Source organism: Nocardia arthritidis NBRC 100137 (genome assembly GCF_001612765.1).
GTDB lineage: Bacteria > Actinomycetota > Actinomycetes > Mycobacteriales > Mycobacteriaceae > Nocardia > Nocardia arthritidis.
Window position 1 is genome coordinate 1 of the sequence record NZ_BDBB01000042.1, and the last position, 57,291, is coordinate 57,291.

Here is a 57,291-nt window from a genome sequence, read left to right on the forward strand (position 1 = left end):
ACCGTGTGACGCTCGCCGACGAGACTTCGGTGTCGATCGGCGCTCCCGAGTGGAACAGCCAGGTCTATGTCCTCGACTCCCGCTTGCGGCCGGTACCGGACGGCGTCTCCGGTGAGCTGTACCTCGCCGGTGCGCAGTTGGCGCGTGGCTACTTCGGTCGAGCGGATCTGAGCGCGGATCGGTTCGTGGCCAACCCGTTCCAGCCCGGTGCGCGGATGTATCGCACGGGTGACTTGGTCGCCTGGAACGGTAAGGGCGAACTCGAATACCGGGGACGTACGGACTTCCAGGTGAAGATCCGTGGTTTCCGTATCGAGTTGGGTGAGATCGAGGCGGCGTTGCTGGCGTTGCCGGGGGTCGCGCAGACGGCGGTGATCGCGAAGTCGGATCCGAAGACCGGTGACCGTTTGGTGGCCTACCTGGTGGCTGCCGATGAAGCCGGTGTCGATGTGGCGTGGGTGAAGTCGGAACTGTCGGCCGGGTTGCCGTCGTACATGGTGCCGTCGGCGTTCGTGGTGCTGGATGCTTTGCCGTTGAACGTCAACGGCAAGCTGGATCGTAAGGCGTTGCCGGAACCGGAGTTCGAGGTCCAGGCCTTCCGCGCGCCGTCGACGCCGATCGAGGAGATCGTGGCGTCGGTGTACGCCGACGTGCTCGGTGTCGAGCGTGTCGGTGCCGATGACGATTTCTTCGCGCTGGGTGGTAACTCGTTGCTGGCGACGCAGGTCGCGGCGCGTATCGGTGCGGCGTTGGACGCGCGTGTCCCGGTGCGTGTGTTGTTCGAGGCCTCCACCGTGGCCGGACTCGCCGCCAAGGCCGAGCAGCACGCGGGCGCCGGCGGCCGTCGCGAGCTGGTGGCCGGGCCGCGTCCGGCGCGGATTCCGCTGTCGCTGGCGCAGCAGCGCATGTGGTTCCTCAACCAGTTCGACACCGCCTCGGCGGTGAACAACATCCCGGTGGCCGTGCGGCTCACCGGCGAACTGGATGTCGAAGCGCTACAACTGGCGGTCGGGGATGTGGTGAGCAGGCACGAGACGCTGCGCACCGTCTACCCCGAACAGGACGGCACCGCGCATCAGGTGATCGTGCCCGCCGAACGGGCCGTACCGAACCTGACGCCGGAAGCGGTCTCGCCCGGGGACATCCGCCACCGGATCATCGAGGTGATCTCGGCCGGATTCGACGTGACCACCGAGGTTCCGTTGCGGGCCAAGCTGTTCCGCGTGACGGACGCGCAAGCCGACACGTCGTACGTGCTCGTGTTCGTCGCGCACCACATCAGCGCGGACGGCTGGTCGATGGGCCCGCTGACCCGCGACGTGATGCTGGCCTACGCGGCCCGCTCGGCCGGGGTGGAACCGGGCTGGGCGCCGCTGCCGGTGCAGTACGCCGACTTCAGCCTGTGGCAGCGCGACGTGCTCGGCTCCGAGACCGACCCCGACAGTCTGATCTCGCAGCAGGCCGAATACTGGCGCACCGCGCTGGCCGGGCTGCCCGACGAGCTCAACCTGCCCGCCGACCGGCCGCGTCCGACGACGCAGTCGTTCGCCGGTGGGCGCGTGGTATTCCCGATCTCCGGCGAGCTGCACCGCATGCTCACCGAGATCGCCAGGCAGCAGAACGCGACGCTGTTCATGGTCGTGCACGCCGCGCTCGCGCTGTTCCTGGCGCGGATGTCCGGCACCGACGACATCGCCGTCGGCACGCCCATCGCGGGCCGTGGCGAAGCCGAACTCGACGACGTGATCGGCATGTTCGTCAATACCCTGGTGCTGCGCTCGCACGTGGACGGCGATCTCACCTTCGACCAGTTCCTGGCCCGCACCAAGGACGCCGATCTCCAGGCGTTCGCGCACGCGGACCTGCCCTTCGAGCGGCTGGTGGAACTGCTCAACCCCGAGCGCTCCACCGCGCGGCACCCGCTGTTCCAGGTGGCGCTGTCGTTCGAGAACCTGCCCGAGAGCAGCTTCGAGCTGCCCGGACTGCACGTGGGCGCGGTCGATTTCGACGTCGACACCGCCAAGTTCGACCTGTCGCTGACCATCCGCGAGGCAGGGGAGAACCCCGACGACGCGGGCATGTACGCGGAGTTCTCCTTCGCGCGCGACCTGTTCGACGACGAGACGGTGCAGGTGTTCGCGGAGCGCTTCACCAGGCTGCTCACCGCGATCACCACCGATCGCGAGACCCCGATCGGCGATCTGCCGCTGCTGGACACGGCCGAGTTCCACCTCCTCACGCACGTGCAGGGCGAGGACGTCATGGCCACCGGCCTGCTGCCCGATCTGCTGCAGTACGGCGCGCGGCTGGACCCGGAGCAGATCGCGGTGCGCTACCAGGGCCGCTCGATCACCTACCGTGAACTCGACGAGTACTCCTCGCGCCTGGCGCGGGTGCTCATCTCCCGGGGGGTGGGACCGGAGCGCATCGTGGCGCTGTCGTTCCCGCGTTCCTACGAGATGGTCGCCGCGTTCTGGGCGGTGGCGAAGGCCGGCGGCGCGCACGTGCCGGTGGACCCGACCTACCCCGAAGACCGCATGCGGCACATGGTCAACGACTCCGGCGCCGTCATCGGCATCACCGCGAGCGAGTACGTCGACCGGCTGCCGCGCGACGTGGAGTGGCTGCGGATCGACGACCCGGCTCTCGATGAGCTGATCGAAGATCAGTCCGCCGAGCAGGTCACCGACGCCGACCGGATCTCCTCGCTGGCCATGCGCCACCCGGCGTACGTCATCTACACCTCCGGTTCGACCGGTATGCCCAAGGGCGTCACCGTGACCCACGCGGGCATGGGCGGACTGGTCGGCGTCGCGGCGGATCTGTACCAGCTGGAATCGCACCACCGGTTCCTGCACATCTGCTCGCCGAGCTTCGACCCCTCGGTGCTCGAATGGCTGTGCGCCGCCTACACCGGCGCGACGCTGGTGGTCGTGCCCTCGACCGTCATCGGCGGTCCGGATCTGGCGGAGCTGCTGCGCACCGAGCGGGTGAGCCACACGATCATCACCCCGGCGGTGCTGGGCACGGTCGATCCGGAAGGCATGGAGGCGCTCGAGGTGGCCTCCGTCGGCGGTGACGTCACCACGCCGGAACTGCTGGCCAAGTGGTGGCCGGGCCGCAAGTACTTCAACGCCTACGGCCCGACCGAGACGACGATCATCTCCTCCTACGCCCAGCTCACCCCGGGCAGGCACATCACCATCGGCCGTCCGGTGCGCGGCATGTCCGCGCTGGTGCTGGACAACCGGCTCAACCCGGTGCCCCCTGGCGTCGCGGGCGAGCTGTACCTGGCCGGTGGCGCGCTGGCGCGCGGCTACCACAACCGCCCCGACCTCACCGCGGAACGGTTCGTCGCCAACCCGTGGAGCGACGAGGGCGCGCGGATGTACCGCACCGGTGACGTGGTGCGCTGGTTCGCCGAACCCGGTGAGCGGGCGGGCAACGCCGCGGTGGCGTCGGTGCGCTGGGAGCTGGACTACGTGGGCCGCTCGGACTTCCAGGTGAAGATCCGCGGCTTCCGCATCGAGCTCGGCGAGATCGACACCGTGCTGGCGAGCCACGAAGACGTCGAGTACGCGATCACGATCGGCCGCAAGACCGAGGCGGGCGCGACGATTCTGGTGTCCTATGTGCTGGCCGCGCCCGGTCGCGAGATCGATACGGCCCGGTTGAGCGAGTACGCCTCGCGCATTCTGCCGCCGCACATGGTGCCGACGGCGATCGTGGTGATCGATGAGATCCCGCTGACCCCGGTCGGCAAGCTGGACCGCAAGGCGCTGCCCGAGCCGGAGCTGGCTCCGCGCGAATTCCGCGCGCCGGCCAGCGAGGTCGAGGCCGTCATCGCCGAGGTGTTCGCCGAGGTGCTCGGCGTCGAGCAGATCGGCTTGGACGACTCGTTCTTCGCTCTCGGCGGCGACAGCATCCTGTCCATTCAGCTGGTCTCCCGGGCCAAGGCGCGCGGTGTGCAGTTCACCCCGCGTGACGTGTTCGAGCGGCGCAGCGTGGCCTCGCTGGCGGAGATCGCCGCGCTCGGCGCGGGCGCCGAGCAGGTGAAGCTGGAGGAGTTGCCCGGCGGCGGTGTCGGCGAGATCCCGCTGACCCCGATCATGCGGCAGATCCTCGCGAGCGGCTCGTCGTATCAGCGGTTCTCGCAGACGATGGCGCTGCGGCTGCCCGACGGCATCGACCGGCAGACCCTGGTCGCCACCATCGCGGCGGTGTTCGACCACCACGACGTGCTGCGGTCACGGCTGCGCCGCACCGGCGGCGACTGGACATTCGAGGCGCTGCCGCACGGCGCGGTCGACGTCGATGCCCTGGTTCACCGGGTGGACCTGGGCGCCGACACCGACGAGGCGGAGCTGGCGCGGGTCGCCACCGAGGCGCTCGACGGGGCACTGGGCAGGCTGGATCCGGCGGAGGCGTCCATGGCGCAGTTCGTCTGGTTCGCCTTCGAAGGCGATCGGCGCGATGTGCTGCTCATCGTCGCGCACCACTTCGTGGTCGACGGCGTGTCCTGGCGCATCCTGATCCCGGATCTGGCGGTCGCCTGGTCGCAGCTGGTCGCCGGTCAGCCGGTGACGCTGCCCGCCAACGGCACCTCGATGCGGCGCTGGGCGCACAGCCTGGTCGAGGCAGCGAGCTCGCCGGAGCGGGTCGCGGAACTGCCGTTCTGGCAGCAGGTCTCGGCCACCCCGGACCCGCTGCTGGGCGAGCGTCCGTTCGACCCGGCGGTGGACACGTTCGCCACCGTCGAGCGGGTCGAGGTCACCGTGCCCGCCGAGGTCACCGACGCGGTGCTCACCGCGATCCCGGGCCTGTACCGGGGCGGTGTGAACGACGGGCTGCTCTCGGCGCTGGCCATGGCCGTCGCTCGCTGGCGCGGCGATGGCTCGGACGCGGCGCTGATCAAGCTCGAGGGCCACGGCCGCGAGGAGGATGTGGTGCCGGGCGCGGACCTGTCGCGCACCGTCGGCTGGTTCACCTCGGCCTACCCGGTCCGGCTCGATCTGGCCGGCGCCGACCTCACCGACGCGTTCGCCGGTGGCGCCGCGCTCGGCGAGATCGTGAAGTCGATCAAGGAGCAGTTGCTCGCGGTGCCCGACAAGGGCCTCGGCTACGGCCTGCTGCGGCAGTTGAATCCGGAGACCGCGGCGGGTCTGGGATCGTCCGGGCAGATCAGCTTCAACTACCTGGGCCGGATGTCGGCCGGGGAGATCCCCGAGCAGCTCGCCGAGATCGGCTGGGTGCCGGTGGCCGACCTGGGTCAGCTGGATGTCGACATGGACCTCGACATGCCCGCCAACGCGACGATCGACATCAACGCGATCGTCACCGACTCCGACGAGGGGCCCAGCTTGGGCGCGTCGTTCGCCTTCCCGACCGGCCTGCTGACCCGGGAACGGGTGCAGGAGTTCGCCGAGCTGTGGGTCGAGGCGCTCACCGCGCTGGCCACGCACGCGCGCCGACCGGACGCGGGCGGCTACACGCCGTCGGACATGCCGCTGGTGCGGGTGGGTCAGCAGGACATCGAGCAGTGGGAACGGACCTACCCGGCGCTGACCGAGGTGTGGCCGCTCTCGCCGCTGCAGTCGGGTCTGCTGTTCCACGCGATGATGACCCAGTCCACCGTGGACGTGTACACCATGCAGGCCGTGGTGGACCTGGGCGGCGCGCTGGACGTGACACGGCTGCGGGCGGCGGCTCAGGGCATCATCGACCGGTACCCGAACCTGCGCACCGCGTTCGTCACCGACAACGACGGACAAGCCGTGCAGGTGGTGCTGGATCGGGTCGAGGCGCCGTGGCGCGAAGTGGATCTCACCGATCTGCCCGCCGACGAGCGGACCGCGGAGCTGCGCAGGCAGGTCGCGGCCGAGCAGGCGACGCACTTCGACATGGCCGTCCCGCCGCTGATCCGGTTCACGCTGCTGCGCAGCGACACCGCGCAATGGCACCTGGCCATCACCACCCACCACATCCTGCTGGACGGCTGGTCGATGCCGCTGCTGATGCGGGACCTGCTGGTGCTGTACGCGGTGCGCGGCGACCAGACCGCGCTGCCGCGGGTGGCCTCCTACCGCAACTTCCTCGGCTGGCTGGCCGGGCGTGACCGGGACGCCTCGCTGCGCGCCTGGTCGGCGGCGCTGGAGGGCGTCAACGAACCCACCCAGCTCGCTCCGCAGCCGCGCGCCGCGGAGAACTACGAGATCGGCAAGGTGGTCACCGAGCTCGACGCCGACCGCACCCGCCGGATCACCAAGCACGCCGCCGAACTGGGTGTCACGGTGAACACGCTGGTGCAGGCCGCGTGGGGCATCCTGCTCGGACGTCTCACCGGACGCGGCGACGTGGTGTTCGGCGCGACGGTGTCCGGCCGCCCCGCCGAGCTGCCCGGTGTCGAGTCGATGGTGGGTCTGTTCATCAACACGCTGCCGGTGCGGCTGCGCATCGATGACCGCCAGACCATCGGCGAACTGCTGGCCCGGCTGCAGGGCGACCAGGCAGGCCTGCTCGAGCACCATTACGTGGGGCTCACCGACATCCAGCGGGTGGCGGGCACCGGGTCGCTGTTCGACACGCTGCTGGTGTTCGAGTCGTATCCGATGGACAAGGAGGCGATCTCGGCCGCCAGCTCGATCGACGGCATGTCGGTGACCGGTGTCGGTGTCAACGACGCCACGCACTACCCGATGACGCTGCTGGTGATCGCGGAGTCCACCATCGAGCTGACGCTGAAGTACCTGGGCAGCCGGTTCACCGCCGAAGAGGTCGAGACCCTCGCCGAGCGTCTGGTGCGGGTGCTGGAGGCGCTGCTCGGCGATCCGGACGCCCTCGTCGGCGACATCGACATCCTCGACGAAGGCGAACGGGCGCGGCTGCTGGCCGAATCCGGCATCTCCGCGGCGGCTTCCACGCCGGAGCCGGTCGGCCGGGTCGGGGCGCGCACGGTGGCCAAGGTGCTCGCCGAGGTCGTGGAAGAGGACCCGGAAGCGCCCGCGCTGCTGGCCGGCGAGGACGAGGTCGCCTACCACGTGCTGGATCGGCGTTCCTCCCAGCTGGCCCGGGTGCTCATCGATCGCGGCGCCGGGCCGGGCGACGTCGTCGCGGTGACGCTGCCGCGTTCGGTGGACGCGGTGGTCGCGGCCTGGGCGGTCCAGAAGGCCGGTGCGGCATGCCTGTTCGCGGGCGACCTCACCGCCGAGCAGCTGACCGCGGCGGGCGCCGGATTCGGACTCGCCTCCGAACCGGTGGCCGGCAGCGACATTCGCTGGGTGGCGCTCGCCGACGCCCAGGTGCGCGACGACATCGCCGCGGCGGCCGCGCATCCGGTCTCCTACGCCGACCGGGTCCGCCCGCTCGGCGAGGAACACCCGGCGTTCATCGTCGCCACGGCGGACGGAGCGGTCTCGCTCACCCAGTCCGAGGCGCTGGCCGAGGCCGAACGGATGCGCGAGGAACACGAGATCGACTTCGAGTCGACCACGTACGCCACCGCGGTCTCCGGCCGCCCCGCGGTCCTGGAGTTCCTGACCTCCGCCACCGCGGGCGCCCTGTCCGTCGTCCCGACCGGCGACCTCGACACCGACCTCACCGAGGGCGAGGTCACCCACTGGTTCGCGGGCCCGGACGAATCGACCGACGCGGCGGACGACGGGATCACGATCGTGATCGCGGAGTAGAGATACGCGCCGTTCAGCTTCTCGACGGGAAGCAGTGGCCCCCTCCCCATCGGGAGGGGGCCACTGCGCTCAGCGGAAATCTGCGCTTCCTCACGAGAATCGCCCGGCCAGGGCAGTTGTGCGGACTGTTTCCCGGCGCCTGGAGTGATCGTCGGTCGAGTCCGTGGTCCGAGTTCAGGTCCGGACTGCCATGATGTCCGCTATGAGCGCCCCCGCCGAGCAAAGGCGCTGCGTGTGACGGCCGAGCCGTTCGCGGCGGTTTCAGTGGTCTTCGGCGAAGACCTTGCGGCAGACGGGTGCGCAGAAGGCATAGGTGGTGCCTTCGTGGGTGAGGGTGTAGCGGGCGGTGGAGAGGTCTACCGTCATACCGCAGACGGGGTCGATGGCGTAGCCGTCGGGGGCTTCGGCGGGTTCTGCGGAGATTCGGTAGTCCTCGGTCATGAGTTTGGTGATCTCGGTGGCGGTGAGAGGGCCGCCCATGGTGCCGATGTTGTTCTCGCGTAGGCCGATGATCTGGACTACGCAATGCGGGTCGCGAGTCAGGCGATGCGGGTCGGCCTCGGATCCGGCGATGGCGTTGGTGATCAGAGGGATCACGTGACCGGCGAATTCGCTGTTGTTCGCCCAGGATCCGGGGACCGTGAGTCGTGCCAGGTAGCGCGGTGCGTCGGAGTGGGCGGGGCCTCCGGTCGCCCACGCGTCGGCCCCGCGCACGAGAACATGGGTCAGTTCACGGGCTTTGGACAGCACGGAGTCCGGTGCGCCCGGCTCGGTGGTCAGGTCGAGCAGAATGCGTTCGGCCAGTGCGCGTTTGCGATCGGCGGTCAGCGCGTCGTCTGAGACGAACAGCTCTACGGTCATCATGGGCGCGCTTCTTTCGCCGGGAGCAGGGTGGTCAGGACGACGAGGAGGAAGGCCACCAGCGCGCAGGCCGTGCGGGCGAAGTGGAACGCTTCCCAGCGGCCGAGGATGTCCGCGTAGTCGGCGGGCGGGCCGCTGACCGCCCACACTTTGATCTTCTGGTTGATCGGGACGTTGCCGATGCGGGTGAGGAGGAAAGCGGCGGCAGCGAGCACGCTCGCGGTACCGGCGAGCAGGCGTGACCGGCCGGTGGCACGGGCGGCGAGCATCAGCGTGCTCCGGATGGTCAGGCCCATCAGCGATTGCATCACCACGCCGTTCACGCTCATCAGGGCGGTGTGGAAGGTGAAGCGCACGTCCAGGGGAACTTTGCGGAACGCGTAGACGACGTTGACAGCGCCATAGCCGAACGCACCGGCGAGCAGCCCGCCGGAGAGTAGTGCGAATGCTCTTGCCAGGGAGGTTCTTTCGGCAATTCTCATGCGCCACGCCCCGCCGGGACGAGCGCGAGGAGTTCGTCGACCGACCACTGGTCGTAGACGTGCGCGCCGTGCTTCGCGGCGAGCACGCGACCGTCGGGGGAGATCAGGAAATCGGCGGGCAGCCCCAGACTCCCACCCTCCGGTGCGGTGGGCGGGGCGACCTGCCTGCGGCGCAGGGTGGCGTAAGCAGCGTGCGCGACACCGCGCAGGATGGCGGGCCAGCCGCGCGGGTCGAGCAGCGCGCGGGGCGAGGCCTCGACGCCGAATTCGCGGTAGAGCTCGCGGCCCGGGTCGGCGATCACGTCCAGCGGCAATTCGGCGGTGTACTTGCGCAATTCCTCCGCGCCGGAATGGAAGACGACCACTTCGCGGATGCCCGCGGCGGCGATCTCGTCGCGGCGGTTGACGATCGAACGCAGATGCAGGTTGCACACCGGGCATCCGGCGAAGCGGCGGAACTGGAGGTGGATCAGGTGATCGCGATCCGGTATCCCGACTCGGGCGCCGGAGATGGTGACCAGGGTGCGACCGGAGACGGTGGTCGGCAGCGACATGGGGCTCCTCTCGTAGGTGTACTTCGTACGCCTACGACAAGTATGCGCGTAGCTTGTACGCTGTCAATCCGTGCCCCGCCCTCGCTCGCTGACCACCGCCGATCTCGCCGCGGCGGCCCTCGCCGTGCTCGATCGCGACGGGCTGTCGGCCCTGACCATGCGTGCGGTGGCCGAGGAGCTGGGCATGGCCACCATGGCCCTGTACCGCTATGTGCGTGACCGCGATGCGCTCGAGGTACTGGTGGCAGACCGCGTGTTCGCGTCGATCGACACGTCGCTCCCCGCCGAAAGCGGCTGGAAAGAGCGGGTGACGGTGCTGCTCGAACACATCCGTGACGGGTTCTCGGCCCATCCGGCCGCCGTGCCGATCGTGCTGCGGCATCGGCAGTCGTCGGTGGAATCGCTGCGCGTGATGGAAGCGATGCTCGCCGTGCTCACCGAGGGCGGATTCACCGGACGCGCCCGCGTCATCGCCCAGCGCACGCTGGTCGCCTTCCTGATCGGCCACCTCCAGAACAAGCACTACGCGCCGTTGCCGGGGCGGGGCACGATCGTGATGGCCGACCTCCCCGCCGCGGACTATCCGCATCTGGCGCAGACCGCGGGCCAGGCCAAGGGCATGTCGGCCGACGACGAATTCCGAGGCGGCGTCGAGATCGTGCTGCGCGGCCTGGAGCCTTAGCGGGTGGCGCGTCGCCTCAGCCGAAAAGTGCTGCCACGTCCACGGTTTCGGCCATCGCCCGAGCCCCGGCGTCGTTGATGTGCATGCCGTCGCCGCTGTCGAATTCGGGACGGATGAAGTCGGGCCGTTCCGGATCCTCGACCGCGCGCGCGACGTCGAACACCGAATCGAAGACATCGGTGCCGCGCAGCCATTCGTTCACGCGCCGGCGGGCCGGCTGCGCCTCGGCCACGTGCAGGCCTTCGTAGATGACGCCCGCATAGGGGCCGATCGTGGCGGCGTGGACGATGAGCCCCGCCGTGTGCGCCCGCCGCGCCAGGGTGGTGAAGCCCGCGATCAGTTCTTCCGCGGTGGCGGGCGGCTGCCCGGTCATGCCGCCGAGGCTGAGGTCGTTGATGCCGAAGTTGATCAGCACGCTGGTCACGCCGGGCACGCCGAGCGCGTCGCGCTCGAAGCGCGCCAGGCCCGCCTCGCCCACTCGGTCGAGCAGCAGCCGGTTTCCCGCGATGCCCTGGTTGACCACCCAGCCTCGGTTCAGGCGCGTGTTGAGGACGTCCACCGACCGGCGATCGGCGCCCGGTGTGGTGCCGACGCCTTCGAACCAGGAATCGCCGAACGCCACGGCCACCGGCGTATCCGCGGGCGCGAGCACGTCGACGCCGACCACGTAGAACCGCCCGGGAAACTCCTCGGCGGTGGCGAGCGCACTCTCGCGTACGCCGTTGCCGTCCGCGATGTAGGCGATTTCCCCCGGTTGGTGCGAGAAGGTCGCCAGGCCGGTGGGCTCGGGCAGATACAGGCTCAATGCCAGATCCGTGCCCGCCGAGACGGCGAGATCCACCGGATCGCTGAACACTTCGCCGCCCGCGGGCACCACTACTTGCTCGGCGCCGCCGAACCGCAGCGCGGTGTCGGTCTCGGCGACGATCTCGCTGCCCGTCTTGCGTAGGGCGACTCGCGCCGCGCCGATCGTCAGCGGCGTCTTCCCATAACGGTTGGTCAACCCGACCCGCACCCGCGCACCGCCGCCCGCCAGGTGCAGCACTTGGCGCACCGTCTGGTCGGTGAACGCGTGGGATTCCGCGAACTTGATCGGCTCGTCCGGGCCGATCACGGCGGTGCGGAATCCGGCGATCCAAGCGGTCGACGACATGGGAACCTCCATTAGTTGCCGTGAGGAATAATGCGTATGCATATTTCTACGGCTACTTCTTCCTCGTGTCAACTATCCGCAAAGAAACATTCGGGTAGGTTTCGCCTATGGACGTGAACGAGCTGTTCGACGACCCGCGCCTGACGACGATGGGTTTGCTGTTCGAGGCGCACAGCGGCGTGCTTGCCAAGCTGGAGCCGGTGTGGAGCGCGCACGGCTTGTCCGGACTGGATCTGAACGCCCTGATGCGGCTGAGCCGTTCGCCGGGGCGTCGGCTGCGCATGTCGGAGCTGGCGGTGCAGACCGCGCTGTCCACCAGTGGCGTCACCCGGCTGGTCGATCGCCTGGCGCGCGGCGAGCTGGTGGAGCGGGAGCTGGACCCGGGGGATCGGCGTAGTGCCTACGCGGTGCTCACCGAGGCGGGCGCGGCGCGGCTGGCGCAGGTGCTGCCGGACTATCTCGCCGCCGTCGACCGCTGGTTCGTCGGGTTGCTGACACCCGCGCAGCTGGCGGCGTTGTCCGAGGCGCTGCGCGTCATCCGGGACGTCTCGAATCCCCAGGCCACGTTCCGGATGGACTGAGCATCACCGCGCGTTCGCGGCGAGCAGCCGTTCGAGGCCGTCCAGGATCAGTTCCAGGCCGAAACCGAAATCGGCGATGCCCGAGTGCTTTCCGTCGATCACCAGCTGGGCGAGGGCGTTCATGTGGGGGAATTCGTCGGCCGGGATGAGCGGCAGGAAGTGCTGGGCGGCGGAGGCGTAATCCGACGGTTCCAGTGGAAAGTTCAGCTCCTGCAAGGTGAAGCCGTAGAGATGACTGTCCAGCGCGTTCCAGGCGCGGTCGGCTTGGGGCAGGGAGAAGCCCGCCGCGCGCAGGCAGCCGACGGTGGCGTCGATGTAGCGCAGCATGGCGGGCCCGACGTTGATCCTGGTGCCGATCAGTCCGGTCGCCCACGGATGACGCAGCAGCACCTCGTGGGCGGACATCGAGCGAACGCGCAGGGCTGCCTTCCAATCGCCGCCGATGGCAGGCGGCGCCATCTCGGCGACCACCAGATCGGCGATGCCGTCGAGCAGGTCCTCCTTGTTGCGCACGTGGTTGTACAGCGACATCGCCTCGACGCCGAGCGTCTGCGCCAGCCGTCGCATGGACAGCGCGGCCGAGCCGTGCTCGTCGGCGAGCCGGACGGCGGCGTGCAGCACCGCTGCCCTGGTGAGCGGCGCGCGAGCCTCGGGCATGGGGTCCTCCCTTGACGCACTTACGGTGTAAGCGTACCGTCGGCGGAGTCGCACTTACACTGTAAGTGCCCGGTGAAGACGAGGAACGCCATGTCAGACGGTCAGCAGTCCACCCTCGAGCGCGCGACGATGACCGCGATCGTCGCGCCGCGCTACGGCTCCAGCGAGGTGCTCCGGACGGAGGTGGTGGCGCGACCTGTCCCGGGCGAGGGCGAAGTGGTGGTTCGAATGCGTGCGGCGGCGGTGTGCCGCGGTGACGTGCATCTGCTCACCGGCAAGCCGTATGCGATCCGGCTGGGTTTCGGGCTGCGGCGCCCGAAAGACCCGGTGATCGGGCACGATCTGGCCGGCGACGTGGTGGAGGTCGGCGCCGGGGTTACCGAAGTCGCGTGTGGAGACTCGGTCTTCGGTTCGGTCGACGCGGGCGCCTTCGCCGAATACGTGCGCGTGCCGGTCGAGCGGCTCACGGGGATTCCCGCCGGGCTGACCGTGGCGGAGGCCGCGGCCCTGCCCGATGGGGGCATGACCGCGCTCCAGGGCCTGCGGGACGTCGGCGGCCTGCGCGCCGGGCAGCGGGTGCTGGTCAACGGCGCGTCCGGCGGTGTCGGAACGAGCGCCGTGCAAATCGCCAAGGCACTCGGCGCAGAGGTGACGGCCGTGTGCAGCACGCGCCACGTCGAGACGGTGCGCGCGCTCGGCGCGGATCAGGTGATCGACTACACCACCGCGGATTTCACGCGGGACACCGATCGATACGACGTGTTGCTGGATCTGGTGGGCAACCGGCCGCTGACCGCGTACCGCCGGGTGCTCGCGCCGAAGGGCGTCTTCGTCTCCTCGGCGGGTTCGCCCGGTGGAAACTGGATCGGCCCGGTGGTCTGGGTGGCCAAGGTGGCGCTGACCGGCTTGGTGGTCGGTCAGACGATGAGCCCGTTGCTGATGCGCCCGCGCCGGGCCGATCTCGAGTTCCTGGCGGAGCTGGCCGCGGCGGGGAAACTACGCCCGGTGATCGAGCGGCGCTTTCCGCTCGCCGCGGCCGCCGAGGCGGTGGGCCATGTCGCCGGCGGACATGCCCAGGGCAAGACGGTGATCGTCGTGTGATTCAGCGGCCGGGTCATCCGGCCAGGACCGCGCCCCGGCGCTCGGCGAGGTAGTCCGCCCAGGTCAGCCCGCCGACGTCGGCGCCATCGGTGACCAGGTTCTCGCCCGCGCGATAAACCCGGCCCGCTTTGCCCGGCACCGGCATGGTCAGCAGCGCGCGCCGCTTGCCGAGCACCGCCAGGTAGTCGCGGACCAGCTCGCGCATACCCAGTACTTCGGGTCCGACCAGATCCGGCACCCGGCCGGCGGGCGCGCCGACCGTCAGCTCCGTCAGCCGGGCCGCCACCTCACGCACGTGCACCGGCTGGAGGCGCACCCCGCCCAGGACCGGCAGCACCGGCGATTTCAGCATCGTGTCCACCAGTTGGGGCACGAAATCGTGGAACTGAGCGGCGCGCAGGGTGGTCCAAGGGATACCTGATTCCGCGACAGCCTGTTCGGCGGCGAACTTCGCGCGGAAGTAGGTCAGTGGAAGCAGTTCGGCGGCGGTCACCGAGATGTAGACGATGTGCCCGACGCCCGCGGCGGCAGCGGCCCGCAACAGGTTCGCGGTGGCCACCTCGTCGCTCTTGGCGTCGCCCGCCAGGTGCAGGACGGTGTCGACGCCCGCCACCGCGGCATCGATGCCCCTGTCGCGCACCAGATCACCGGTGACGAAGCGCATGCCGCCGTCCGGGCGATGTTCGGCGCGGCTCAGCACGCGCACGTCGGCGCCCCTCTCGCGCAGCAGCGGCAGCACCTCGCGGCCCAGGGTTCCGGTGCCGCCGGTGACCAGGATCTTCGCGGTCATGACTGTCTCCGATCTCGTCGGTGCCGATGGTGCGTTCCCATCGCTTCACCGAGATGACGACGCGCGGGCGCGAACTGTGACATCGGTGGCCCGGATCACCCCCCCCGTGGCGGTAGCGGCGGACTTTACCGAGGTTGCCGCAGCGGTCCATCGAGCACCACCGGCGGCGGCCGGGACGCGAGGCGTCCACGAAGAGCAGGGGCAGGTGGCGGGCTTCGCGGTGCCCGGCGCGGTCTGCGAGATCGATGCCGTCGCGGCCGTCCCGGCCTGAACGGGGTCAGCCGGCCGCCGCGCCGAGGCGGGCGGCGAGTTCGCGCAGGTGTGCGACGAGTTCCGGCGGTTCGTGCACCCGGAAGGGAAAGCCGAAGCCCGCGACGTAGATCGCGAGTTCGTCCAGCGAATCGGATCCGGTGCGGAGCACGCAGCTTTCGGCGTCCACCGCCTCGATCACTCCCACCGTCGGGGCGATTCGCTCGGCGGCCACTTCCGCCGCGACCCGCAGGGTGATGCGGGCGGCGTAACGGTACGGCGCGGTCGTGACGCCACGGGAGAGGTAACCGGTCAGGTCGGCGTCCGGCGCCTCGCGCGGGGTGAAGCGGGGGCCGGTCGGAATGCGGGGGAGCAGGCGGTCCACGCGGTAGGTGCGCCAATCCTCGCGATCGACGTCCCAGCCGACGAGATACCACCGCCTGCCCGTGTGGACCAGGCGATGCGGCTCGGTGGCGCGCACGGACGTGGCGCCGTCGTGGGTGCGGTAGTCGAAGCGCAGGCGGTGGTTGTCGCGGATGGCGGCCGCGACGGCGGTGAGAACGTCCGGGTCGACCGTCGGGCCGCCCGCGGGCAGGGTGACCGTCGCCGCTTGGAGCATGCTCACGCGATAGCGCAGCCGTGCGGGCAGCACCTGCTCGAGTTTGGCGAGGGCGCGCAGCGAACTGTCCTCGATGCCCGCGATGGTGCCGCCCGCCGCGGTGCGCAGGCCGAGCGCCACGGCCACCGCCTCGTCGTCGTCCAGCAGCAGAGGCGGCAGCTTCGCGCCCGCGCCGAGCCGGTAACCCGCCACCCCGGGCGTCGCGTCCACCGGGTAACCGAGCATGCGGAGCTTGTCGATATCGCGGCGGACGGTGCGCACGTCCACGTCGAGGCGTTCGGCGAGTTCGGCGCCGGTCCAGTCGCGGGGGGATTGCAACAGCGACAGCAGACGAAGCAAACGCGCCGACGTTTCCAACATGCGACCAGTCTGCCGGAGGCTTAGGGCGAAATATGTCCTAAGTGCGCTCCTTGCCGCACGCCGCGGGCATCCGCTTATTCCGCGACCCGCGCTGAGCGAGCACGCCTTCAGGACCCGCGCCGGGAACCTACGCCGTGAGCTCACCCGCCGAGCGCCAGGAGTTGCGTTCGGCGGTGAATGCTTCCACCTGCTTCGCACGGAACTCCTCGATGGATGCGGCGTTCTCGGCGAGGAACGCCCGGTAATCCGCCAAGCGGAATTCGCCGTCCTCGGCCCGCACCCGGACGTTGCCCGCGGCGAAGTCGGCGCGCAGGTCGAGCAGTTCTTCGGCCTCCACGGGGTACCAGCGAATGCGATCGAAATAGCGGAGGAGCCAGGGGGTTTCGGCTCCTGACGCGGCGCGGTCCGCACCGGGGGCAACCGCGGGCGCCGCACCGGCTCGGTGATTCCATACCTGGGTGGTGCGCCCGACGAACTGGTAGCCGCCCGGCCCCTCCATCCCGTATACGCACAAGTAGGCGCCGCCGATGCCGACGGCGTTCTCCGGCGTCCAGGTGCGGGCGGGGTTGTACTTCGTGGTGACCAGCCGGTGCCGGGGATCGGTGGGGGTGGCGACCGGCGCGCCGAGGTAGACGTCGCCGAGGCCGAGCACCAGGTACTCGGCACCGAACACGGTGTCGTAGACCGCGGAGACCGAAGCCAAGCCGTTCATGCGGCGAATGAACTCGATGTTCCACGGGCACCAGGGCGCGTCGGAGCGCACGCCGTGCGTGTAGCGGGTGATCGCCTCGCGCGTGGACGGGTCGTCCCAGGACAGCGGCAGATGGACGACCCGGCTGGGCACGACCAGCTGGTCGGCGGCGGGCAACCGCGCCTCTGTCTCGGTGAGCAGGCCGAGCAGCGCGGAAACGGACAGGACGTGCGGATCGACCCGGATCTGCAACGAGCGGATGCCGGGGGTCAGCTCGGTCACCCCACGCACCCCGGCGGCGAGCAGGTGCTGGTGCAGGGCGTGCACGCGGGCGCGCAGGCCGAGATCCAAGGCCATGGCGCCGTATTCGACCAGTACGCCGTCGTGGCCGGCGCGTCGGTAGGTCACCGCGGTCTCGTCGTCGACCTCGGCGCGGCGCAGCACACCGTCGTCGCCGTCGCCGCCCGTTGACAGCACCGTCGGCCACGTGGCGCGGCGCGCGGGCCCGAGCTCCCGGACGGAGGCCGCGTGGTCGCCGCGCACGGGCACGAATCGCACGCTGTCGCCGGGCGACAGCTGACCCAGCTTCCAGCGGTCGGCCGCCACGACGGTGACCGGGCAGACGAAACCGCCGAGGCTCGGTCCGTCCGGACCCAACAGGATGGGAGTGTCGCCCGTGAAGTCCAGAGCGCCTATCGAGTACGGAGTGTCGTGGATGTTCGACGGATGCAGTCCCGCCTCGCCGCCGTCGGCGCGAGCCCATTCCGGCTTCGGTCCGATCAGCCGGACGCCGGTGCGGTCGGAGTTGAAGTGCACCTCGTAGTCGGTGCCGACGACGGCCTCGTAGTCGGCACGGGTGAAGAACTCCGGAGCACCGTGCGGGCCCTCGGTGACCGCGAGTTCCCAGCGCCGGGTGAGGACGGGTTGTTCGTCCATCGGCACCGCTGCCGTGATCCGGCCGTGGTGCGTGCCCAGTGGCAGCGAGTCACCGGCGCGCAACGCGGCGCCGGTGCCGCCGCCGAAGCGCCCGAGCGTGAACGTGGCCGCGCTGCCGAGGTATTCGGGCACGTCGATGCCGCCCGCGATCAACACGTAGCAGCGCATGCCAGGTCCGCGCACCGCTGCGACGTCCAGCACACCTCCCGCGGGCACCCGCAGCGTCCGCCACTGCGGCACGGCGACGCCGTCGACGGTGACCTCCGCCGGGGCGCCGGTGACGCAGACCCAGGCCGGTGCGGTGAACCGCAGCGCGGGGCCGCCGAGGGTGCATTCCAGTCCGGCGGCGCCCTCGTCGTTGCCGAGCGCGCGATTGCCGAGTCGGAAGGACAGATCGTCCATCGGTCCCGACGGCGGGACGCCGACGTGCCAATATCCGATCCGGCCCGGCCAGTCCTGCACGGTCGTGAGCATGCCGGGGCGAATGACCTCCACGCCGGGGCGCGCGGGTTCGGTCCGCGCCGTCCCGGCCACCGGTAGCTCGGCGACGGTCATCGCGACACCACCATGCGCACCGGGGTCGGGTCGAACCCGTTGCAGGGGTTGTTGATCTGCGGGCAGTTCGACACCAGCACCAGCGTGTCGATCTCGGCGCGCAGCGTGACCCGCTTGCCCGGCGCGGACCGTCCGTCCACGATGCCCAGCGTGCCGTCCGCCTCGACCGGAACGTTCATGAACCAGTTGATGTTCGACACCAGGTCGCGTTTGCCCAGCCCCCAGCGCAAGGCCTCGGTGAGGAAGTTCTCTACGCAAGCGTGCTGGTGGCGGGTGTGCCTGCCGTAGCGCAGCGTGTTCGATTCCTGTGAGCAGGCGCCCGCGATGGTGTCGTGGTTGCCGACCTCGTCGGCCACGACGGTCATCAGCGTGGCGCCCCCGTCGGTGCGCAGTGCGCTGCCGGTGGTGAGGAAGATATTGCGCTGGGCGGCGACGGTGGCCTGCGCGCTGTAGCGCTCGGCGTGATCGGCCGCCGAGTACAGCAGGCAGTCCACCGCCTGGTTGCCGTGCAGATCGATGATCTCCAGGTGCTCGCCCGCGTGGACCACGGCCGACCACGGCGCGCGGGCGGGGACGGTCTCGTCGAGCACGATGGCGCGGGCCGTGGTCATGCGGTTGCCTCCAGGGTCAGGGCGGCCGTCCAGGCTTGTTCGGTGTTCTGCACCGCCCGTAGGTATTCCGGGTCGTTGTTGACGGGTGTGGCGAGGTCTTCCGGCGCGGCCCAGGCGACGAAGTCGAGGTCCGTCGCGAGCCGGTCGTCCAGCGGGTGCGCGGAGTTGGCCACCAGCACGGTGACCGGTAGGTGCATGAGCAGATCGACGGAGGAGCCCGCGCCCGCACTACCGGTGGCGGTGAGCGCGCCGTCGTGCTCCACCCGCACGCCGCGGAAGAACGAGACCGTCGGCCCGATGTCGCGCGGCGCCAGCCCGTGTTTGGCGCCCGCGAGTCGCAGCAGATGGCGTGCTTCCGCGGTCGGCCCGCAGAGTGCGTCGTGGTGGCCGGAGGTGTCGTCGAGCACGGTCGCCAGCACCCGGCCCTGGTCCGACAGCAGCGGGTGACCGCCGCCCAGATACGCCTGCCACGGCACCTTGACCGTGTCGGCGACGTTCAGGCGCTCCCACGGCGCGTCGGTGCGCACCAGCAGCAGGTGCGCGCAGGCCGCGCCGTCCGGATCGGACAGGCGCACGCGGCTGCCACGTCCGAGGGCGATGTTCGTATAGCCGCCCGGCGGAATTCGCTGCCCTAAGGTGAGCTCGGCGGCGGAGATGCCCGCGGGCAGTGCGGGCTCCGCGATCGTCGCCGCCGCGGCCTGCGCCCGTGCGTGCGCTCGCGCGCCGGAGGTGTCCGCAGTGGTTGTCACGATGAATTCCTCTCGGAGATCGGTTGTTCGAAACGGCGACCGGGGTTGCGGCGGTGCCCGGCAGTGCACCGCCGCACCGGGGCGTTCAGGCCGGTTGCGGCGCGGGCTCGGCGCTCGCGAGACCGCGCGACCAACCGACCACGAAGCGATGCACCAACACGCCGACGGCGAGTACGAGCAGCACGAAAAGCGGTGCGGCCCAAAGCATCCACCAGCTTCCTCCGTCCGGGGCGTAGACCTCCGCGCGAGGCCAGGCGAGATTCACGACCATCGCGATGCCCCAGACCACCGCGAGCGCGTTGATCGGAATACCGAACCGGCCCAAGCCGAACAGTCGCGCGTCGGTGCCCGCGTCGGGCAGACCGGTGCACCGGCGGATCAGCAGCGGCACGGTCACCAGCAGGTAGGCCAGATACAGCGTCACGATGCAGACGCTCGCCAGCGTCGCGAAGATCGCGGCGTTGCCGAGATTGAGCACCAGCAGGCCGATGCCGAGCGCGCCGATCACGACGGCGGGCAGCACCGGCGTGCCGTACCGCGGATGCACCGCGGCGAGCCTGGCGGCGAACGGCAGCTTCCCGTCCCGCGCCATGGAGAACATCAGCCGCGAGCCCGCGGTCTGAATCGCCAGGGTGCACACGGTGATCGCGACCGCCACGCAGCCCAGCAGCACCTTGCCCGCCGGGCTGTCCAGCTTGGCGGTGAGCACGTAGGCCAGGCCCTCGGAGGACAGCGCGCCGTCGGACAGGCTCGGTGCGGCCATCAGCGCACCCAGCAGCATCAGCCCGCCGCCCAGCGCCGAGACCGACAGCGCGGTGAGAATGGTGCGCGGCGCGACCCGGCGCGGGTTCTTGGTCTCCTCGGAAAGCTCTCCCGCGGAATCGAACCCGACCATGACATAAGCCGCCATGAGCCCGGACACCAGGAACGCGGCCCAGTAGGAACCCGGCGCGGCCTGATCGGTGTGCAGCACCACGCCCGGTCCGCGCTCGGCGGTGGTGAAGAACAGCGCGATGATCGCGAGGACGCCGACGATCTCGACGGTGACGCCGATCGAATTGATCCGGGCCATCAGGTCGATGCCGAGAACATTGATCAGCGTGGTCACCACCAGCAGGATGCTGCCCAGCAGTACGGCGTTGGTCGCGCCGGACGGCGAGGTGAGCGCGGTGTCGGTGCCCACGAGCTGGAATCCGCTCCAGATCGATGGCAGCACCACCTGTAGGGCGATTGCCGCCGCCGCGGCGGTGACGATCTGCGCGATGATCATCATCCAGCCCGCGAACCACCCGACGAGTTCGCCGCCGAGCCGTCGGGACCATTGGTAGATACACCCCGAGATCGGGTAGCGCGCGGCCAGTTCGGCGAAGTTGAGCGCGACGAGGAACTGTCCGGCGAACACGATCGGCCAGGTCCAGAAGAAGGCGGCTCCGCCGAACGAATAGCCGAAGCCGAAGAACTGGAAGATCGTCGTGAGGATCGAGACGAAGGAGAAGCCTGCCGCGAACGAGGCGTAGCGCCCGAGTTTGCGGTGCAGGACGGGCTGGTAGCCGAACCGGGCGAGGTCGGCGCCGTCACCGGTGAGATCGGGGGGCGGGGCGAGCGTGGTGGCCATGGGCGGTCCTTCGGCGAGCTGCCAATAACTATCAGACGACAGTTTTGCGGCCGCGATCGCGCTTTCGGTGACCTGTGTGTATCGCTTCGGCGACCTCCGGTAACTTCTGCGTTGCCGTTATTTCTATCAAGTGACAGAAAACGCACCGGGCGTTGTTCCCGGCTCGTGCGTACACCGGCCCGCACCGGAGCGTCCCCGCGCCGACCTGCCAGAATGGGCCGGTGGCAAACCTCGGTCCCGGACGGCCGCGCGTCGAACAGCGGCGCCGACGCGGATCGACGCCGCGCGCCGAGATCCTCGACGCCGCAGGCGAACTGTTCACCACCAACGGTTATGCCAACACCTCCACGCGCGCGATCGCCGACGCGGTCGGCATCCGCCAGGCTTCGCTGTACCACCATTTCGCGGCCAAGGACGACATCCTCGACGCGTTGCTCGCCGGAACCGTCGCGGCGCCGATCGAATTGGCCGAGCGGCTGCGCGCGGCGCCCGAGCCGGTGCCGGTCCGGCTGTACGCGCTGGCGCTGTTCGATGTGCGGCAACTGTGCGCTTCGCGCTGGAACCTGGGTGCGTTGTACCTGCTTCCGGAGTTGCGCACCGAGCGCTTCGCCGCGTTCCGCCTGCGCCGCGACGAATTGCGCGGCCACTACGAGGCTTTCGCCGTGCAGGTGCTGTCCGAGTGCGCTGCGCCGAGCGCGCCGGGCACCGAGTCGCTGCCGTTCCGATTGGTGGAGACGGTGATCGGCATGCGCTCCGACGAAGGCGCCGCGCCCAGGTACGCGGAGCGAACCATCCCCGGGGCGGTGCTGCGCACACTCGGCTGGTCCGGCGATCTCGACGCGATACGGGCCGAGGCGGTCGTGCTACTGGACCGGCTCGCGGCGCCCGCTGCCTGATTCTCAGGACTTCCCGGTGCCCCGCACCCAGTCCAGTCCCCAGGCGTAGGCCTTGTCGACCTCGGTCACGCCCCAGCGCGGACGGTTCGGCGGCGGCGGGACGAAGCGGCCCTCCCTGCGCACCACCAGCTCCGTGCCGGTGTTCTCGATGAGCGCCAGCACCACGTCCCGGGAGCCGTCCGTGCAACCGTCGACGCTCAACTCGATCGGCGGCGCGGCTGCCGGGTACAGCGTCGCGGTAGCCCCGATACCGCGGAAGTCGGCCGCGCCGTCGTAAAGGGTGGCGAAGAGCAGGATTCGACGGAAGTCGGCTCCATGGCCGAGATCGATCTCCAGGTTCTCCCCGGCCGCGCTCGCCCCGGACCGGTCGTCCGCGTCCAACCGGATGAACGGCGGCCGCTCCAGCGACCCCGAATCGCCGACCGAACGGATATCGCCCTTGCGCCCATCGGCCAGTTCCCAGAAGCAGCACAGATCCAGATCCACCGCGCCGCTCGCACCCTGCGGCGAGGCCCAATTCAGGTTGACCCGCATGATGCCCGCGGTCGCGCCGTGGGCGGTCAGCGACACCGAGGGACACTCTTTCGTCAGAGAGAGCTTGCCGAAAGACTGTCCCGCTGACGCCGCCCGTGCAGGAGCGCTGTGCCCCGCTGGTGCGGGGGCGTACTGGCCCGGCGGGTAGTGCCCGGACAGCGACGAGTGATGCCCCGGTGCCGGATATCGGTTGAAGTGAGTTGATGCGGGCGGGTTCTGGCCGTAGGACCGACACCCGCCCGGCGGTGCGGTAGGGCTTTGCCAGGTCGGCGCGCCGGAATGACCGGCTTCGAAGGGAATCGGCGCGTCAGGCGGCATGGCCTGATCCGGTTCGGTGGAGCCGGATCCGGGGGGTTGCCCCACGAGCCGACCGGGCTCCGGCGGTGCGGCCCCGGACGGTGGTGGTGGCGTGAACTCATGCGAAGGTGCGGGCGGCGGTGGCGGAGGCATGTATCCGTGTGGCGGCGCGGGCGCCTCGTCCACGGAGATCCCGTAATCGGTGGCGAGTCCGGCCAGACCGGAGGTATATCCCTGGCCCACCGCGCGGAACTTCCACCCCCCGTCGCGCCGGTACAGCTCGCCGAGCACCACCGCGGTCTCGCTCGTCGCGCCGATACTCTCGAAGCGGGCCACCTCCGCTTCGCTGCCCACCTCCACCACGCGCACGAACAACCCCTCGAGCCGCCCGACCGCGCCGCCCTCGGTGGACGCCGCGATCACGATGCCGTCGACCTGCGGCTCGACCCGCGCCAAGTCCGCGGACAGCACGTCCAGCACGATCGGTCCCGGCCGCTTGCCCTCGTGGCGGACCGCCCCGGACGGGTGATCGGGCTGGTTGTAGAACACGAAATCGAGGTCGGATCGCACCTTGCCGGATGCCACGAGCAGTGCGGAGGCGTCGGCGTCCGCCCCGGCCGCCCAGCCCACGTCGATCCGGACGGTGGAACTCGGCACGGGCACATTGGCGCCCTTCGGCATGGACACGTCTGTCAACGTAACCGAAACCGGCGCACGGCGTCTCGCATCGGCGCGTTCGGCCGTCGCGTCTCAGTGGGTCGGCGGCGCGATCTGCCAGTGCTCCTGTAGCGCGCCCGCGATCTGCGGGAGCACGGTCACCGGAATGCGCTTGCGCCGCAGAATCGCCCTGATCTCCGTGACCTGATCGCGTTTGCGCAGGTCGTAAGCGCCCGCGACGGGACGGACCACCGGCGGGATGGACAGCAGTACCAGCTCGCCGTGCGGCTCGTCGCCGCCGGACAGATCCAGCGCCAGCGACCATCGGGAACGCTCGTCGAGGGTGAAGCGCCCGGCCACCACCCGGTCCCACGAAATGCTGGAGACCGTCCACGGCTTGCGCCGGTAGATGGCGTGGTCGGTGAGCACGATGGCGTCCCTGGTGAACAACGCGGCGAGCACCGCGATACCGACGACGGCTCCGGCCAGCAACCCGGTGAACACCCGGTTCACCCCGAACGCGGCGACGAACGAGCCGCAGATCGTGACGGTCGCCAGGATGCCGGACACGCTGTAGAGCGCGGCGCGCTGGGTCGGGACCACACCTGCCCGCACCGTTGTCATCTCACCTACCTGCCTCGGGCGCATTTCCGGCTCACGCTACCGCGTCGCGCACCGGCGCACACCTGGCGGTTTCCCAGATGTGGCCGATGCGCGCGGTGCTCAGACGGTGAGCGGGACCGCGGCCTCCGCGGTGTACACCAGAAACGTCAGGCTCTGCTGGAAGTACAGCTGGACCGAGGTGCTGTCGTGCGACAGGTAGCCGACGGACAGGTCCTGCCCGATGCGCAGATCGAAGTCGCCGCCGCGGGTGGTGAGCACGATCGCGCCGTCGATGGCGGGGGCCCAGATGATCTCGCCTTCCGGGATCAGGCGCTCGATGTGCGTGCGGATCATGTGGCCGTGGTCGGATGTCTCGCTGACCGCCGTGAACAACTCGGCGCTGAGCAGCACCGAGTACGGTCCGTCGACGCCCGCCAGCCGCAGCGCGCTCAACGCTTGCGCGATCGCCTCGGGGACCAGCCGGGTGTCGCTGGGCAGCGTGATCGGCTCGTTGGACGCGCTCGCGCGGATGCCGGTGATGTGCGCGGCCGGATATCCCTCGAAGATCGCCCGGTCCTCGGCGAACGCGATCTTCTTCGCGGCGTCCTTCACCGGATCCAGGTCGGCGTCCTGGGCGCCGCGCTCCACGTTGTCGAGTTCCTCGCGGGACAGCGTGAACGGCACGCGCAGTTCGACCAGCGGCGCGACCACCCGCTGGCGGGCGAACACTCCGGAGCCGGGGGAGTCGATCGGTGTGGTGTGCCCGGTGCCCACCGCGGAGTAGTCGATGCCGTGCGGGCCGGAAAGGTCGACGACGCGCCGGCCCGCGATGTGCCGCTTGAAGGTGCGCGTCGCCTCCTCCTCGATGGCCGCCCATGCCTCGGAGGTGATCGGCGCTAGTTCGCGATGGAGGTTGTTCATGACCGGGTGCTCCTTTTCAACGAGCCGATACCGAGGGCGCCGTTGCCCGAGGGCACGGCGGTGCCGGACCGTTCTGCCGAACCGGCTGTGTCCACCGGCGCCGCGGTTTCCGCCGTCTCCCGTGGCGCCGGTGGCAGATCGTCGAGGAAATCGACGGTGGGTGCGAAGAACGAGGTGCCGGTGAGGGCGACGGAGAAATCCAGGATGCGGTCGTAGGCGGCCGCGCCGGTGCCGAGGAACATGCGGGTGAGCATGCGCTCGGTGACGCTCGGCGTGGCCGCGTACGCGATGTAGTAGGTGCCGAACACCCCCTCGCGCACGCTGCCGAAGGGCATGTTGCCGCGCAGGATCTGGCGTTCGGTGCCGTCCGGATCGATCAGCGTGTTCACCTCGACGTGCGAGTCGGCCGGCTTGATCTCGTCGGGGAGTTCGAAATCGTCCAGTTTGGTGCGGCCGATCACGCGCTCCTGCTCTTCGACCGACAGCGCGCGCCAGTCCGCCAGCGGGTGGGTGTACTTCTGCACGATCACGTAGCTGCCGCCGGCGAATCGCGGGTCCTCCTCGCCCACCAGCGCGGCCGCGGCGGCCGCGCGGCCCTCCGGGTTCTCGGTGCCGTCCACGAAACCGAGCAGGTCGCGCTGCTCGAAATAGCGGAAGCCGACGGTCTCGTCCACGATGGTGCCCGCGCCCGCCAGCCGGTCGCCGATGGCCATGGCCAGTTCGAAACAGGCGTCCTGCACTTCGGACTTGATGTGGAACAGCAGGTCGCCCGGTGTCGCGGGCGCGGTGTGGCGTGCGCCGACGAAACCGGGGAACGGATGCAGCTCAGCGGGTTTCGGACCGGCGAAGAGGCGGTCCCAGGCGTCGGACCCGATCGATGTGACGCAGGTCAGGTTCGCGCTCGGCAGGCGGAAGCCCACCGAGCGGCGCAAGCCGGTGATGTCGGCGAGCAGGTCGCGGACCGCCGCTTCGCCGCCCTCGTCGATCGTGGCGACCAGAAAGATCGCGGACGGCGTGAGCGGTTCGAGGATCGGCTGCGGCTCACCCATGATCGACACCCTAATGCCCGGCCGGTCCGGCCGCGGTGCGGACCCGCACGGGGTGGCTACATCGCTACGGTCAGCAGGAACGCGACGTCGTCGATCGCCTTGACGCTGTGGCGCGCCTTGGGCACCACGATCAGGTCGCCTTCGGAGCCTTTCCATTCGTTGGCGCCGCTGAGCAGAACCAGTGTGCCGCTGAGCACCAGCAGGGTGGCCTCGCCGGCGTTGTCGTGCTCGGCCAAGCTGTGCCCGGCCTTCAAGCCGACCACCGTCTGCCGCAGCGAATGCGTATGGCCGCCATAGAGTGTCTGGGAACTGCGCCCGCTCGTGGCGATGGTCGCCAGCTTCAGTTGCTGGCGCGCTACCGCAGTCAGCGATTTCTTTTCCATGGACCGCCTTTCGCAGATCACCACAGCCGATGCCGGGCTGGTGGCAAACGGCTGGAGGCGTTCGGCCGGACGCGCGTCCGGCCACCGCATATCGAGGAGTATGCCCGAGTCGGCTGCGGCGCGGGCCGGGTTTCACCGGCCCCGGTCCTGACGTCGGCGTTCACGGCCGTACGCGGCGTGGCGCCCACCGGGTGCGCCGCTAGGCGCGTCGCTGCCGGGTGTAGTGCCGGATGCGGAAGCGCAGACCGGTGGCCGAGTTGCGCCAGGGCTGCGGGGCGTCGGGCCGCCACTCCGGTCCGATGGACGGCGCGAACGCGTCGCCCTCGACCGTGGTGTCGATCTCGGTGACGCTCAGATCGGTCGCGAACTCCAGCGCGACGCGGTATATCTCACCGCCGCCCGCGACCCAGACCGCGTCGGGGGCGCAGGCGGCCAGCGCTTCGGGCACCGACGACGCGCGCTCGGCGCCTTCGGCCGACCAGTCGGGCTGCCTGGTCACCACGATGTTGCGCCGACCGGCCAGCGGCCGGAACCGCGGCGGCAGTGAGTCCCAGGTCCGGCGGCCCATCACCACGGGATGACCCCAGGTGACGTCCTTGAAATGCGCCATGTCCTCGGGCAGCCGCCAGGGAATGGAGTTGCCGAACCCGATCACCCCGTCCAGGGTCTGCGCCCAGATGAGCCCGATCGTGCGGCGTTCGCTCACACCGCCACCGGGGCCTTGATGGCCGGATGAGGGTCGTAGCCGACTACTTCCACGTCCTCGTAGCGGTAGTCGAACAGCGTCGGGGCGGGATGCAGCCGCAGCGTGGGGAACGGGCGGGGGTCGCGGCTGAGCTGCTCGGTGACCTGGTCGAGGTGGTTGTCGTAGATGTGGCAGTCCCCGCCGGTCCAGATGAAGTCACCGGGCGCCAGCTCGGTCTGCTGGGCGACCATGTGGGTCAGCAGCGCGTAGCTGGCGATGTTGAACGGCACGCCGAGGAACAGGTCGGCGCTGCGCTGGTAGAGCTGGCAGGACAGTCTGCCGTCGGCCACGTGGAACTGGAAGAACGCGTGGCAGGGCGCCAGCGCCATCTTGTCCAGGTCGGCGACGTTCCAGGCCGAGACGATGATGCGCCGGGAGTCCGGGTCGGTGCGCAGGGTTTGCAGCACCTGGGCGATCTGGTCGACGTGGGTGCCGTCCGGGGTCGGCCACGACCGCCACTGCACGCCGTAGACCGGGCCGAGCTCGCCGTCGGCGTCGGCCCATTCGTCCCAGATGGAGACGCCGTGGTCGCGCAGCCAGCCGACGTTGGAGTCGCCGCGCAGGAACCACAGCAACTCGTAGACGATCGACTTCAGGTGCACTTTCTTCGTGGTGACCAGCGGGAAGCCCGCCGCCAGGTCGTAGCGCAACTGGTGGCCGAAGATGCTGCGCGTTCCGGTGCCGGTGCGATCGGCCTTCTTCGAGCCGGACGCCAGCACCAGCCGCAGCAGGTCCTCGTACTGGGTGTCGGGGGCGGAAGCCGGATCGAGCGCGTCGTGAGCCACGTTCGGCAACTCTAGTCTTCGCTGTCGAGCGCGCGGCGAGCCGATCGGGTGCGTCTCCGGCCGCGCCTGGCGACCATGGTCTTCCGCCCGCCTGGCAAGCTCGAGCCCATGCGCAAGCTCTACGTGATCGGCATCGGCGCCGGTGATCCCGACCAGGTCACCGTGCAGGCGGTCAAGGCGATGCGGCAGGTCGAGACGTTCTTCGTGATCGGCAAGGGCGAGTCGAAACGGGAACTGGTCGACGTGCGGACGGCGATCCTGGACGCGCACACCGACCGGACCTACCGGATCGTCCCGATCGCCGATCCGCCGCGCGACCGCACGCCCGCCGACTACCTGGACGTGGTCGACGACTGGCACGAACGCCGGTCGGCGCTGCTGGAATCGGCGTTCGCCGCGGCCGAGGGCGTCGGCGGCATCCTGGTCTGGGGTGATCCCGCGCTGTACGACAGCACGCTGCGGATGGTCGAGCGGGTGCTCGCCCGCGGTGTGGTGCGCTTCGAGTACGAGGTGATTCCCGGCATCACCAGCGCGCAGGCGCTGGCCGCGCGGCATCGCGTCGTGCTGCACGGGATCGGCGAACCGGTGCGCATCACCACCGGCCGCCGCCTGCGCGAGGAGGGCCTCGGCGCCGAGAACGCGCTGGTGATGCTGGACAGTGACTGCTCGTTCACCGCGATTCCGGACGCGGACGTGCACATCTGGTGGGGCGCCTACCTCGGTATGCCGGACGAGACGCTGATCGAGGGGCCGCTGCCCGCCGTGCGGGACGAGATCGTCCGCCGCCGCGGCGAGCTGCGCGAGCGCAAGGGCTGGATCATGGACATCTACCTGCTGCGTCGCGGCGGGTGAACCGCTCGCTCCGACGCGAGAACCGCCGGGTTGTCGGTGGGGCTGGGTAGTCTGGTGCCCGTGCCAGAGCTACCGGAAGTGGAGGCGTTGGCGCAGTTCCTCCGGGAGCATGCGGTCGGCGCCGTGATCGGCCGCGTCGATGTGGCCGCCCTCAGCGCCGTCAAGACGTTCGAGCCGCCGATCACCGCGCTGTCCGGTCGCGACGTTACCGGAGCGGGGCGCTGGGGCAAATTCCTCGGGATGGAGTGCGACGGGCTGTGGCTCGTCACGCATCTGTCGCGCGGTGGCTGGCTGCGCTGGATCGATGAACCGAGCCCGACGCCGCCCAAGCCGGGCGGCAAGAGTCCGCTGGCGCTGCGGGTGCATTTCTTCACCCCCGAAGGAGCGACGCCCGCTTTCGATCTGACCGAGGCGGGCACGAAGAAGCGGCTCGCGGCGTACGTCGTGGCGGACCCGAAGGCGGTGCCCGGCATCGCCCGGCTCGGCCCCGACGCGCTGGAGGTGACCGAGGCCCAGTTCGCCGACATCCTGCACGGCACCTCGCAGCGGATCAAGACCGCGATCGTGGATCAGGCGCTGCTGGCGGGCGTGGGCAACGCCTACTCCGACGAGATCCTGCACGCCGCGCGGATCTCGCCGTTCGCGAACACGAAGACCTTGCCCGCCGACAAGGTGGCCGAGCTCTACACCGCCATGCGCGCGGTGCTCACCGACGCGGTGCGGCGCTCGGTCGGCCAGGACGCCGCCCGCCTCAAAGGCGAGAAGCGTTCCGGCATGCGGGTGCACGCCCGAACCGGGCAGCCATGCCCGGTCTGCGGCGACACCGTTCGCGAGGTCTCCTACGCCGAGCGGTCCTTCCAGTACTGCCCCACCTGTCAGACCGGCGGCAAGATCCTCGCTGACCGGCGGATGTCGCGCCTGCTGAAGTAGCGGCCCGGCTCAGGTCAGCGTGGGGACCCGCACGCCCTGCCAAGCGAGTCGTTTCGCCCGGTCCGGGTCGTGTTCCACACGCGTGGGGTAGTCGATGATCAACGTGGACCTGCGGGCCTCCGTGTAAGCGGGCCAGGACGGCAGCGGAGCCCCGGTGCGGGCGAAAGCCAGCCAGTTGTCCTGGAACTGATCGGTGACCGCCCGCAGTCCGCGCCGCCCGCCCGCGGCGGTGAAGGCCCGGCCGACCGGAGTGTCGCCGATGCCGAAGACCGCGATGAGGTCGGTCGCGTGCGTGGCGCCGAGCCCGGCCAGCTGCAGCGCGCGCGGGGCGAAGTCGTAGCGGTAGGCATAGGTGGGCGCGTGCCTGCTGTGCCCTTCCATGACGGTCAGCGAAGGACGCCAGAAGGTGTAGTCGCCGCCCGCCTGGATCGCGGCCTTCGGCTGGGGATAACCGGGATATGCCGCCGCGATCCGTGATTCGGCCTCGGCGTCGCGCCCGAGCGCGGTGCGCAGCCGGTCGGCGGTGGTGGGCAGTTCGTCGGCGAACCGGGCGAAGAGCGTGCCCTCGTCCCGGTTCGTGCCGATGATCAACGGCACCTGGTGCGCGGAGCCCTCGGCGATCGCGTCGACCGGGGACAGCGGCAGGAACTCGCCGTCCACCACCGGGCACACCGGAAAGGCGCCCGGTTGTTCCCGCACCACCGCGCCGATGGTGCGATCGACGGCGCGGCGGATGTCGTTGGCGCCCGCGGTGCGCAGCACGGTGTGCGCGGTCTCCGGCGTGGCGCCCAGCGCGGCGATACAGCGGCGCGCGAAGCCGCGGGACTCCTCGGGAGTGATCGCCCAGTCGGCGGGCGGGCTCTGCGAAATGGCCCGATGGAACAATCCCTTGGCCGCCGGGGTGGCCAGCAGACCCAGCGCGGCGTGCGCGCCGGCCGATTCGCCGAAGATCGTCACGTTGCCGGGGTCGCCGCCAAAGGCCGCGATATTGGTGCGCACCCACTCCAGCGCGGCGAGCTGATCACGCAATCCGAGGTTCGAGTCGAAGGGATGCTCCGCGGTGCCGAATTCGCTGAAATCGACATAGCCGAACGCGCCCAACCGGTAGTTCAGCGAGACCACCACCACGTCGCCGCGCAGCGCCAGCCGCGCGCCGGAGTACAGCCCGAGCGCGGAGGTGCCGATGAGGTAGCCGCCGCCGTGGATGAAGACCAGCACCGGGCGCGGGCTCGCCGCCCGCGTAGCGGGCGCGGTGACATTCAGTGTCAGCGCGTCCTCACTGGTCACCTGGTAGGCGCGCGGCCCGATCCGCGCCCCGGAACGGTGCTGCATCGCCGCGGAGGTGAATTCCGTCGCCGCCCTGACGCCGGACCACGGTTCGACCGGCTGTGGAGCGCGAAATCGCAGGTCCCCGATCGGAGGAGCCGCGTAGGGAATGGACCGCCAGCGAAGTACGCGGCGGCCCCGGAGGCCGCGGACGATTCCGTCGGCGGTCGCGATATCCGTTGTTGCCACCATCTGCAAATGGTAGCTACGGGCGCCGCGCCTCCAACAGGCGCAGCCAGAACTCACTGACCGCCGGGAAGGCAGGCACGGCGTGCCAGAGGATGGACAGCGGCACCCGGCCGACGACCGCGATCGTCGCCGCGTGCAATTGCTCGCCCACCTCGGGGCCGACGAAGGTGGCCCCGAGCAGCGTGTCGGTGGCGCTGTCGATCACCAGCTTCGCGTGCCCGGCGTAGTCGTCGCGTGACAGCGCCGATCCGGCCACTGCGATGTCCAGTTCGACGGTCTCGACCGTGTGCCCGGCGTCGCGGGCCGCGGCTTCGGTCAAACCGACGGAGGCGACCTCCGGCGCGGTGAACACCACCTGCGGCACCTTGCCGTGATCGGAACTCGCGACGAATCGCGGGTCGTCCAGCGGCCTGCCCTCCATTCGTGCCGCGATCACGTCGCCGCACACCCGGCCCTGGTACTTGCCCATATGCGTGAGCGCGGCGCGGTGGTTGAGGTCGCCCACCACATACAGCCACTCGCCGTCGACCTCGCGGGCGGTGAGATGGTCGTCCACCGCGACGTATCCGTCGGGCAGCCCGACCGCGTCCAGGCCCAAGCCCTCGGTGGCGGGTGCGCGTCCGGCCGCCACCACGATCTCGTCCACCTCGAGCGCCGACTCGCCTTCGGGACCGCGCAACCGGACCGTGGCCGGACCGCCGTGGATCCACCCTTCACCGGTGTCCTTCGAGACCGGACGCTCGACCGCGGCGGGCTGGGTGCCGAACCGCACCCGCACCCCGGCCTCGGACAGCGCCCCAGCGACCAGATCGCGCGCGAACGGCTCGGCTGCGGCCAGCAGGGCCGAGCCGCGCACCAGCAGCGTGACCTCGGCTCCGAGCGCGGCCAGCCAGGTCGCCGCCTCGGCGGCCACCACGCCGCCGCCCACGACCGCGACCCGGCGCGGCACCTCGTGCAGATTGGTGACGTCGCGGGACGTCCACGGCAGCGCGGCGCGCAGGCCTGGCACGTCGGGAACGTTCGCGGTGGTGCCGGTGGCCAGCACCACGGCGTGGCGGGCGCGCAACCGCCGCCCGGCTACTTCGACCGTGCGCGCGCCGGTCAGGCGGCCGGTGCCGCGCACGACGTCGATGTGGTTGCTCTGGGCCCAATCGACCTGGGTGGAATCGTCGTGGTCGTGCACGAAGGCGTCGCGCCGCCGCAGCACCGCCTCGACGTCCAGGCCGGTGGCCGAGACGCCCGGCATCGCCCGCGCGGCCGCCAGGACATGGCCCGGCCGCAACAGCGCTTTGCTCGGAACGCAGGCCCAGTAGGAGCATTCGCCGCCGACGAGTTCCCGCTCCACGATGGCGGCCGTGCGGTCGCTGCCCGCGACGGCGTAGGCGGCGGCGTTCTCGCCCGCGGGCCCGCCACCGATCACGATGACGTCGTAGTCGGTCGCTGCGCTCGACATCGCCGCGCCTACTGCAGGTAGCCCTCGACCTGCGAGACCGTATTGGGCCGGACCCCGTCGGGAGACTCGCCCTGCTCGATCCGCGCCCGGCGATGGCGGAGCAGGTCCCAGGCCTGATCGAGCATCACTTCGAGTTCGGCCAAGCGCTGGCGCTCGGTCTTCGGGTCCAACTCGCCGCGAGTGGCCTGCGAGCGCAGCTGGTGCTCCTGGTCGACCAGTTCCTTGATACGCCCCAAGATGTCCTGTTCGCTCATGCGGACCATGCTACGGCCGGGCGAGGCATTCCGCGGCGATCGGTACGGCCGCGGCGAGCTGGGGCAAGGGCAGCGCCGTGTAGCCGAGCGCGACGCCGAAGTGATCACGGCGGGTTCCGAGGTAATACCTGGACAGACCGTCGAGCGCGACGCCACGCGCCTGCCCCGCGGCGATCACGCGACGCTCGGCCTCGGCCGACTCCACCGGCACGACGACGTGCGAGCCCGCGTCGTCGCCGAGCACGCCGACGCCGCGGCGGCGCAACGCGGTCACCACCAGCGCCCGGCGCGGTGGCAGCGCGCGGCGCAGCCTGCGCAGGTGCCTGGCCAGATCGCCGTGCGCGGCGAAAGCGACCAGCACGCGCTGGCCCGCCGGGCTCGGACCGGTGCCGGTGCGCTCCCGGTGGGCGAGCACCGCCCCGGCGATCTCCGGAGTGGCGAGCAACCAGCCGACACCGAGGCTGGGGGACAGGATCTTGCTCGTCGTGCCCAGGTGGACGACCACATCGGGAGCCATGGTGGCCAGCAGCGGCAGCGGCGCGGTGTCGTAACGCAATTCGCCGTCGTAGTCGTCTTCGATGACGAAGATCCCCGCCGCGCGCGCATGCTCGACGAGTTCGACCCGCCGCGCCGCGGGCATCCGCGCACCGAGCGGAAATTGATGCGCCGGAGTGCAATACACCGCCTTGATCCGGGCGGGCAGCAGGTCCACGCGCAGGCCGTGCGCGTCCACGGGGACCGGGACGACCTCGAGGCCCGCCGCCGTGAAGGCCCCCGCGGCGCGCTGATAGCCCGGATCCTCCATGGCGACGGCATCGCCCGGTCGCAGCAGCGCCGCGGCCAATTCGCTCACGGCGGAGCTGGTCCCCGCGGTGGCGAGCAGCACGGTGTCGCTGCCCGCGCCGATCCCGCGATGGCGCAGCAGATGCTCGGTGACCGCCGTGCGGAACTCCGGCTCGCCCGCGCGGTCCTTGCGCACGAGCGGGACGTGATCCGCGGCGGCGCGCCAGGCCCGTCGCCACGCGGCCGGGTCGATGGCGTCGACGCACGGCGCTCCGGGGGCGAGATCGAACAGCCGCGGCCCGGCGTCCGGGTCGTGGGCGGAATCGGTGCGCGCGGGCGCCGGGGCCGGTGCGGTCGTCAGGTAGGTGCCGGAGCCGCGCTTGCCGCTGATCCAGCCTTCGGCGTGCAATTGGTCGTAAGCGGCGGCGACCACGGTCCGGCTGACCCCGAGTCGCCCGGCCAGCGCGCGGGTGGACGGTAGTCGGTCGCCGCCGCGCAGCGGTCCGCCGGTCGCGGCGCGGCGCAGTTGTTCGGCGATCTGCACCGACAGCGGCTGCGCCAGGTCGCGGTCGAGATCGAGGGGAAGGTCCTCCAGCACGGTTCGCTCCCTCGAGGTGGACTGCTGAAAATCATTCGGATTGGCACTTTGATGATGCCATTCGCACCCCGATGCTGAGTCCATGACCGAAACAGCCGCCGCACGCAAACCGCTCTCGCCCACGCCACGCAGCACACCGACCCGGTTGACCGACCGCGCCAGGACCGATCGCGCCGACTTGGACGCGGTACTCGACGCCGGGCTGATCTGCCACCTCGGCGTGCTGCTCGGTGGCACGCCGGTCGTGCTGCCGACCGCCTACGGCCGCGACGGCGACACGCTCTACCTGCACGGCTCCACCGGCGCGGGAAACATGCGCGCGGCCGTCGCCGCCGACATCTCGGTGGCGGTGACCCTGGTCGACGGCGTGGTCTACGCGCGTTCGGCCATGCATTTCTCGATGAACTACCGCTCCGCGGTCGTGCTCGGACGGGCTCGCGAGGTGACCGATCACGACGAGCGCCTGCACGGGCTGCGCGTGATCGTCGAACACGCGGCGCCCGGCGCGTGGTCTCGCGTGCGGCCCCCGAGCAAGAAGGAACTCGCCGCCACGAAAGTGCTCGCCTTCGACCTCACCGAGGCCTCGGTGAAGGTCCGTGCCGGCGGCCCGAAGGACGACCCGGCGGACATCGACAAGGGGGGCGTGTGGGCGGGTGTTCTCCCGCTGCGCCAGACCTGGGACCCCCCGATCGACTCCGCGGACTTGGACCCCGGCGTTCGGGTTCCCCCGGATGTCCTGGAGCGCGCGGCCGGCTGATCCGGCGCGTAACTCGCACGGCCACTCGCCTTTTTCGCATTCGACTGCGGTCTGCGCGCGCTGCTGGACGGATCGGTGCGGTGCGCCGGTCAGAACCAGAACGCTGCGCCGTAACCCGTCGTTTGCGCTGTGGCCCTTTTCGAATCGGCCCGTACGGTGACAAACGGCATGGCCGAGGCCGGTGAAAGGCAGCCGCTGATATTCAACGGGGTATTGGTGTGCGCGAAGGTGTAAGGGAATTCGGATTCCTCGTCGATTTCCGCCGCGCCGATCACCGCCGCCGTGACCGTACCGGGGGCCAGATTCACCGCGAGTTCGACGGCGAGGCCCGCCTCGACGTCGAAGCTGGGCTGGATGGCGACGGCGGCGCCGACGCTGACGCTCGGCGGCGTGAACAGTTGCAGGGAGGGCACGTTCATCTGGTGATCGGGCATGTTCATCCCCTGATCGGGCATGTTCATCTGCACGGAGGGCGCATCCCAGGTGAGGGAGCCCTGCAGGCCGAAGGAGGGCGCGATCCCGACATCGGCGCCGACACTCGGTGAGATACCGATCGAGATGCCGTTGGAGATGTCGACCGCGCAGCCGATCAGATATCCGATGGCAATTTCCCCGCCGCGCAGCGCCGAGGGGCCGTCGAGAGATACCGAGAAGTCGCCGGACACCTTCACCGCGTGCACGAATGGAACTCCCGGCGCGATGTCACCGCCGGCGGGCACGACATTGTTGGCGTTCGCCGACGCGATCAGATGCAGTCCGCCGGCGTCGATCTCTCCTGGCGCGGCGTCCGCCACGGAATCGGAAACAGCGAAAGCGCCGGTGGCGGCCACAACCACCGCTACGATCGCGGCGAGAGTACGCGAATGCTTTCGGTTCATCATGCTCCAGTCGAGTATCGATGGAATCGGAACTTCATGCGCGAAGGACTGCACGGCAAAGGGGTCGTCGCGGCCCCAGTCGGCCTACGCCGCAGACTTTATCGGGCGGTGCGGCCGACGGCGGTGATCACGCCGACACGGCGAGTCGGCCGACCCGACCGATCGCGGTCGTCGTCGGCATTCGCGCGAACCGCCGGTGACCGGCGAGCGAAACCCTCCGATTTCATACCAGGTCGCCGAAACTCCCCGCCGTTCGCCGAAATATCGCGCGTGTCGTCGAAATCGCCGCGGAGACCCGCGAGCCGGGTGCACGCCCGTGGATATGCCTGCGGCTCGGCGGGCGCGCCCGTACGGACGACCCCGGCTCGGCGCGTCAGCCCGCGGGAATCACCACGCGTCGGCGTGCAAGCCCGCGCAGTTCGCCGCGCGCAGCGCCAGTTCACGCAACGCACCGGCCGACGCGATCCGCGCCGGGTCCAGGCCGACCAGGCTCAGCACATAGTCGTCGCCGATTCGGCAGAGGTAGCCGGAGAGGCGGGTGCGGGGCAGTCGCGCGGCGGTCAGGCCGGGATGGATGGCGCGGGTAGCGACGCCGGTGCAGCGGTGCGGGCCGAGTCGGAGCAGCGAGGCGGGGAGCGTTCCGATGTTGGAGCACAGGATGTCCCGTTCGCCTGCGCCCTCGGACAGCGCGTAGGCCCAGCGGTCCGGAATCACCTGGAGGAGTTCTTCGGGCATGCCGCTCGGTGCGGACATGCGGTGCTCGTAGGCGGAACGGGCCAGTGCGCGGATCGTCGCCGGGGTGTCGGCGCGGGTGATCGCGATGCGCGTCATGGCGAGGTCGTTGTCGACCCGGGGTTCGTCGCGGGTGTCGACGGGCAGGCTGGCTTCGATCGTGTCGCCGGGAAATCCGCTGTCCCAGAGCACGGCCGCGACGAGGTGGATGAACAGGCTGTTCGCCGTGCCGCCGTCGCGCGCCGCCACGCGGTCCCACTCGGCGGCCGGGCATTGCAGGATCGCGCTGTGCGTCGCGTTGCCCGCCCCGCGCGGCTGCTCGTCCCGGCGCGGCACGACGGGTTGCCGCGGTATCCCGTGCCGCAGCGCAGCCGCGGTGCCGCGCAGGACGATCGACCACTGGCGCCGGGCGTCGGCCCAATCCGATTCCCGCGCGGACAGATCCGCCGGACGCACCCGAGCGCCGCCCAGCGCGTCGTCCACCGCGAGCACCAGCGCGCGCCCGTCGGCCAGTGCGTGCGAACAGGTGAGAGAGACGGCCGAACCGCCGTCGTCCAGAGTCGCGGTCGAAAGCCGCCACCCAGGGCCATATTCCGGATCGAGCCCGGCGTCCTGCGTGTCGGCCCAGTCGAGCAGTTCCGCGACCGGGAGGATGCCTTCGGCGCGGTCGATCGGATACGCGCGCACGTTCGGGAGCCAGGCCCGGCGAGCGCCCGGCACGCGCGAGCCGATAACCCTGCGGCCCAACGGTCCCGAGCGCAGGGCCGCGTGCACCCGTTCCAGCAGCGCCGGGTCCATTCGGTCGGCCGTCCGCCACAGCCCTTGCAGGGCGATCGGCGTGCCGAGCCCGCGGTGGCCACGCAGAAAGATCTCGTCGACGACGCTCAGGCGGCCCATCGGGTTCAAGCGCGAGCGCCGTGCCGGCCCGCACCCGACGCGAAGCGCGCGGCCCCGTCCAGGGCGCCGCCTGCCAGTGCCGTCAGGCCGTGGCGGAACTCGTTGCGCAGGGCCGACTCCTCGGTCATCCCCTCCTGCTCGAGCAGCGACATCCGGTCCGAGCGCAGGCAGGTCTGCGGCAGCGCGGCCAGTTCCGCGGCCAAGGCCTCCGCGGCGCGGCGGGCTTCGCCGGTGGGGACCACGCGATTGACAAGTCCCATCCGCAGCGCCTCGTCGGCGTCGACCGCGCGTCCGGTGAGCACCAGATCCATGGCGCGGCCCGCGCCGACGATCCGCGGCAGCCGGATGGTGCCGCCGTCGATCAGTGGGACGCCCCAGCGGCGGCAGAAGACGCCGAAGGTGCTGTCCTGCTCGGCAACCCGCAGGTCACACCACAGGGCGAGTTCCAGGCCACCGGCCACCGCGAAGCCGGAGACCGCGGCGATCACCGGCTTGGACAGTCGCATTCGGGTCGGTCCCATCGGGCCGTCACCGTCCTCGGCGGCGCGGTTGGAGCGCTCGGTGCCGAGCGCCTTGAGGTCGGCGCCGGCGCAGAACGTGCCGCCGTCGCCCCAGAGCACCGCGACCGCCGCCTCGGGGTCGGCGTCGAACTCACGAAAGGCGTCGGCCAGCGCCGCGGCGGTCGGCCCGTCCACCGCGTTGCGCGCTTCGGGCCGGTGCAGGATCACGGTGGTCACGGGGCCGTTGCGTTCGACGAGTACGGTCACGCGCTCGACCATACGCCGTAAAAGCACCCTTGCGTGAAGAAATGAATCCGTGCTTCACTTCTTGGGTGGCCTACCGCAGAACCCCCGCCGTGCAGGCCCGCCTGGACGCCCAGGCGGGGCTGATCGTGCACGCAGCGACCAAGGTGCTGTCCCGCGGCGGATATGCCGCGCTGTCCATGGCGGCGGTCGCGGCCGAGGCGGGCGTGGCCACCGGCACCGTCTACAAGAACTTCGACGGCAAGTCCGCCTTGGTGCGGGCGGTGTTCCGGAAGGTGGTCGCCCGCGAGGTCGCCGCCGTGGCCGAGGCGGGTTCGCGCGGATCGGCCGTCGAGCGGGTGACCGCGGCGGTGGCGACCTTCGCGGGCCGCGCGCTGAAGAATCCGAACCTGGCCTACGTGCTGCTCGCCGAGCCGGTCGACGCCGCCGTGGACAGCGAACGCCTGCGCTTCCGGCGCGCGTTCGCCGAGACCTTCGAATCGGCGGTGGCCGAAGGTATCTCGCGGGGGGAGCTACCCCCGCAGGACCCGAGAATCAGCGCGGCCGCGTTGGTCGGCGCGATCGGCGAGGTGCTGGTCGGCCCGCTCGCCGACGCGCCGCACGGCGAATCCGTCGTCCCCGAAATCACCGCTTTCGCGATCCGCGCGCTCGGCGTGCGCGACGACCCGGGCGCGGGTGACGCCCGGCTGGAATCAGGAGTGTCAGATGCAGACGCATGAAGTCTTCAACCAGGTGCCCGACATCGTGCCCTTCGACGCCTCGCGCAATCCGGCCCTGCTCGAGGGCCTGCACCGGGAAGGCGCGGGCTGGGCCGAAGCAGAGGTGCGGGAACTGGGCGCGCTCGCGGGCGGCGCGCAGGCGCAGGAGTGGGGCAGGCTGGCCAACGAATACCCGCCGGTGCTGCGCACCCATGACCGCTACGGCAACCGCGTCGACGAGGTCGAGTTCCACCCGCACTGGCACGACCTGATGCGCGTCGCCGTCGAGCACGGCCTGCACGGCGCACCGTGGCTGGACGACCGACCCGGCGCGCACACGGCGCGTGCGGCGAAGTTCTACACCTGGGGCGTCGCCGACGCGGGCCACATGTGCCCGATCTCCATGACCTACGCGGTGGTCCCCGCCTTGCGGCACAACCGGGAACTCTCGGCGCGATTCGAACCGCTGCTCGGCTCCCGCGTCTACGACTTCGGGCTGCGCGAACCGTCCGCCAAGGCCGGGCTCATCGCGGGCATGTCGATGACCGAGAAGCAGGGCGGCTCGGACGTCCGCGCCAACACCACCACCGCGACGCCGCAGCCGGACGGCACCTACCGGATCGTCGGGCACAAATGGTTCACCTCCGCGCCGATGTCGGACATGTTCCTCACCCTGGCGCAGGCACCCGGCGGCCTGTCCTGCTTCCTGCTGCCCCGGGTGCTGCCGGACGGCGCCCGCAACCCCATCCGCATCCAGCGGCTCAAGGACAAGCTGGGCAACAAGTCCAACGCCTCGTCGGAGATCGAATACGAGAACGCCGTCGGCTGGCTGGTCGGCGCGGAGGGCGCGGGTGTCAAGACCATCATCGAGATGGTGAACATGACCAGGCTGGACTGCGTGATCGGCTCGGCCACCGGCATGCGCGCGGGCGCCGTGTACGCGGTGCACCACGCTAGGCACCGCAAGGCGTTCGGGGCCGAACTGATCGACCAGCCCGCGATGCGCAATGTACTGGCCGATCTGGTGATCGAGTCCGACGCCGCGACCACCGTGATGATGCGGCTGGCCGGGGCCACCGACCGGGCAGGCCGGGATCCGGCCGAGGCGGCGCTGCGGCGTATCGCGCTGGCGGTCACCAAGTACTGGGTGTGCAAGCGCGCGCCCGCGCACGCGGCCGAGGCGCTGGAATGCCTGGGCGGCAACGGATACGCCGAGGAATCCGGCATGCCGCGGCTGTACCGGGAGGCGCCGCTGATGTCCATCTGGGAGGGATCGGGCAACGTCGCCGCGCTGGACGCGTTGCGCGCCATGGGGCGTCAGCCGGAGACGGTCGAGGCGTACTTCGACGAAGTGTCGCGCGCCAAAGGCGAGAACCCGCGCTTGGACGACGCGATCGCCCGGGTCGGCAAGGAATTGTCGGATTTCGACGACATCGAATACCGCGCCAGGCGCGTCGTCGAGTTGATGGCGCTCGTGCTCCAAGGCGCTCAGCTGGTTCGCCACGGCCACCCCGCCGTCGCCGACGCCTTCTGCGCCACCAGGCTCGGCGACGACTGGGGCATCGCGTTCGGCACGCTGCCCACCGGCGTCGACACGGGCGCGATCATCGAGCGCGCCTTCGTCTGAGCCGCCGGTGCCCCGGGGGACCGGTTCGGGTGCCCCGGGGCACGGCGTCGTAACGAGACTCTGGCCCCGCGTTGTCCGCCCGCTCCGCCGCCCGCGCACGCGTTCCGTCGCCGGTATCAGGCGGGCCGGGTCAGTACGCGCTCGACCAACGCCGTATCGCAGTATTCGACCACCTCGCGTAATTTCCCCTCGGCGACCCGGAAGACGAAGCAGTAGGTCTGGTCGTAGCTCTCCCCGCGCGTGGTCACGCCCTCGGCGCGGGCCCGCACGTCGCCCGCGACTGGTTCGCCAAACTCGGCCTCGTCGCGACCGGACTGGGCGTCACGGTGGTCCCCGGCATCGCCGTTCCCGTGCTGCCGCCGACCATCGCGCTGCTGCGGATCGACCACCCCGCCGCGGTCCGGCGCACCGTCCTGGCCCATCGCGGCGATCGCGATACCGCCGAATCCCGAGGGATGTTCGCCGAGGCGCTGCGCGACCGGGCGGCCGACCTGTCGGCCCAGGTACGCCAGCGCCTTCGCGGTAGTGCGTAATCGCGGCACCGCTGTTCTGTGTGACGAACAGTCACGCGAAGTCCACCGCGCGGGTGTGGACACCCGCGGCACGCGTCGGCGGCAGGGCAGCGCCGGTAGTGTGGCGGCGGTGGCAGGGGAGTTCGTCGAGAGACCGTTGAGCTGGCTGGTCCGGCGGGTGCGGGAGCGTGCGGGGCGGGGACGATATCTGCTGGGCATTGCGGGGCCGCCGGGCGCGGGGAAATCCACCTTGTCGATCGCGCTGCGCGACGCGATCAACCGCGAGGCGGGCGGCATGATCGCCGAGATCGCACCCATGGACGGATTTCACCTGGACAACGACATCCTCCGGGCGTCGGAAAGTCTTGCCCGCAAGGGCGAGCCGGACACCTTCGATGTCGATGGTTACCTCGCGGGGCTGCGACGCCTGCGGACTACACCGATGGGCGAGCCGGTGGAATGGCCCACGTTCGACCGGTCTGTCGACGCCCGGGTGCCCGGCGGTGTGGTGTTCGACCGGCAGTCCATTGTCCTCACCGAGGGCAACTATCTGCTGCTCGACGACTTCGGCACGCGCCGATGGTCGGCGGTCCGGGCACTCCTGGACGAGTGCTGGTATCTGGACGCGGCGCGCGACGTGATCGAGGATCGCCTGCTGCGCAGACACATTCGCGGTGGTCGCACGCCCGCGGCAGCGTACGACAAGGTGCGCGACAGCGACTTGCGCAACGCGGAGTTCGTCGCGGCCACCGAGCAGCGCGCCGACCTCGTGCTGCGCGGGCAGGCGGGAAGCTACGCGGTGGCTGTCCCGTCTACCGGATTCAGCGCAGGGTGAGCGAGGTCTCGAATTCGACGCGGGTCAGTTTCTCCGGCAGCATCAGCGCCATCGACATGCTTTCGGCGCCAATTCCTCGACCACGTCGGTGCGGGCGAACTCCTTGATCTTCGCGGCCAGGCGACCGCCGAGGTAGAACCCGCTCGCGACGTCGTCCCTGGAGGCGACCCGCACGGTGGCGGCACGCCGGCCCAGGCCGAGGTAGCCGCCGCCGACCACGACCACATCGGTATTCCCAGTCATGGTGTCTCCTTCACTTCGGGGGTCGGCATCAAGACACCGCAGGAGCACCCCCTGTGACAGGGTGTGATTCAGATCACTTCGCGGGGGTTCCGCGCCGCTCACCGCCCCCGGCCCGCGGCATCCGAAGAGACGGACCGCGTATCGGCGCGTGCGGTGGCTCACCCGCTCTACCAGGCTCGATGATGAATCAATGACGGAGAATCGCGCAGGCGGCAGAGTATCGGGCGCCCTGTTCAATGCGCCGGCCGTGGTATGCGCTCTGCTGTTCTATTACTTTCTGCCGCTGGAGATCCAGCCGCTCGGCCGCCCCGCCGGGCTGCTCGGGCTCGTCGCCTTCGTCCTCGGAGTCGCGGGCCTGATCTGGCTGGCGTGGTGGCGCATCCGGCGGTACCTCCGCGATCCGGCGACGACCGCCGGACGGATCAACGACGTACTGCTCGTGGTCTGCGTCGTGGTGACGTTCTTCGCCCTGTACTACTACGTGCTCGAACAGCGCGCGCCCGGCCAGTTCGAGGGTCTGCGCACGCGAACCGACTCGCTCTACTACACGATCATCACCCTCGGGACGGTCGGCTACGGCGACGTGCACGCGGTCGGGCCCGCGGCGAAAGTGGCCACGATGGTCCAAGTCGTCTTCGACCTGGGCGTCATCGGTACCTTGATCGCGATATCCACTTCGCGCATCGTCCGGCGATTCGACGAGGCGCGGCGCGAACCCCCGCCCGGCGGGGCCGCCTAGCGCGCTGACGAACTCAGCGGTGCGCGCGATACCAGCGAATGAGCGAATCCGTCGACGAATCGTCCTGCGGCTGCGGATCTTGGGCCGCCGTGAGCAGCGGGGCCAAGGCGAGCGCCTGCTGCTTGCCCAGTTCGACACCCCACTGGTCGAAACTGTCGATGCCCCAGATGGCGCCCTCCACGAAGACCTGGTGCTCGTAGAGCGCGATGAGCTGACCGACGACCGACGGGGTGAGCCGCGGCGCGAGAATGGTGGTGGACGGGCGGTTGCCGGGCATCACCTTGTGCGGCACGATCTGGGGATCTGTTCCCTCGGCCGCGATCTCCTCGGCGGTCTTGCCGAACGCGAGCACCTTGGTCTGCGCGAACAGGTTGCTCATCAGGATGTCGTGCATGCTGCCGGTGCCGTCGCTGGTGGCCAGATCGTCGGTGGGCTGCGCGAATCCGATGAAATCCGCGGGAATGAGCCGGGTGCCCTGGTGCAGCAGTTGGTAGAAGGCGTGCTGCCCGTTGGTGCCCGGTTCGCCCCAGAAGATCTCGCCGGTGGAGGTCGTGACCGGTGTGCCGTCGGCACGGACCGACTTCCCGTTGGACTCCATGGTCAATTGCTGTAGGTATGCGGGGAAGCGGGCCAGATCGTTCGAATAGGGCAGCACGGCATGGGATTGCGCCTCGAAGAAGTTCGAATACCAGACGCCGAGCAGGCCGAGCAGTACCGGAGCGTTCGCCTCCAGCGGCGCCTCGGCGAAATGCCGGTCCACGGCGTGCATGCCCGCGAGGAATTCCGCGAAGCGCTCCTTGCCGATGGTCGCCATCACCGAAAGGCCGATCGCCGAGGCCACCGAGTACCGTCCGCCGACCCAATCCCAGAACCCGAACATGTTCTCGGTGTCGATACCGAATTGCGCGACCCGTTCGGCATTGGTGGACACCGCGACGAAGTGCTTGGCCACGGCGTCCTCGCCGAGCGCGGCGACCAGCCAGCGCCGGGCCGCGGTCGCGTTCGTGAGCGTCTCCAGGGTGGAGAAGGTCTTGGACGCGACGATGAACAGCGTGGTGGCCGGATCGAGCCCGTCCAGTTTCGCGACCAGATCGGCGGGATCGACGTTCGAGACGAATTCGGCGCCGATACCGGCGTCCTCGTAATGACGCAGCGCCTGATGCACCATGACCGGCCCCAGGTCCGATCCGCCGATGCCGACGTTGACCACCGTCGTGATGCGCTCGCCGGTCGCCCCGCGCCAAGCGCCGGAGCGCAGCGCGTCGGTGAACTCGCCCATCCGCCGCAGCACCCGGTGCACCTCGGCGCCCGCGTCGACGCCGTCGATGATCATCGTCTCGCCTTCGGGCAGCCGCAGGGCGATGTGGCCGACCGCGCGGTCCTCGGATGTGTTGATGTGCGCACCCCGATACATCGCGTCGCGCCGCTCGGGCACGCCCGCCTCGCGCGCCAATTCCACCAGCAGGTGCAGGGTTTCCCGGTTCACGCGGTGCTTGCTGTAGTCGATGTGCAGGTCCGCCACCTGGACGGTCAGCTCGCTGCCCCGGGCCGGATCGTCGGCGAAGAACTCCCTGAGGTGTCGTCCGGCGACGGTGCCGTGGTGATCGTGCAGTTTCCGCCATGCCGCCGTCGCGGTGATGTCGCTGCTCACGTTCGCCGAGACTACAAGCAGGCACAGCCGCGCGCACGGATGCCTGCGTGGAGAGCCGGCCGGACCGGCGCGCGTTCGGCGGATGCGCTTCCGTCGTGAGGCTTAGGCTGGCGTCATGGTGTCCGAACGCGAACTTCTCGAATCCGTGCCGAAGCAGTTGTGGGTCGCAGGGCGGCCCGTCGACGCCACCGGCGCGGGCACCTTCCCGGTGCACAATCCGGCGACCGGCGAGGTGCTGACGCGCGTCGCGGACGCGACGCCGGAGGACGCGATGCGCGCGCTCGACGCGGCCGTCGCGGCGCAGGACGAATGGGCGGCCACGCCCGCGCGCGAGCGCGGAGAACTCCTGCGCGAGGTGTTCGAGCAGATCACCGCCCGCGCGGAGGAGTTCGCCCTGCTGATGACCCTGGAAATGGGCAAGGCGCTGCCGGAGAGCCGCAACGAGGTGCGCTACGGCGCCGAGTTCTTCCGCTGGTTCGGCGAGGAGGCAGCCCGGGTGCACGGGCGCTACCTGCACGCGCCTTCCGGGACCGGTCGGATCATGGTGCACAAGCAACCGGTCGGCCCGTGTCTGGCGATCACGCCGTGGAATTTCCCGCTCGCCATGGGCACGCGCAAGATCGGTCCCGCACTGGCCGCGGGCTGCACGATGATCGTCAAGCCCGCTTCGGCGACGCCGCTGACCATGCTGCTGCTGGCGAAGCTGTGCAGCGAGGCGGGGGTGCCCGACGGCGTGCTGTCCGTGCTCACCTCCAGCCACTCCGGCGCGGTGACCCAGCCCTTGCTCGACGATCCCCGGCTGCGCAAGCTCACCTTCACCGGCTCCACCGAGGTGGGCAAGAAGCTGGTGGAGAAATCCGCGAACCGGCTGCTGCGCACCTCGATGGAACTCGGCGGGAACGCGCCGTTCGTGGTGTTCGACGATGCCGACATCGATGCCGCCGTGCAGGGCGCGATGCTGGCGAAACTGCGCAACGGTGGCGAGGCGTGCACCGCCGCCAACCGTTTCCACGTGCACAACAGCGTGCTCGAAGAGTTCACCACCAAGTTGGTCGAAGCAATGGAGAGCAGCGTTCGGCTCGGGCCGGGCGCCGACCCGGACACCACGCTGGGCCCGCTGATCAACGAGGAGCAACTGCGTACGGTCGGCGAATTGGTGGACGACGCCGTCGGGAAGGGCGCGCGGGTGCTGATCGGCGGCAAGGCGCCCGACGGCCCCGGCTGGTTCTATCCGGCGACGGTCCTGCGCGACGTCCCGCCGCAGGCCAGGATCCTGCGCGAGGAGGTGTTCGGCCCGGTCGCCCCGATCGTCGGCTTCGACACCGAGGAGCAAGGGCTGGCCGCCGCCAACGACACGGAATTCGGCCTGGTCAGCTACGTCTACACCCGCGACCTCGACCGTGCCCTGCGGATTGCCGAGGGTCTGGAATCCGGCATGGTGGGCGTCAACCGCGGCGTCATCTCCGACCCCGCTGCTCCTTTCGGCGGCGTCAAGGAGTCCGGCTTCGGCCGGGAGGGCGGCACGGAGGGGATCGAGGAGTACCTGTCCACCAAGTACATCGCGCTCACGTGAGAGCGCGCCGCGGGTTCCGCATTGCCGAAGTCGATCGCTCGCGCACCTGAGAGTCCGCGGGGCGCGCGCACCTGGCCAGTTCCGCGCTGAGCGCGCCTGTCCCCGCCCCATGCATTCGGGGGACGACTGCGTCGATCATCGGTATTAGCCTCGACTTGGATTTCGATGAGGGGCGAAGAGCTGATCATGAGAAGGTGCGGGCGCCGGTGATGCCTGATTGAGCAACGGCATTGTCAGAGTCTTCTTGCAGGCCGTGGACGATTTGAAACGGTTGACCAGGAGGGGAGCCAGGGGCGTCGCCGATATGAAAACAGGCGCAGCCCGCGCTTCCCGGCGAGTCGCCGATGTGCACACGCACGGCGACGCCGACGGTGCTCTCGCGATCCGACGCCAATGGTCCTCGGCAGGCGGCGATGCCGGTACCAGGCGGGATTTGTGCCCCCCGCCGCCGGACCGAGCGTCGTTGGACCAGGCCGGACAGCGACTCGACGCCGAATTGAGCCGACGTTTCGGCGAGAAGGGACCGACCGACGACGAATGGTCCGACTTCATAGCCCACCGTCGGCTGTCCCGGCTGGAGCAATACGCCCTCATCGACGGGAGAATCGAAAAATCAGCGGCTTCTCTCGGCCGGGACAGCGCCGAGTTACGTGAGCAGATGCGGCGAGAGCTGAAGGATGCGCTCGACGGGAAGCCTCTCGCTATCCGGGTCCGCGACGACGAACTCGTGGCCATCCTCGAGGAAGGGCGAATCAGGGGCGCTCGCAACCCTGTCGGCAATCGCGCCCATGCCGAAGGAGAATGGTTCGGCCCGCACGTCCACGACAACCCACCCGTCTACGGCTACGTTGCCGTGGACGGAGTGCGCCCATCACAACCGGGCATCATCGATGCGTTGTCGGAGCTGAACTACGGCGACAATCAGATCTACCTGAAGCCAGAGGTCCGGTCACGAACGACCATCACGTTCGGTGACTCGCTGGTGGAGAGGGACCTGGCGATACCTTCCCCCATGGACAACCCGTCGGAATACTCCTATGGCGCCGGAATGAGCGGGCTCGCTCCGATCGGCCGCGACTATCTCGGAGCAGACTTTCGCGTCAACCACTTCATCGAAGCCCAGATGTTCGACCTCACCACCGCAGACATAGATTTCATCGGATTGCACCAGCCACCCGGTGCGGCATTGCGACAGGCGTTGGACCGATCCGGAATAGATTGGCGTGTTCTGACCAATCGCACGATCGCGGCGGAGGGCACCCCCGCAGAACGAGCGGCCGCGATCGAACGGACGAGTCGGGACTTGGAGCATCTTCGCCATGTGCATCCCGCTATCCGCTCGCATGCCGAACCGCTGGAAGCCGAGCTGAGGGCCGACCTGCGTGTCCTGAGTGATTCCACCGCAGGTGAGGGATCGGCCGCAGCCCCCGGATAGCGTCGGTGGACCGTGTGCGGGCACGGGGCGGACATGAGGCGGCCGCCCCGGGGTGCATGACACCCGGGGCGGCCTGTTCAGAAGCGACGGTCCGACGAGCGCGCCGCGTACTTTCAGTTCAGTGGCCGAGACGACCGCGGCCGAGGCGAAGCAGCAGCATGGCGAGGGTGTGGCCTTCCTGGCCGAGCTCGCTGAAACGCTCCAGCACCTTCATCTCGCGACTGTGCACAAGGCGCGGCCCGCCCGACGCCATGCGCGTCCGGCCGATGATCCGGGAGATCTCCGTCCGGCGCTTGATCGCGGCCAGGATCTCCGCGTCGAGACGATCGATCTCCTTGCGGAGCTTGTCGATCTCGGCCTCGGTCTGCGGCAGCGCGGATTCGGACCCGGTCGTCGTGGCAGGGGTGCTCATCATTCATCTCCTCGTGTCAGAACATGGATCGGCACGTCCTCGCGGCTCGTTACCGATCGGTTCTTTCACCGTGAAACAGACCTGGTGGGGCCTCGTATTGTCCCCCCAGAAAGGTGTGCTCAGGTGCAGGCTCCGCGATCCCGGCGTTCGGCTGGCAGCCGAATCGGATGTCTTGCGAAAGCGCTGAGCATGTCGCCAGTGTGCCACGGGCTGGGGGGTATGCAAAACGTATACATTTGGGAATCGCGCGAGATTCGCAGGTTGTTTCACCCGCCCTTCCCACCAGCGGGAGTTCACTCGCCGTTCAGCCATCCGGCGCCGAACCGATACCGATCTCACCCGGGGCTTCATCTGTGTCGGTGACCGCCGGTAGCGTGGATGGACGATGGACATCACGGTGGCTCCCAAGACGCAGGCCGGTCGGATCGTGCACCCGGATCCGGCATCGAAACCGCAGTTCGCCGGCGGTAACGCGGCGGAGGGGTCGCAGCCCGCCGCCGGCGCGGCGGCGCCGCCGACCGACGCGGAGCGCGAGCGGCAGCGCGCCGAGCGGGAACAGCGGCGCGCCGAGGAGGCCGAGCGCCTGCTCGACGGCCTGAACCCGCCGCAGCGCGCGGCGGTCGTGCACACCGGATCCCCGCTGCTCATCGTGGCGGGCGCGGGCTCGGGCAAGACGGCGGTGCTCACCCGCCGCATCGCCTACCTACTGGCCGCCCGCGGCGTCACGCCGGGCCAGGTACTGGCCATCACGTTCACCAACAAAGCCGCCGCGGAGATGCGGGAGCGGGTGACCGGATTGGTCGGCCCGCGGGCGAACGCCATGTGGGTCTCGACGTTCCACTCCAGTTGCGTCCGCATCCTGCGCACCCAGGCGGCGCTGCTGTCCGGGCTGAACTCCAATTTCTCGATCTACGACGCGGACGATTCGCGGCGCCTGCTCACCATGATCAGCCGCGACCTCGACATCGACACCAAGAAGTACTCCGCGCGCCTGCTGGCGACGGCGATCTCGAATCTGAAGAACGAACTCATCGATCCGGCCCGCGCCACCGCCGACGCGGAATCCGACGACACCGAGTTGCCGGGCCTGGTCGCGCGGGTCTACACCGAATACCAGCGCAGGCTGCGCTCGGCGAACGCGCTGGACTTCGACGACCTCATCGGTGAGACGGTGGCGTTGCTGCAGAATCATCCGCAGGTCGCCGAGTACTACCGCCGCCGGTTCCGGCATGTGCTGGTGGACGAGTACCAGGACACCAACCACGCGCAGTACGTCCTGGTTCGCGAGCTGGTCGGCCACCATGTGGAGGACGGCCGCGAGGACCGGGTCCCGCCGAGCGAACTGTGCGTGGTCGGCGACGCCGACCAGTCCATCTACGCCTTCCGCGGCGCGACCATCCGCAATATCGAGGAGTTCGAGCGCGACTTCCCCGACGCCGAAACCATTCTGCTGGAGCAGAATTACCGCTCCACCCAGCACATCCTCTCCGCCGCCAACGCGGTGATCTCGCGCAACGAGAACCGGCGGGAGAAGAAGCTGTGGACCGATTCCGGCGAAGGCGATCTGATCACCGGCTACGTCGCCGACAACGAGCACGACGAGGCCTCGTTCGTCGCGCGCGAGATCGACCGGCTGGTCGACCAGGGCGAGGCCAACTACGGCGACGTCGCCGTGTTCTACCGCACCAACAACAACTCCCGCGCGCTGGAAGAGATCTTCATCCGGATGGGCCTGCCCTACAAGGTGGTCGGCGGCGTCCGCTTCTACGAGCGCAAAGAGGTGCGCGACATCGTCGCCTACCTGCGTGTGCTGGAGAACCCGGAAGATGCGGTGAGCATGCGCCGCATCCTGAATACGCCGCGCCGCGGCATCGGCGACCGCGCGGAAGCCTGCGTGGCGGTCCATGCCGAGCAGCGCGGCATCGGTTTCGCCGCCGCGCTGCGCGACGCCGCCGAAGGCAAGGTGGCGCTGCTGAACACGCGCGCGCAGCGAGCCATCGCGGGCTTCCTCGAGCTGCTCGACGACATCCGGGCCGCGGGCGAACGCGAGGAGTCCGACTTCCCCGATGTCGGCAACGTCGTCGAAGCGGTGCTGGAGCGCACCGGTTATCGCGCCGAACTGGAGGCATCCGACGACCCCCAGGACGGCGCCCGGCTGGACAACCTCAACGAGCTGGTCAGCGTCGCGCGGGAGTTCAGCTCGGAGGCGCAGAACAACGCGGAGGCGGCCCGGCAGGAGGGGCTACTGCCCGAGGCAGGCGAAGGGGAGCCGGACCCGGGTTCGCTCGCCGCGTTCCTGGAGCGGGTCTCGCTGGTGGCCGACACCGACCAGATCCCGGACGAGGGCTCCGGCGTGGTCACCATGATGACGCTGCACACCGCCAAAGGCCTGGAATTCCCGGTGGTGTTCGTGACCGGTTGGGAGGACGGGCAGTTCCCGCACATGCGGGCGCTCGGCGATCCGACCGAGCTGGCCGAGGAACGCCGCCTCGCCTACGTGGGCATCACCAGGGCCCGGCAGCGCCTGTACCTGACGCGGGCGGTGGTGCGATCCGGCTGGGGGCAGCCGGTGTCGAACCCGGAATCGCGTTTCCTGCAAGAGATCCCCGGCCACCTCATCGACTGGCGCAGGCTCGAGCCCGCCGGATCGCCTGGTACGAGGGGTCTGCGGCGGCGCGGGGACGACGACGGGCTGGAACGGGATTGGACGCGCGGCGACGGGTGGTCGGAGCCACGGCCCGGCTTGCGCGATCGCGGCCCGCGCAGGCCCGCTCCCGGCGGTGCGACCCGCAACAACACGAACTTGGTTCTCGCCGTGGGCGATCGGGTCAGCGACGACAAATACGGTCTCGGCCGGGTGATCGCCGCGGAGGGCTTCGGGCCGCTGGCCACGGTGACCATCGACTTCGGCACCGCGGGAAAGATCCGCTTGATCCCGCAGTACAGCCGGACGCTGGTCAAGCTCTGAGCTACCGGGATCGGGCCTTCGGACCCTGCCGCGCGGACGCGTTCCGCCGGTAAGGTCCGCGATATGGACACGGTCGCGCAGCACATCCTGTGGTTTCTGCCCATGTTGTGGCTCGGCATGGTGCTGGCCATCTCGTTCCTGGAAGCGCCGCTGAAGTTCCGTGCGCCCGGGGTCACGCTGCCGCTGGGTCTCGGCATCGGCCGCTTGGTGTTCCGTGCGCTGAACGCCGCCGAGGCCGTGCTCGCCGTGCTGCTGGTGGTCGCCGCGCTGATCGCGGGCCCCGGCAAGCCGACCTGGTTGTGGCTGGGCGTGGCCGTGGTGTTGCTGGCCGTCCAGATCCTCGTGGTGCGTCCGCCGCTGTCTCGCCGCGCCGATCGCGTGCTGGCGGGCGAAGATCTGCCGCGCTCGCACGCGCACTACTGGTACATCGGCCTGGAGGTCGCCAAAGTCGTCGCGTTGCTCGGTCTCGCTGTCGCGGCCGCACCCTAGGCGTCCACATACGTCGATGTCGTAGCTGACCGTTCGTAACCGTCCGCGTCCGTTGTCTTGATGGGCGGCGTGGTCAGGGTGCCTCGAGATGGATTCCGAGCAGTTCGCGGAGTTGGTCGTAGGTGCGGTTGAGGGGTGCGATGCTGCGGTCTGCGATCGACATCATGACCGCGCCCTCGATCGCCGCGATTGTCGTGGTCGCCAGGCTCTGGGCTGTCCGGGCTGGTACGCCCTGCGCGATGGCTTTCTCGGCCAGGTGGTGTTCCCAGCGCCGGAATGCCTGGCTGGATAGTTCTCGGGCGGCCGGTGCTTCGCTTCCGCCGTATGCCGCGGCGGCGATCGGGCACCCGGACTGGTAGTCGCTGGTCACCAGCACCCATTTCCAATACTCGACGAAGGCCCGCAGCATTTCCTGTGACGACAGCGTCTCGGCCATCTGCTCGATCATCTGCTCGATCCAGGCGCCTGCGGTCCGGACGGACTCCTCGATCAACTCCGTCTTTCCGCCGGAAAAATGCTTGTAGATCGATTGTCGTGCGGTGCCGCTGTGCTCGAGCAGATCGGCCACCCCGGTGCCGGCCACCCCTCGGCGTCTGATCAGCTCGATCGCGCTCTCGATCAAGCGCCGTCGCGCATCCGCAGCCATGAGCCTCTTCCCCTCTGTACAGGCCATCCAGCCTAGCGACGCACCGAACGGTAGACCATCCAGTCTTCTGGATGGAGTCTCTTCTCCAGATCTCTTCGAAGAATGCGCGACCCCATCACTTGCGATAGACCAGATGTTCTATTACGCTGCCATTAACGTTACGCGAAGTAACATCAATTTGTCCGGAGGGAACCGGTCCGAACCCCACCACGGGTCGGCGTCCCACAAAAGGCGGTGCTGTCGCGGAATCGAGCTGCCCCGCCGACACCCCATGACTGCCGGTCCGCGGTGGCTAGCGCCGTGCCCGGTCGGGGTCGGCAGCCACTTTCCGCGTGGCCCGCATTGCAATGACGAGGAGTGATTTCCCATGCCCCACTCATCTGTCGCCGAGCCGGCCGCACGGGCTGCGCACACCGCGACCCCGAGCATGCGCGGGCGGTGGCCGGCCCTTGTCGTCATCTGCGTCGCGGAATTGCTCGTGGTGCTCGACAACACCGTCGTCAACGTCGCGTTGCCGTCCCTGGGGGTGCAGTTACACGCCGGTTTCAGCGGATTGCAGTGGGTGGTCGACGCGTACACGCTCGCCTTCGCGGGCTTGCTGCTGGCGTTCGGCCACCTCGGAGATCGCTACGGCCGCCGCATGGTGATGATGCTCGGACTGGCCGGCGTCGCCGTCATGTCTCTGGGTGGCGCGTTGGCGACCGACCTGGGGCAGGTGATTGCCGCCCGCGCCGCTATGGGAGTGTTCGCCGCCGCTGTATTCCCCGCGACGTTGGCGCTGATCATCAATATCTTCACCGACGTCAGGGAACGGACCGTCGCCATCGCGGCGTGGACGGCGATGGCAGGCTTCGCCATCGCGATCGGGCCCACCGCAGGGGGTTGGCTACTCGAGCACTTCTCCTGGCACTCGGTCTTCTGGGTCAATGTTCCCGTCGCGACGATCGTCCTGCTTCTCGCCCGCATACTGCTTCCGGAGTCGAAGGCGGCACACACCGGCAGGCTCGATGTGATCGGCATCGCCCTGTCGCTCCTGAGCGTCACCACCTTGGTGTGGACCATCATCGCCGCGCCGCGTCAGGGCTGGCTCTCCCCGACCAGCCTGACGTGCTTCGCCTTCGCCGTGGTCTGCTTCGCGGTGTTCGTCCGATGGGAGATGCGCACCGGCTCGCCCGTACTGAACATGAACCTGTTCCGGATCCGGCGATTCTCCCTGCCCGCGGTGGCGATCGCGGTCGGCTACTTCTCCATGTTCGGCTTCTTGTTCATGATCACCCAGTACTTCCAGGGAGTGATGGAGCTGTCGCCGCTGCAATTCGGGTTGCACTCGCTACCGTTCGCCGTGGCCATCGCCGTCGGCGCCCCATTGGCCACGCTGATCGCCCAGAAGGTCGGCACCACGGCAGTCATCGTCTTCGGTCTGGTGGTGATGAGTGTCGGGATGTTCATCGCCGGGCAGGTGAAAGTGGAGACACCGTATGTGGGTCCTGTGCTCGTCTCGATGGTGCTGATGGGTCTGGGGCTGGCGATCGTGCAGGGCCCGGCGACCGAATCGATCATGGCCTCGGTGGCCCTGGACGAAGCGGGAGCCGGTTCGGCGGTCAACGACACCACCCGCGAGGCGGGGGGAACTCTCGGCGTCGCGGTGCTCGGATCGATCGTGGCGTCGGTGTACACCACCGAGGTCGGACCGCGCATCGATGCCATCCCCGACTTCCTGATGACCCCGAACGAGAAGAGCTTCGCCCGCGAAAGCGTCATCGCTGTACTCGAAATGACCAAGCGCCCCATCAACCCGGCCTTCGCCCAGCAGAAGGCCGACCTGATCTACGCGATGAAGGCCGCGTCCATGGAGGGGTTCCAACTCGCCTCCTACGTCACGGTTTCGGCTTCGCTGATCGTCGCGGGTGCCATCGCCATCTTCCTGCCCTGGAAACCCGCAGGCGACTCCGTGTTCCTCGGCTGGAAACGCAAGCCCACCCCCTGAAGAAGAGTCGGGTCGGGTCGCATGTGGCCGAGTTGCGCTTATCCGACCGGATCCGCCGAACACGAGCAATGCGGGAATATGTCAGCGCGGCTCGCGCGAGGTATCCGGCTTCATGCGCCCGGCGTCACAGGTCCGTCAGCGCCGAATGTGAGGCCGAGGGCCGGGTCGGAGCGGAGGAGGACCGCGCCGAGGGCCAGCAGGGCTTCGGTGTCGGCGGGGCGGGTGGCCGGTGTAGATGTTTGCGCAGGAGGCGCATCAGTTCGCGGTTGCGGACCGGAGCGTCGGTGGCGGCCACCAGAACTCCGTTCGGCAGCTCGAGCCCACAATTTGTTGCGCCCGGGGATGAGCCGCCCGGTCTGTTTGGCCGCAGCCGGGTTCACGCGCCCGGAACGTTCCTTGTGCGCGAACGTAGCCCACTACGGCACTCGCCTCGAAGTACGCCTCCACGTCGGGAGCGATCCAGACCCGACCCGTCGTGCCGCGATCAGCTCACGGCGGTGGCAGGTCGGGCACGCACCACGTCGCGTCAGTCGCGCTGCGGGCCGAGGCTGATGCCGCGGGTCGCCAGCCAGGGCAGCGGGTCGACCTTGTCGACGCCGTTCAGCCAGACCTCGAAGTGGCAGTGCGGGCCGGTGGAGAAGCCGCGGTTGCCGATGGTGGCGATCTGGTCTCCGGCGAGCACGCGCTGGCCCTGCGACACCGTGGCGGTATCGATGTGGCCGTAGATGGTGACGGTGCCGTCGTCGTGCAGCAGGCGGACCCACATGCCGAAGCCCGACGCGGGACCGGCTTCGAGGACGGTGCCGTCGGCGACGGCGTAGATCGGGGTGCCGATCGGGCCTGCGATGTCGATGCCGAGATGCTGCACACCCCAGCGGGCGCCGAAGCCGGAGGTGAAGGTGCCTGCGGCGAACTTGGTGAAGAGCGGACGAAGCTTCGACGCCTCCTGGGCGGCGAGGTCCTCGGCGTACTTCTGGCCCTTCTGCAGGATGTCGTTGAACTGATCGAGGTGGGCAGGCGAGGAGACGTTCAGCACCTGGGGGGAGTCCGGCGCCGCCGTCGGATCGGCCATGTTCATCGACTGCGCGGCGATCTCGTGGATCTGCCCCGCGGCTTCGTAATCGACCGCCTGCGACGGCTGTTCGGGCGAGGAGAACGCGGCCTGCCCCGCCGCGACGACCGCGCCCGCGGCGACGGCGGCGACGGCGGCCCGACCCTTGAGAGCGGCGGGCGGCGCCGCTACCCGGTGCGCGCCACCGCGCTTGTTCGCGGAGCGGCCCGCACGGATGACGGTCGGGAGGACGGGTGCGCTCGGCTCCTCGTCGGCCTCGGGCTCGGTCGTCTCGGTCGCCCAGGATTCCTCGGGAGCCCAGCAGCCGGTGTCGGATACCCAGGATTTCTCGTCGGGCGTCCAGGACTCCTGCTCGGCCCACGCGTCGCCGGAGTTCCAGGCGCCGCCGTCAGACCAGGAGTCCTGCTGTGCCCAATTCTGTTGCGACCAGGCGCTGTTGGTGTCCCAAGCATTGTCGTAGGCCGCGTTTTGATAGGCCGACTGGTCGTAGCCCGAGTCGTGTACGGGCTCGGCCGCGAAGCCGTAATCGCCACCGGCGGGACGGAAGTCGTAGTCCGCCTGCGGCGCTGGCTCGTACCCGGCGTGGTGCTCGTCGAACGAGGGGCCTGCGTGGCGGGCCGCCGGAGCGAAGGGCTCGTCGTCGGGGCGATAACGATGTCCCGACCGCAAGCGATCATCGGAAGCGAAGGTGGAGCTGTGGTTCATCGGCGGTGCCACATCGTGAAGCGGATGGAACTCGGATGCCGCTTGACCAGCGGCGTCGATCGGTCGAATGCGGAGCGGCTCTCCGTCTGCGGAGTGCTGTGCTGCATCAAGCTTGCCGTCCTCCTAGTCGTGACCGTGTTGTGACATCGACCGCAATGACGGTAACGAAACGATGTCGTGCCCACAAGCGGTGTGCGGGGTCCGTGACAAACATGTGAGATTCATCACCCTAACCCCACGGAATATCTCACTGCTGTATGGGCACTCCGGAGAGGTCGTTCAACGACGATTTGTAGTAGATCGCGGTTCGCTCCTGGGTTCGCCCGCTCTACCTGGCGCGGTGCCAGCAACCTACTCGCGAGTAGCGTTGGCCAGCGGTTTTGCCGCCCTGGGCACCACTCCGTGACCTGCGCCACTTAGGATGAACGTGGCCGATTGGCCCTCCATGTGACTGATTAGAGTCCGACCCGACCCGCTTCCGACGTCGGGCCGCCAACAAAGACGTTGTCATCACAACGCAGACGAGACGGTGAGTACATGGATCTCTTCGAATATCAGGCGAAGGAGCTCTTCGTTAAGCACGGAGTGCCTTCGTCCGAGGGCCGCGTCACGGACACGGCCGAGGACGCCCGCGCCATCGCGGCGGAAATCGGCAAGCCGGTGATGATCAAGGCCCAGGTGAAGGCCGGTGGCCGCGGCAAGGCCGGTGGCGTGAAGTACGCCGCCACCCCGGATGACGCGCTCACGCACGCGCAGAACATCATCGGCCTGGACATCAAGGGCCACATCACCAAGAAGATCCTGGTGGCCGAGGCCAAGGACATCGCGGAGGAGTACTACATCTCCTTCCTGCTGGACCGCGCCAACCGGACCTACCTGGCCATGTGCTCGGTCGAGGGCGGCATGGAGATCGAAGAGGTCGCCGCCACCAAGCCGGAGCGGCTGGCGAAGGTTCCCGTCGACGCGGTCAAGGGCGTCGACCTGGCGTTCGCGCGTTCGATCGCCGAGCAGGGCCACCTGCCCGCCGACGTGCTGGACGCCGCGGCCGTGACCATCCAGAAGCTGTGGGAGGTGTTCGTCGCCGAGGACGCCACCCTGGTGGAGGTCAACCCGCTGGTGCGCACCCCGCAGGACGAGATCCTCGCGCTGGACGGCAAGGTCACCCTCGACGAGAACGCCGGATTCCGCCACCCGGAGCACGAGGCGTTCGCCGACCGCGACGCGACCGATCCGCTCGAGCTCAAGGCCAAGGAGAACGACCTCAACTACGTCAAGCTCGACGGTGAGGTCGGCATCATCGGCAACGGCGCGGGTCTGGTCATGTCGACCCTGGACGTCGTCGCCTACGCGGGCGAGGGCCACGGCGGCGTGAAGCCGGCCAACTTCCTCGACATCGGCGGTGGCGCCTCGGCCGAGGTGATGGCCGCCGGTCTCGACGTCATCCTGAACGACGACCAGGTCAAGAGCGTGTTCGTCAACGTGTTC

At 69.6% G+C, this 57,291-nt stretch carries 49 protein-coding genes (1 of these 49 only partly in view); 18 read left to right on the top strand and 31 right to left on the bottom strand.

The features are described from left to right. The coding region (locus NA8_RS25410; RefSeq protein WP_157106913.1) for a non-ribosomal peptide synthetase at nt 1-7,685 on the top strand (7,685 nt) is incomplete at its 5' end. A gap of 261 nt (nt 7,686-7,946) precedes the next feature. Here the strand turns inward: NA8_RS25410 and NA8_RS25415 are convergent. From NA8_RS25415 to NA8_RS25425, 3 genes are read right to left on the bottom strand one after another with little or no spacing between them, the layout of a single operon-like run. After that, nucleotides 7,947-8,549 (bottom strand): YHS domain-containing protein, encoded by a 603-nt coding sequence (locus tag NA8_RS25415; RefSeq protein WP_063052878.1) that lies wholly within the window; start codon nt 8,547-8,549, stop codon nt 7,947-7,949. Continuing rightward, nucleotides 8,546-9,028, bottom strand: coding sequence for an anthrone oxygenase family protein (locus NA8_RS25420; protein ID WP_063052879.1), 483 nt, complete (start codon nt 9,026-9,028; stop codon nt 8,546-8,548). The genes NA8_RS25415 and NA8_RS25420 overlap by 4 nt, the downstream gene beginning before the upstream one ends. Continuing rightward, nucleotides 9,025-9,582, bottom strand: coding sequence for a peroxiredoxin-like family protein (locus tag NA8_RS25425; RefSeq protein ID WP_063052880.1), 558 nt, complete (start codon nt 9,580-9,582; stop codon nt 9,025-9,027). Before NA8_RS25425 ends, NA8_RS25420 begins: the two co-directional genes overlap by 4 nt. A gap of 70 nt (nt 9,583-9,652) precedes the next feature. Between NA8_RS25425 and NA8_RS25430 the strand changes: the two genes are divergently transcribed. Continuing rightward, nucleotides 9,653-10,264 carry a TetR/AcrR family transcriptional regulator gene (locus NA8_RS25430; protein ID WP_063052881.1) on the top strand — a complete coding sequence of 204 codons (612 nt, stop codon included), beginning with the start codon at nt 9,653-9,655 and terminating at the stop codon, nt 10,262-10,264. Between the two features lie 16 nt (nt 10,265-10,280). On the opposite strand, the gene NA8_RS25435 is transcribed toward NA8_RS25430, so the two are convergent. Continuing rightward, a complete protein-coding gene (locus NA8_RS25435; protein WP_063052933.1) occupies nt 10,281-11,417 on the bottom strand; it encodes a GDSL-type esterase/lipase family protein in 1,137 nt (378 codons plus the stop codon). A 107-nt stretch (nt 11,418-11,524) separates the two neighbouring features. Between NA8_RS25435 and NA8_RS25440 the strand changes: the two genes are divergently transcribed. Next, entirely contained in the window at nt 11,525-11,998 is a 474-nt protein-coding gene (locus tag NA8_RS25440) for a MarR family winged helix-turn-helix transcriptional regulator (protein ID WP_063052882.1), read from the top strand. A gap of 3 nt (nt 11,999-12,001) precedes the next feature. Here the strand turns inward: NA8_RS25440 and NA8_RS25445 are convergent, their stop codons facing one another. Next, the gene (locus tag NA8_RS25445) at nt 12,002-12,655 is read right to left on the bottom strand and encodes a TetR/AcrR family transcriptional regulator C-terminal domain-containing protein (protein WP_084467082.1); all 654 of its coding nucleotides are present in this window, start codon (nt 12,653-12,655) and stop codon (nt 12,002-12,004) included. A gap of 90 nt (nt 12,656-12,745) precedes the next feature. On the opposite strand from NA8_RS25445, the gene NA8_RS25450 reads away from it, so the two are divergent. Further along, nucleotides 12,746-13,756, top strand: coding sequence for an NAD(P)-dependent alcohol dehydrogenase (locus NA8_RS25450; protein WP_157106914.1), 1,011 nt, complete (start codon nt 12,746-12,748; stop codon nt 13,754-13,756). A 13-nt stretch (nt 13,757-13,769) separates the two neighbouring features. Here NA8_RS25450 and NA8_RS25455 read toward each other — a convergent pair whose 3' ends face one another. The 6 genes from NA8_RS25455 to NA8_RS25480 form a co-directional block, all read right to left on the bottom strand. Beyond that, nucleotides 13,770-14,546, bottom strand: coding sequence for an SDR family oxidoreductase (locus NA8_RS25455; RefSeq protein ID WP_063052883.1), 777 nt, complete (start codon nt 14,544-14,546; stop codon nt 13,770-13,772). 277 nt (nt 14,547-14,823) lie between these two features. Continuing rightward, nucleotides 14,824-15,774 (bottom strand): helix-turn-helix transcriptional regulator, encoded by a 951-nt coding sequence (locus tag NA8_RS25460; RefSeq protein ID WP_063052884.1) that lies wholly within the window; start codon nt 15,772-15,774, stop codon nt 14,824-14,826. A 127-nt stretch (nt 15,775-15,901) separates the two neighbouring features. Next, entirely contained in the window at nt 15,902-17,956 is a 2,055-nt protein-coding gene (locus tag NA8_RS25465) for a 5-oxoprolinase/urea amidolyase family protein (protein WP_084467083.1), read from the bottom strand. Then, the gene (locus tag NA8_RS25470) at nt 17,953-18,567 is read right to left on the bottom strand and encodes an urea amidolyase associated protein UAAP2 (RefSeq protein WP_063052885.1); all 615 of its coding nucleotides are present in this window, start codon (nt 18,565-18,567) and stop codon (nt 17,953-17,955) included. Before NA8_RS25470 ends, NA8_RS25465 begins: the two co-directional genes overlap by 4 nt. Then, a complete protein-coding gene (locus NA8_RS25475) occupies nt 18,564-19,316 on the bottom strand; it encodes a DUF1989 domain-containing protein (protein ID WP_063052886.1) in 753 nt (250 codons plus the stop codon). The genes NA8_RS25470 and NA8_RS25475 overlap by 4 nt, the downstream gene beginning before the upstream one ends. An 85-nt stretch (nt 19,317-19,401) precedes the next feature. Beyond that, complete coding sequence (locus NA8_RS25480; RefSeq protein WP_063052887.1) at nt 19,402-20,931, bottom strand: amino acid permease; 1,530 nt, start codon at nt 20,929-20,931, stop codon at nt 19,402-19,404. 221 nt (nt 20,932-21,152) lie between these two features. On the opposite strand from NA8_RS25480, the gene NA8_RS25485 reads away from it, so the two are divergent. Beyond that, nucleotides 21,153-21,827 carry a TetR/AcrR family transcriptional regulator gene (locus NA8_RS25485; RefSeq protein WP_063052888.1) on the top strand — a complete coding sequence of 225 codons (675 nt, stop codon included), beginning with the start codon at nt 21,153-21,155 and terminating at the stop codon, nt 21,825-21,827. 3 nt (nt 21,828-21,830) lie between these two features. Here NA8_RS25485 and NA8_RS25490 read toward each other — a convergent pair whose 3' ends face one another. The 7 genes from NA8_RS25490 to NA8_RS25520 form a co-directional block, all read right to left on the bottom strand. Beyond that, the gene (locus NA8_RS25490) at nt 21,831-23,339 is read right to left on the bottom strand and encodes a TerD family protein (protein WP_063052889.1); all 1,509 of its coding nucleotides are present in this window, start codon (nt 23,337-23,339) and stop codon (nt 21,831-21,833) included. Nucleotides 23,340-23,408: 69 nt separating this feature from the next. Then, entirely contained in the window at nt 23,409-23,939 is a 531-nt protein-coding gene (locus tag NA8_RS25495; RefSeq protein WP_063052890.1) for a hypothetical protein, read from the bottom strand. Nucleotides 23,940-24,038: 99 nt separating this feature from the next. Then, entirely contained in the window at nt 24,039-24,839 is an 801-nt protein-coding gene (locus NA8_RS25500; protein WP_063052891.1) for a family 1 encapsulin nanocompartment shell protein, read from the bottom strand. Beyond that, nucleotides 24,836-25,888 carry a Dyp-type peroxidase gene (locus tag NA8_RS25505; protein WP_063052892.1) on the bottom strand — a complete coding sequence of 351 codons (1,053 nt, stop codon included), beginning with the start codon at nt 25,886-25,888 and terminating at the stop codon, nt 24,836-24,838. Before NA8_RS25505 ends, NA8_RS25500 begins: the two co-directional genes overlap by 4 nt. A gap of 56 nt (nt 25,889-25,944) precedes the next feature. Next, nucleotides 25,945-26,271, bottom strand: coding sequence for a cupin domain-containing protein (locus tag NA8_RS25510; RefSeq protein WP_063052893.1), 327 nt, complete (start codon nt 26,269-26,271; stop codon nt 25,945-25,947). Between the two features lie 199 nt (nt 26,272-26,470). Then, on the bottom strand, nt 26,471-26,977 hold the full coding sequence (locus NA8_RS25515) for a dihydrofolate reductase (protein WP_063052894.1): 507 nt from the start codon (nt 26,975-26,977) through the stop codon (nt 26,471-26,473). Continuing rightward, the gene (locus NA8_RS25520) at nt 26,974-27,801 is read right to left on the bottom strand and encodes a thymidylate synthase (RefSeq protein WP_063052937.1); all 828 of its coding nucleotides are present in this window, start codon (nt 27,799-27,801) and stop codon (nt 26,974-26,976) included. The genes NA8_RS25515 and NA8_RS25520 overlap by 4 nt, the downstream gene beginning before the upstream one ends. Before the next feature lie 108 nt (nt 27,802-27,909). On the opposite strand from NA8_RS25520, the gene cobF reads away from it, so the two are divergent. Both cobF and NA8_RS25530 read left to right on the top strand, forming a co-directional pair. Further along, nucleotides 27,910-28,653: a precorrin-6A synthase (deacetylating) gene (cobF, locus tag NA8_RS25525; RefSeq protein ID WP_063052938.1), complete on the top strand. Its 744-nt coding sequence runs from the start codon at nt 27,910-27,912 to the stop codon at nt 28,651-28,653. Between the two features lie 60 nt (nt 28,654-28,713). Next, complete coding sequence (locus NA8_RS25530) at nt 28,714-29,583, top strand: Fpg/Nei family DNA glycosylase (protein WP_063052939.1); 870 nt, start codon at nt 28,714-28,716, stop codon at nt 29,581-29,583. A gap of 9 nt (nt 29,584-29,592) precedes the next feature. On the opposite strand, the gene NA8_RS25535 is transcribed toward NA8_RS25530, so the two are convergent. Genes NA8_RS25535 through pdxR form a run of 4 tightly spaced genes read right to left on the bottom strand, consistent with a single transcriptional unit; the run spans nt 29,593 to nt 34,186 of the window. Further along, on the bottom strand, nt 29,593-31,101 hold the full coding sequence (locus tag NA8_RS25535; protein ID WP_063052895.1) for a carboxylesterase/lipase family protein: 1,509 nt from the start codon (nt 31,099-31,101) through the stop codon (nt 29,593-29,595). A gap of 13 nt (nt 31,102-31,114) precedes the next feature. Next, complete coding sequence (locus NA8_RS25540; RefSeq protein WP_063052896.1) at nt 31,115-32,551, bottom strand: dihydrolipoyl dehydrogenase family protein; 1,437 nt, start codon at nt 32,549-32,551, stop codon at nt 31,115-31,117. An 8-nt stretch (nt 32,552-32,559) separates the two neighbouring features. Beyond that, nucleotides 32,560-32,805, bottom strand: coding sequence for a DUF2630 family protein (locus NA8_RS25545; protein WP_063052940.1), 246 nt, complete (start codon nt 32,803-32,805; stop codon nt 32,560-32,562). Between the two features lie 10 nt (nt 32,806-32,815). Next, on the bottom strand, nt 32,816-34,186 hold the full coding sequence (pdxR, locus tag NA8_RS25550; RefSeq protein WP_063052897.1) for a MocR-like pyridoxine biosynthesis transcription factor PdxR: 1,371 nt from the start codon (nt 34,184-34,186) through the stop codon (nt 32,816-32,818). A gap of 82 nt (nt 34,187-34,268) precedes the next feature. On the opposite strand from pdxR, the gene NA8_RS25555 reads away from it, so the two are divergent. Further along, nucleotides 34,269-34,943, top strand: coding sequence for a pyridoxamine 5'-phosphate oxidase family protein (locus tag NA8_RS25555; protein WP_063052898.1), 675 nt, complete (start codon nt 34,269-34,271; stop codon nt 34,941-34,943). An 89-nt stretch (nt 34,944-35,032) separates the two neighbouring features. Here the strand turns inward: NA8_RS25555 and NA8_RS25560 are convergent, their stop codons facing one another. The 3 genes from NA8_RS25560 to NA8_RS25570 all read right to left on the bottom strand — a co-directional run bounded on the left by NA8_RS25560 (nt 35,033) and on the right by NA8_RS25570 (nt 38,217). Further along, on the bottom strand, nt 35,033-35,773 hold the full coding sequence (locus NA8_RS25560; RefSeq protein ID WP_169810561.1) for an MspA family porin: 741 nt from the start codon (nt 35,771-35,773) through the stop codon (nt 35,033-35,035). Nucleotides 35,774-36,208: 435 nt separating this feature from the next. Beyond that, nucleotides 36,209-37,450: a hypothetical protein gene (locus NA8_RS25565; RefSeq protein ID WP_063052900.1), complete on the bottom strand. Its 1,242-nt coding sequence runs from the start codon at nt 37,448-37,450 to the stop codon at nt 36,209-36,211. Nucleotides 37,451-37,455: 5 nt separating this feature from the next. Then, a complete protein-coding gene (locus NA8_RS25570; protein ID WP_174550136.1) occupies nt 37,456-38,217 on the bottom strand; it encodes a crotonase/enoyl-CoA hydratase family protein in 762 nt (253 codons plus the stop codon). Between the two features lie 65 nt (nt 38,218-38,282). Here NA8_RS25570 and NA8_RS25575 point away from each other — a divergent pair, with 65 nt between their 5' ends. Both NA8_RS25575 and NA8_RS25580 read left to right on the top strand, forming a co-directional pair. Next, complete coding sequence (locus tag NA8_RS25575; protein ID WP_063052941.1) at nt 38,283-38,933, top strand: TetR/AcrR family transcriptional regulator; 651 nt, start codon at nt 38,283-38,285, stop codon at nt 38,931-38,933. Next, the gene (locus tag NA8_RS25580; RefSeq protein WP_063052902.1) at nt 38,920-40,539 is read left to right on the top strand and encodes an acyl-CoA dehydrogenase family protein; all 1,620 of its coding nucleotides are present in this window, start codon (nt 38,920-38,922) and stop codon (nt 40,537-40,539) included. The genes NA8_RS25575 and NA8_RS25580 overlap by 14 nt, the downstream gene beginning before the upstream one ends. Before the next feature lie 116 nt (nt 40,540-40,655). Here NA8_RS25580 and NA8_RS25585 read toward each other — a convergent pair whose 3' ends face one another. Further along, a complete protein-coding gene (locus NA8_RS25585) occupies nt 40,656-41,081 on the bottom strand; it encodes a nuclear transport factor 2 family protein (RefSeq protein WP_063052903.1) in 426 nt (141 codons plus the stop codon). Nucleotides 41,082-41,181: 100 nt separating this feature from the next. Between NA8_RS25585 and NA8_RS25590 the strand changes: the two genes are divergently transcribed. Continuing rightward, nucleotides 41,182-41,886 (top strand): nucleoside/nucleotide kinase family protein, encoded by a 705-nt coding sequence (locus tag NA8_RS25590; protein WP_063052942.1) that lies wholly within the window; start codon nt 41,182-41,184, stop codon nt 41,884-41,886. A 42-nt stretch (nt 41,887-41,928) separates the two neighbouring features. On the opposite strand, the gene NA8_RS25595 is transcribed toward NA8_RS25590, so the two are convergent. Then, entirely contained in the window at nt 41,929-42,129 is a 201-nt protein-coding gene (locus tag NA8_RS25595) for a hypothetical protein (protein ID WP_157106916.1), read from the bottom strand. Nucleotides 42,130-42,319: 190 nt separating this feature from the next. Between NA8_RS25595 and NA8_RS25600 the strand changes: the two genes are divergently transcribed. Next, nucleotides 42,320-42,868 carry a potassium channel family protein gene (locus NA8_RS25600; RefSeq protein ID WP_063052905.1) on the top strand — a complete coding sequence of 183 codons (549 nt, stop codon included), beginning with the start codon at nt 42,320-42,322 and terminating at the stop codon, nt 42,866-42,868. Nucleotides 42,869-42,881: 13 nt separating this feature from the next. On the opposite strand, the gene pgi is transcribed toward NA8_RS25600, so the two are convergent. Further along, nucleotides 42,882-44,519 (bottom strand): glucose-6-phosphate isomerase, encoded by a 1,638-nt coding sequence (pgi, locus tag NA8_RS25605; protein WP_063052906.1) that lies wholly within the window; start codon nt 44,517-44,519, stop codon nt 42,882-42,884. Between the two features lie 115 nt (nt 44,520-44,634). Between pgi and NA8_RS25610 the strand changes: the two genes are divergently transcribed. Together NA8_RS25610 and NA8_RS25615 are read left to right on the top strand one after the other, a co-directional pair. Further along, the gene (locus NA8_RS25610) at nt 44,635-46,092 is read left to right on the top strand and encodes an NAD-dependent succinate-semialdehyde dehydrogenase (protein ID WP_063052907.1); all 1,458 of its coding nucleotides are present in this window, start codon (nt 44,635-44,637) and stop codon (nt 46,090-46,092) included. Nucleotides 46,093-46,555: 463 nt separating this feature from the next. Further along, entirely contained in the window at nt 46,556-47,527 is a 972-nt protein-coding gene (locus tag NA8_RS25615) for a hypothetical protein (protein WP_157106917.1), read from the top strand. A gap of 118 nt (nt 47,528-47,645) precedes the next feature. Here the strand turns inward: NA8_RS25615 and NA8_RS25620 are convergent, their stop codons facing one another. Further along, entirely contained in the window at nt 47,646-47,939 is a 294-nt protein-coding gene (locus tag NA8_RS25620) for a chorismate mutase (protein WP_062977356.1), read from the bottom strand. Nucleotides 47,940-48,324: 385 nt separating this feature from the next. Between NA8_RS25620 and pcrA the strand changes: the two genes are divergently transcribed. Next, nucleotides 48,325-50,907 (top strand): DNA helicase PcrA, encoded by a 2,583-nt coding sequence (pcrA, locus tag NA8_RS25625; protein ID WP_063052909.1) that lies wholly within the window; start codon nt 48,325-48,327, stop codon nt 50,905-50,907. 63 nt (nt 50,908-50,970) lie between these two features. Further along, nucleotides 50,971-51,396: a hypothetical protein gene (locus tag NA8_RS25630; protein WP_063052910.1), complete on the top strand. Its 426-nt coding sequence runs from the start codon at nt 50,971-50,973 to the stop codon at nt 51,394-51,396. Between the two features lie 73 nt (nt 51,397-51,469). On the opposite strand, the gene NA8_RS25635 is transcribed toward NA8_RS25630, so the two are convergent. Continuing rightward, nucleotides 51,470-52,042 (bottom strand): TetR/AcrR family transcriptional regulator, encoded by a 573-nt coding sequence (locus NA8_RS25635; RefSeq protein WP_063052911.1) that lies wholly within the window; start codon nt 52,040-52,042, stop codon nt 51,470-51,472. 427 nt (nt 52,043-52,469) lie between these two features. Here NA8_RS25635 and NA8_RS25640 point away from each other — a divergent pair, with 427 nt between their 5' ends. Further along, entirely contained in the window at nt 52,470-54,029 is a 1,560-nt protein-coding gene (locus tag NA8_RS25640) for an MFS transporter (RefSeq protein WP_063052912.1), read from the top strand. A gap of 526 nt (nt 54,030-54,555) precedes the next feature. On the opposite strand, the gene NA8_RS25645 is transcribed toward NA8_RS25640, so the two are convergent. Beyond that, nucleotides 54,556-55,806: a M23 family metallopeptidase gene (locus tag NA8_RS25645; protein WP_063052913.1), complete on the bottom strand. Its 1,251-nt coding sequence runs from the start codon at nt 55,804-55,806 to the stop codon at nt 54,556-54,558. Nucleotides 55,807-56,343: 537 nt separating this feature from the next. Here NA8_RS25645 and sucC point away from each other — a divergent pair. Further along, a protein-coding gene (gene sucC, locus NA8_RS25650) for an ADP-forming succinate--CoA ligase subunit beta (protein WP_063052914.1) crosses the window boundary here: on the top strand, nt 56,344-57,291 show its 5' portion. It continues 219 nt past the right edge of the window; 948 of the gene's 1,167 nt are visible here — the first part of the coding sequence; the start codon lies at nt 56,344-56,346; its stop codon lies off the right edge, out of view.

What these genes read in the sequence shown, in the direction of transcription:
- NA8_RS25415 (WP_063052878.1), bottom strand. Translation starts at nt 8,549, where the DNA reads ATGATGACCGTAGAGCTGTTCGTCTCAGACGACGCGCTGACCGCCGAT.
- NA8_RS25435 (WP_063052933.1), bottom strand. Translation starts at nt 11,417, where the DNA reads ATGTCGTCGACCGCTTGGATCGCCGGATTCCGCACCGCCGTGATCGGC.
- NA8_RS25505 (WP_063052892.1), bottom strand. Translation starts at nt 25,888, where the DNA reads ATGGGTGAGCCGCAGCCGATCCTCGAACCGCTCACGCCGTCCGCGATC.
- NA8_RS25470 (WP_063052885.1), bottom strand. Translation starts at nt 18,567, where the DNA reads ATGACCACGGCCCGCGCCATCGTGCTCGACGAGACCGTCCCCGCCCGC.
- NA8_RS25455 (WP_063052883.1), bottom strand. Translation starts at nt 14,546, where the DNA reads ATGACCGCGAAGATCCTGGTCACCGGCGGCACCGGAACCCTGGGCCGC.
- NA8_RS25490 (WP_063052889.1), bottom strand. Translation starts at nt 23,339, where the DNA reads ATGCCGAAGGGCGCCAATGTGCCCGTGCCGAGTTCCACCGTCCGGATC.
- NA8_RS25620 (WP_062977356.1), bottom strand. Translation starts at nt 47,939, where the DNA reads ATGAGCACCCCTGCCACGACGACCGGGTCCGAATCCGCGCTGCCGCAG.
- NA8_RS25450 (WP_157106914.1), top strand. Translation starts at nt 12,746, where the DNA reads ATGTCAGACGGTCAGCAGTCCACCCTCGAGCGCGCGACGATGACCGCG.
- NA8_RS25420 (WP_063052879.1), bottom strand. Translation starts at nt 9,028, where the DNA reads ATGAGAATTGCCGAAAGAACCTCCCTGGCAAGAGCATTCGCACTACTC.
- NA8_RS25555 (WP_063052898.1), top strand. Translation starts at nt 34,269, where the DNA reads ATGACCGAAACAGCCGCCGCACGCAAACCGCTCTCGCCCACGCCACGC.
- NA8_RS25630 (WP_063052910.1), top strand. Translation starts at nt 50,971, where the DNA reads ATGGACACGGTCGCGCAGCACATCCTGTGGTTTCTGCCCATGTTGTGG.
- NA8_RS25480 (WP_063052887.1), bottom strand. Translation starts at nt 20,931, where the DNA reads ATGGCCACCACGCTCGCCCCGCCCCCCGATCTCACCGGTGACGGCGCC.
- NA8_RS25600 (WP_063052905.1), top strand. Translation starts at nt 42,320, where the DNA reads ATGACGGAGAATCGCGCAGGCGGCAGAGTATCGGGCGCCCTGTTCAAT.
- NA8_RS25540 (WP_063052896.1), bottom strand. Translation starts at nt 32,551, where the DNA reads ATGTCGAGCGCAGCGACCGACTACGACGTCATCGTGATCGGTGGCGGG.
- NA8_RS25545 (WP_063052940.1), bottom strand. Translation starts at nt 32,805, where the DNA reads ATGAGCGAACAGGACATCTTGGGGCGTATCAAGGAACTGGTCGACCAG.
- NA8_RS25580 (WP_063052902.1), top strand. Translation starts at nt 38,920, where the DNA reads ATGCAGACGCATGAAGTCTTCAACCAGGTGCCCGACATCGTGCCCTTC.
- NA8_RS25495 (WP_063052890.1), bottom strand. Translation starts at nt 23,939, where the DNA reads ATGACAACGGTGCGGGCAGGTGTGGTCCCGACCCAGCGCGCCGCGCTC.
- NA8_RS25645 (WP_063052913.1), bottom strand. Translation starts at nt 55,806, where the DNA reads ATGAACCACAGCTCCACCTTCGCTTCCGATGATCGCTTGCGGTCGGGA.
- NA8_RS25635 (WP_063052911.1), bottom strand. Translation starts at nt 52,042, where the DNA reads ATGGCTGCGGATGCGCGACGGCGCTTGATCGAGAGCGCGATCGAGCTG.
- pcrA (WP_063052909.1), top strand. Translation starts at nt 48,325, where the DNA reads ATGGACATCACGGTGGCTCCCAAGACGCAGGCCGGTCGGATCGTGCAC.
- NA8_RS25500 (WP_063052891.1), bottom strand. Translation starts at nt 24,839, where the DNA reads ATGAACAACCTCCATCGCGAACTAGCGCCGATCACCTCCGAGGCATGG.
- NA8_RS25465 (WP_084467083.1), bottom strand. Translation starts at nt 17,956, where the DNA reads ATGACCGTCGCCGAGCTACCGGTGGCCGGGACGGCGCGGACCGAACCC.
- NA8_RS25425 (WP_063052880.1), bottom strand. Translation starts at nt 9,582, where the DNA reads ATGTCGCTGCCGACCACCGTCTCCGGTCGCACCCTGGTCACCATCTCC.
- NA8_RS25640 (WP_063052912.1), top strand. Translation starts at nt 52,470, where the DNA reads ATGCGCGGGCGGTGGCCGGCCCTTGTCGTCATCTGCGTCGCGGAATTG.
- NA8_RS25535 (WP_063052895.1), bottom strand. Translation starts at nt 31,101, where the DNA reads ATGGTGGCAACAACGGATATCGCGACCGCCGACGGAATCGTCCGCGGC.
- NA8_RS25595 (WP_157106916.1), bottom strand. Translation starts at nt 42,129, where the DNA reads ATGACTGGGAATACCGATGTGGTCGTGGTCGGCGGCGGCTACCTCGGC.
- NA8_RS25445 (WP_084467082.1), bottom strand. Translation starts at nt 12,655, where the DNA reads ATGCCCGAGGCTCGCGCGCCGCTCACCAGGGCAGCGGTGCTGCACGCC.
- NA8_RS25440 (WP_063052882.1), top strand. Translation starts at nt 11,525, where the DNA reads ATGGACGTGAACGAGCTGTTCGACGACCCGCGCCTGACGACGATGGGT.
- NA8_RS25510 (WP_063052893.1), bottom strand. Translation starts at nt 26,271, where the DNA reads ATGGAAAAGAAATCGCTGACTGCGGTAGCGCGCCAGCAACTGAAGCTG.
- cobF (WP_063052938.1), top strand. Translation starts at nt 27,910, where the DNA reads ATGCGCAAGCTCTACGTGATCGGCATCGGCGCCGGTGATCCCGACCAG.
- NA8_RS25460 (WP_063052884.1), bottom strand. Translation starts at nt 15,774, where the DNA reads ATGTTGGAAACGTCGGCGCGTTTGCTTCGTCTGCTGTCGCTGTTGCAA.
- NA8_RS25565 (WP_063052900.1), bottom strand. Translation starts at nt 37,450, where the DNA reads ATGGGCCGCCTGAGCGTCGTCGACGAGATCTTTCTGCGTGGCCACCGC.
- NA8_RS25610 (WP_063052907.1), top strand. Translation starts at nt 44,635, where the DNA reads ATGGTGTCCGAACGCGAACTTCTCGAATCCGTGCCGAAGCAGTTGTGG.